The following is a 54,482-nucleotide window of genomic DNA, read 5'->3' on the forward strand; positions in this document are numbered from 1 at the left end:
CTGGATAACAGGACAACTTCTTCACTCCAACGGCGGATTCAGCACGAGTTGAGCAGGCAGACCCGGCCCGCGCCGGAATCAGGTCAGGCCTTGTAGTTCGGTAGCGTCTGCCCGAGCCTGCGGCCCATCTCGGCAGCCAATGCGGCGAGCCCGCTGGCCGGACGCACCATGACCTCGAAATCGACGATCTTGCCGTCCTCGTCGAATTCGACCATGTCGATCCCCTTGAGGCTCTTGTCTCCGATGTTCGCGCTGAATTCGAGCACGACCTGCCGCCCGTTGGCTCCGGCGAACTGTCGGTGGTACTCGAAGTTCTCGAACACCTGGATCACCGTATTGAGAATGAGCACAACGGCGTCCGCGGACTGGTACGGCTTGAATCCCGTGGGCGATCGGAACTGCGCGTCGGGCGCGACGATGGTCGGTAGCGCCGACAGATCGCCGGTGTCGATCATGGTGTGCCACAACTTCAGTGCAGCTTCGACTTTCGGTTCGAGCGTCAATTCCGTGCTCATGCTTCCACCCTTTCCTCAACGTTACCTACGGCTTGATTTACCGGCACTCGACTTGCAACGGACCACGCACTCAACACAGTTCGCACCCCGGTCACGAGTTGCAACGGCTGATCGATCATGACGTGATGGCCGGCTTCCGGTATCTCCGCCACGATGGCCTCCGGTCCGAACAATCCGCGCATGTGCTCCATGAGACGATCGGACACGATACCGTTCTCGGCCCGGAAATAGGCTACGCGGCAACGTGGTTCACTGTCGAGTACATCTTCGGCACCCACTCGGAGAAAGAAGTTCGGATCGAACTTCCACGACCAACCGCCCTCGACTTCCTCCATCGACGTAGCTGCCACATGGTCACGCACCGCCGGCAGTCCCGAATCCTGCGGCGGAACGAAGCGGAATCGACCCATCGCGTCTTCCCTGGTGGGATAAACCTTCTTGGGGCCGAAGGCATTCTGGCGTCGAGCCGCCTCCTCTTCGGGCGTACGCGCCTTGAGCGGAGAATCGATGATGACAACCCCGTCCAACAGTTCGCCGTGCAGATGCGAGGCCACGAAAGAAACAATCCCACCCATACTGTGCCCCACCAGAATCGGCTTGCCGTCGATTCCCCCGGCCTCGGCCGCCGCCAGCACCTCGCGAGCCCACTGGGACATCGCATAGGCGTCGCGAGTGTCACTGTCGCCGTGTCCAGTCAAGTCGAGAGCGACAACGCGGCGCCCCTCGGCGAACTGCGGCGCGATGTGATCCCACCAGCGACTGTGGGCTGCGCCGCCGTGAATCAACACGATCCCCGGCCCCGCCGACCCCCACGCCCGAAAGTGCACCGAAGCGCCCTCGACCTCCACCGACCCCGACTCGACCGGCGCTTCCAGCGCCCGAGTGAACCAACCAGGCGCGTCTTCGACCACATTGCTCATCGATCGAACATACATAGTCGTCAATCGGTTCATCCAACTCTTCCCAGTTCGTGATCCATCACCTATATTGAATCCGGCCTCAAGTTCAATTCGTTTCGCCGAAGGGGAGAGATGACCAACCGCCAAGTACGCCTCGCCGCCCGCCCGACAGGACTTCCCGACGCTTCCACCTGGGAATACGTCGATGCCGAGATCCCGTCCGCCGGACCGGGCGAGTTTGTCGTCAAGGTCGAATATCTCTCCCTGGACCCCGCGATGCGCGGTTGGCTCAACGACGTCAAGTCGTACGTTCCGCCGGTCAAGCTCGGTTCCGTCATGCGCGCCCACGGCGTCGGGCGCATCACCGAATCACAGCACCCCGATTACCAGGTCGGGGACATCGTGGCCGGATCGTTCGGCGCTTCCGAGTACGGAGTGTCCGACGGCACAGATGTCACTCGGGTCGACGAATCCATCGCTCCCCTGCCGACGTGGCTCGGAGCTCTCGGATTCCCCGGCGTCACTGCATATTTCGGATTGCTCGACGTCGGAAAGCTGAAAGACGGTGACACCGTAGTCGTGTCCGGCGCCGCGGGTGCGGTCGGCAGTCTCGTCGGCCAGATCGCAAAGATCCACGGGTGCAAGGTCATCGGTATCGCCGGCGGTCCGGAAAAGTGCGCGTGGCTCACCGAGGACCTCGGCTTCGACGTCGCCATCGACTACAAGAACGAATCCGTCTACAAGGCGCTCAAGTCCAATACTCCCGACGGTATCGACGTGTACTTCGACAACGTCGGCGGAGAAATTCTCGACGCCGCTCTCTCCCGTCTGCGTCTCGGCGCTCGGGTGGTCATCTGCGGCGCCATCGCGGGCTACAACGCCACCGAACCTCAGCCAGGGCCCGCGCACTACCTGTCACTTCTCGTCAACCGCGCCACGATGGCCGGCTTCGTGGTCTTCGACTACCTCGATCGCTACGCAGAAGCACAAGAGCAGATCGGAAAGTGGATCAAGAGTGGCGAATTGACTGCTCGCGAGCACGTCGTCGACGGCGGTATCGACGCGTTCGGTGACAGCCTCAATCTTCTCTTCGCCGGCGCGAACACCGGAAAGCTGGTCCTGAAGGTCAGCTGAGTCAGCCACACACGCAGATCGGCCACCGGTATTCCGGTGGCCGATTCGCTTGGGTCAACTGACTCCGGACGGAGTGGGAACGCTGTCCTCACCCAACCGCGGTGGGGCGGACCGATAGGTTGCCGGCGTGCCGCTCATCCGAATCGGATTGGCTACCTGCCGAGTCGGTGCCTCTCGACGCGGATCGTCGATGGATACCACCGGATCGAGATTCAGCCGTTCTGCCAGCGCTATCGCGTCGGCGATGTCGTTGAGAGGACCACACGGGACACCGCGCTCGGTCAGTGCCTCGAACCACGAGTCTGCAGTGCCCTTGGCCAACGCAGCAGTGACAGCGTCGAACAGTTCTTCTCGATGCGCAACCCGGTCGCTGTTGGACGCGAAACGCTCATCAGCGGCAAGTTCGGAAACTCCGAGAACCTCTGTCAACGAACCGAATTGCCGATCGTTACCGACAGCGAGGACCAGCGGACGGTCCGCGGTGTCGAACACCTCGTATGGTGCGATGCTCGGATGCCGGTTGCCCATTGCCTGGGGCACCACGCCCGCGGCCACGTAGCCGGACGACTGGTTGGCAAGTGCGGACAGCAACGAGGACAACAGGTTGACCTCGACGTGCTGCCCTTCGCCCGTTCGATCGCGATGGCGCAGCGCTGCAAGGATTCCCACGCTGGCATGCAAGCCGGTGATGACGTCGACCACTGCGACTCCGACCTTGGTCGGAGTCTTGGAATCGGGTCCGGTGATACTCATCAATCCGCCGACCGCCTGAATCAACAGGTCGTAACCCGGCAGAGAATTATCGCCACCGAAGCCGCTGATCGAGCAGTAGACCGCACGCGGATTCATTTCTCGGACAGCGTCGTAGCCCAGACCCAGACGGTCCATCGTTCCCGGCAGGAAGTTCTGCACCACGACGTCCGCACTGCGAACCAGCTCGCGTGCACTCTCCAGATCCTCGCGCTCGCGCAGGTCCAGAGTGACCGACTTCTTGTTGCGGTTCACCGACAGGAAGTAGCTCGACTCGTCCCCCACCCACGGCGGGCCCCAGCTGCGAGTGTCGTCGCCGACCCCCGGCCGCTCGATCTTGACGACCTCGGCACCGAGGTCGGCGAGAATCATCGTGGCGTACGGGCCGGCGAGGACGCGGCCGAAATCAGCGATCACCAGCCCGTCGAGCGCTCCGACAGCGTCTACCGTCACCGGAACGCTTCTTCACCGGTGAGAGCGCGACCGATCACGAGCTGGTGAACCTCGGAGGTGCCCTCGTAGGTGAGAACGGATTCGAGGTTGTTGGCGTGCCGAATCACGGGGTACTCGAGCGTGATGCCGTTGGCGCCCAGAATGGTTCGGCATTCACGGGCGATCTTGATGGCCTCGCGGACATTGTTGAGCTTGCCGGTGCTGACCTGCTCGGGGCGAACCGTCCCGGCGTCCTTGAGACGTCCGAGGTGGATGGCGAGCAGCTGCCCCTTGCCCAATTCGACTGCCATGTCGGCGATCTTGGCCTGGGTGATCTGATACGCGGCGAGCGACTTGTCGAAGACCTTGCGATCACGTGCATACGAGATCGCGGTCTCGAGGCAGTCACGTGCTGCACCCATTGCCCCGAAGATGATGCCGAAGCGCGCCTCGTTGAGGCAGCCGAGCGGGCCGGACAGTCCGCGAGCCTTGGGCAGCATCGCCGAGGCAGGCAGACGCACGTCTTCGAGCACCAGCTCCGAGGTGACCGACGCCCGGAGCGACATCTTGTTCTTGATCTCGGGGGCGGAGAAGCCCGGAGTGTCGGTGGGAACGACAAATCCGCGTACGCCGTCGTCTGTTCGCGCCCAGACCACGGCGACGTCCGCGATGGACCCGTTGGTGATCCACATCTTGGTGCCGTTGAGGACCCAGTCGTCGCCGTCGCGCTTGGCGTTGGTTCGCATGCCGCCGGGGTTGGATCCGAAATCGGGTTCCGTGAGACCGAAGCAACCGATGGCTTCACCGGCCGCCATCCGCGGGAGCCATTCTTCCTTCTGCTCTTCACTTCCGTTGTGGTGGATCGCGAACATGGCGAGCGAACCCTGGACCGAGACGAGGCTGCGAATGCCCGAATCGACAGCTTCCAGTTCCTGGCAGGCCAACCCGTACGCCGTGGCGCTCATCCCGGCACAGCCGTAGCCCTCGAGGTGCATGCCCAGTACGCCGAGCGCGCCCAGTTCCTTGGCCAGCTCACGAGCCGGCAGTGCTGCCGCTTCGAACCATTCGCCTACGTGCGGGCGAATGCGATCGTCGACCATCTTGCGGACCGTGTCGCGGATCGCGATCTCTTCGGCGTCCAGCAGGGTGTCGATGGCAAAAAGCTCGGACAGGGACTGCGGCGTGGTCACGGGGCCTCCAGTGTTCTCGGGCGCAATCCTTTGCGAGAACGATTGCGCAATCGTTTGCATCGCCTAGAGTAGAGCCCGGTTGCACACCCGTCAATCCCCGACGCACACCAGGAGCCCCGACGCAGATGACGCCCGATCCGTCGAACCGCAGCAACGGCCGCCCGCCGACGCTGCGCGAAATCGCCGACCAGGCCGGGGTCCACATCTCGACGGCGTCGCGGGTACTCCGTCAGCCCGAGCCCGCCGACGGTTGGTCCGACTCCGCACTCCGAGTTCGTCAGGTCGCCGAGGAGCTCGGGTACCAACCGAACCTGTGGGCGGCCAGCCTGCGTACCCGCAAGACCACCACCATCGGCGTCGTGATGCCGAGGCTGACGGACGTCGTTGTGGCCACCATGTTCCAAGGCATCGAGGAAGCCGCCACCGCAGCCGGGTACTCCGTCCTGCTTTCCAGCCCACCCGACGATCTGGACGCGCAGCGCAAAGCGGTCGAGTTCCTCGTCAGCCGCCAGGTCGACGGTCTCATGCTGAGCAGCATCCACCTTCCGGGTACAGATTTCGTCGACTCGCTCCCCCTGCGCTCACTGCCGATCCTGCTGCTGAACCGGCACATCGACCCGGCGACGTCGTCGCCGAACAGCAGCCTTCCCTTTGTCAGCGGCGACGACCGCCTCGGCGGCTACCTCGCGGGGAAGCATCTGCTGGACTGCGGCTATCGCGACCTCGGAGTGATCGCGGGGCCGGATCACGCCAGCACGTCGCGGGAACGCGTCGCGGGTTTCCGCGACGCCCTGACCGAAGCCGGTCTGGAACTGCCACCGAACCGAATAGTGGCGTCCGAGTTCGAAGTTCAAGGAGGTGTCGATGCGGCGGCCACACTGCTCAGCGGGAACACGCGCCCTGACGCCGTCTTCACGGTGAGTGACACCATCGCGATCGGCGTACTCGGTGTGGCCCGTGATCTCGGGTTGAGCATTCCCGACGATCTTGCGCTGGTCGGCTACAACGACATTCCCGTTGTCTCCCAACTCCCGGTGCCACTGACGACGGTGAGGTCCCCCGCCCACAAGATCGGCGCGACCGGGCTCGAACACCTGCTCGCATTGATCGCCGGCAGGAACGTCGAATCCGTCAAACTGCCCGTCGAACTGATCGTGCGAGCTTCCACCAGAAAGCCCGCCGCTCGAGAACTCTGAGCAGCTACCAGACCTGAGATTCGTCGATACCCAAGCGTCGCGCATAGCCCGAGTTGAGCGCGTCCCAACCGTACTCGCGCGCCCGTTCACCCACGACCGGACCGAAGGGCTCGCCTGCCAGAAGGGCATCGAGTACGTCGAAGCACAAATGCCACCCCGCCGCGAGCGCCGATGCCATCCCCTCAGCCCGCGACCTCTGCGTCAGTACGACGCGGGTACCGCCCTCGACCGAGGTCAGGTCCCACACCAATTCGTCCGGGCCCCACTCGTGTTCGAGCCGCCGGGCGGTCTCCACGACGTGAACGGTGACGGGCAGCGACATCTCGGGAGCCCCGTCCTCGGTGAGCATGGTGATCACGGCGTCGCCCGTACGGCTCAGATTCCGATCGGCGGTGTACGGCGTCCACTGCGCCAACATCTCCGGATCGGTGATCGCCTCCCACACCTTCTCGACGGGATACGGCAGCACCCGAGGAAAGCTGACGACTGTGTCGTCGCCGTCGATGCTCACCGTGACGTCGGACAGGGCACTTGGCTGATACTGCTGGGCACTCATGGTTCGATCTCACCAGGAACCACCGACACGGGCAACCGGCGAGTCACCGTCCGAGCGTGAACAGTTCTGTTGCTGCGGCGACTGTCTGTTCAACCACCGGAAACTTCACCACGGACAGGTCGTGCCGAGCTCCCTCGAACTCCACCAGAGCCGCCACTGCGGGAATCAGGTCGAGCGCTGCCCGCATCTCCTCAGTCGTCGCGAACTCGTCCTTCGATCCGTGGACGACAACGGTCGGCGTGTTCAGGTCCGGCAGGTGTTCGGTTCTGAGCTTCTCGGGCTTCTTCGGAGGATGCAGCGGATAGGACAACAGCACCAGGCCGTCGACAAGTCCTGGATTCTCCGACGCCAGCATCGACGCCTGCCGCCCACCGTACGAATGTCCGCCGAGCAGAACGGGTCCAGGCACCGAGTCGTCCTTGCGAACAGCGGCAATCACCTCGGCAATGCCCGCGCGATCCTCCGCAGCACGCGACGGGTGTGGCGGCCCCGAAGCTCGACGCACGCGAAACGCGAGATCGAATCGCAGGACTTGCACTCCCGCCTCTGCAAAGCCGTCGGCAACAGCGCGCAACAGCACAGTGTCGCAGTTACTTCCCGCGCCGTGAGTCAGTGCAAGCGTGGCGATCGGCGCAGAAGCAGGCCGATGCAGGAAACCGTGCACCGCACCTTCGTCGACCGTTTCGACGGTACTCATGGACGCATCCTTGTCCGGCCCGCTCGGGCCTGTTCGACTGCGACAGCCATGCTGCCCTCGTAGACCGGCCCGTGTCCGGGAAACAGCGCACCGGCAGGTGCCGCGGCGATGTTGTCCAACGCCTCGTCGGTCGCTTCACGGTCATGATTGAAGGGGCACACAAGAAATTGTGGTCCGGCGACGCTCGACGTCGCGTGTCCGGTCACCAGAGCGTCACCCGACGCGATGACGCCTGCGTCAGGAACAAGGTAAGCGCTGTGGCCGTCGGTATGCCCGTGGGTGGGAATCGGCACGATCCGTCCGGGAACATCCAGAGCACCACCGGACGCAAAGGCCTGTGCCTGAGGCAGTTCCGCACCTTTCAACGCGCCGACTCCGATCACGTCGCGAAGCCACTTCGGAGCACCTCGCCGCCACAACAGCAACGGAACTCCGGCCGGCGACAACTGTTGCAGATACTCCCGCTTCGCATGAGGAACTTCCAACGGATCCATCAGAACCGGAACCTCGAGCCTGGTCACGATGTCCGCGATTCCGCCGATGTGATCGACATGCGCGTGAGTGACCAGGATTGCCCGCACATCCCCGAGCTGGTGACCGATCTGCTCGATCGAGCGTTCGACGTCGGCACCGTTGGCCGGGTATCCGCCGTCGATCAACGTCAGATCGGCCCCCTCTTCGACCAGTACCCAATTGGCGTGACCGCACCGAACCAGATGTGTGTTCTTGATCTGCGTGATCGACAGTGCCGCAGTAGTCATGCTTGGTAGTCTGCGCCACGTGTCGGAATCCGTGAAGCAGGCCAGCAGCCGCAGCATTCGAGATCGCGCCGAAGCATCCTTGGTGGCAGCCGCATTCGCGCTGCCCAGCGCGGTGAAACGTCGAATCACCGGACCACCCGTCATCATCGAGGGCAACACGCTCGACGCCGACGCACACCTGCTGCTCACGCTCGCGAAGACGCGGCCGCTGCCCTCGCATTCAACCGATCCCCGGTCACTCGCCGCGGCTCGCACCAATCTCACCCGAACGGCGATCATGATGGGTGGCCGACCCGCTCCGGTCCACACCGAAGAGATTTCCGTTGCGGGCGCCGACGGCCCGCTTCGCGCCCGGCTCTACGTTCCGACCGCCGACACCGGCGCTCTGCTCGTCTACTTCCACGGCGGCGGCTGGGTACAGGGCAGCATCGAATCCCACGATGCTCCGTGCCGCCTGTTGGCCGAAACCTCCGGCGCACGGGTCATCTCGGTCGACTACCGGCTCTCACCCGAATTCGCTTTCCCCACACCAGTACACGACGCCTATGCCGCATACCTCGACATCGTCGAACGCGCCGACGAGTTCGGCGCAGACCCCAGTCGCATCGCTGTCGGCGGCGACAGCGCGGGTGGGCACCTGTCGGCAACGGTGGCGCTGCGTGCCCGCGACGACGGCAAGACCTCACCGGCAGCGCAGCTGTTGATCTACCCCGCTACCGACTTTCACGAGAAGGCGCCGTCGAGAACGACGTTCGGCGAAGGCTTCTTCCTGACCGAGGCCAACATGAACTTCTACGAGTCCAGTTTCCTCGGCACCGATGCCGATCGACTCGATCCGATGGTGTCGCCGCTACGCGCCCCCGACGTGGCCGGACTGCCGCCGGCCATCGTGATCACGGCGGGATTCGATCCACTCCGAGACGAAGGCGAAGCCTACGCAGCTCGATTGCGCGACAACGGTGTTCACGTGACGGATCGACGCTATCCCGGATTCATCCACGGCTTCGTCAACGTTCTGGGACCGAGCGCCGGTTCGCGCGCCGCCGTCGCCGAGATCGGCGGGATGCTGCGCGTTCTACTCACCCACCCAGCAAAATCTCCCGCAACGTATCCACCAGTGGGTCAACAGGAAGCTCGGGACTGATCGCACGCTGTAGCCCCAAACCGATTCCGACGCTGAGTATGCGCAGTGCCGCCGCGTTCGGGTCCAGTGTCGGCGTCACACCGTTGGACTCGGCAAGATGTTGCACCACTCCGGCGATCAATCCGCGCACCTGATCGGCGCCTGTCGCGATCTTCTCGCGGATCTCTTCGCTGTGCCGCGACCGCACCGAGAACTCGACTTCGAGCAACGTCCATCTCTTGTCCCCGATGGTCCGCTCGGCCCACCTCGCGAACTCTGCCACCGCGTCGTCGAGCGTCGAGTCCGCTCCGAGTTGTGAGGTGATCTCACCGACCTTGGTCAACCGGATTCGGCCGAGCACTTCGGCGCACAACTCGTCTTTGTTCTTGAAGTTCGAGTACACCGCACCCTTGGAATAGCCGGCATCCTCGGCGATCTGATCGAGCGATGCGGCGGCGTACCCACGGTCGAGAAAATGTTCGACGGCCGTAGCCAACAAGGTCTCGCGGGTCAACGCCTGCGCTTCCTGCCTGGTCAATCGCGCCATCGGAACCTCCTCATGGTTCTGAGTATCGAGATTCCAACGGTAGCCGAATACCGAAGTTTCGCCGCACGTGCACTCCGGGCAAGCAAATTTGGGGTACCCACGTTATTCAGATACTGATAGTCTCCGAAATATGACTTCAGAAGTGACCGGCACCACCGCACCCGGGTCCGGACGAAACAGCGCGCCGAAACGCGGCTTGGCAATCGGATGCGGCGGCACTCTCGGCTTCGCCTGGACCGTTGCTGCCCTAGCCTCGGTTCGGGATGCACTCGACTGGGATCCCAGGGAAGCCACAGCCATCATCGGAACGTCGGCCGGAGCCGAGTTCGTGACGATGCTCGGCAGCGGAGTCGGCGTCGACGAGCTGGTAGCCATGCAACTCGGAGACCCCACCGCCCGTCCCGAACTTCTCGCCCACATAGCGTCGGCACCCGGGAAAGTCCCACCGCTACCGCGCTTGGGGATCGGCAATCCGCGACTGGTGGCGCGTCGCGATCTTCCCTTTCTGAGCCGGATGAGCGGCATAGCACCGGTGGGTGGCGGTGACCCGTCCTGGCTCACCACGCTCGCGGAATCTCTTGCCCCTGGCGATGCGTGGCTCCCACATCCGTGTGCGCACATGGTATCCATGGACTACAAAACGGGGCGACGGGTCGCATTCGGAGCGCAGGGGGCCCCGAAAGCGACCGTCGGTGAAGCGCTTCGAGCGTCGTGGGCGATTCCCGGCTGGTTCCCACCCGTCACCATCGGCGGCGTCAGGTACATCGACGGCGGCGCCGCATCCACCGCTTCGGTTGACCTCCTGCTCCCTCTCGCGCTGGACGAGCTGGTTGTACTGGCGCCCATGGCATCTCGAACCCTGAAGCCCGCACGGGGTGCCGCCCGCATCGAACGCGGCGCCCTGCGCCACTCCATGTCCGAAGGCCTCGATCGTGAGATCGATCTGGTGCGCGCTGCGGGCACCAGGGTCTTGCGAATCGATGCCACCGACGACGATCTTGCCGTCATGGGCGCCAACTTCATGGACAGCCGGCGGCGGCTCGCCACCTTCGAATCATCGCTGCGTACGACACGTGCGAGCGTGAAGCGCGAACTCGATATGCACCCGTTCCACGCCACCCGCTCCCACCAGTGAAAGCGCAGTCTCAGTGAACAACGAATCTGACCACTTCGAGGTCGTGATCATCGGCGGCGGAATTTCCGGAATCGGCGCAGCCATCCATCTTCAGCGTCTCGGGATCGACAATTTCGTCCTGCTCGAAAAGGCCGAGTCCCTCGGCGGCACCTGGCGCGCCAATACGTATCCCGGTTGCGCGTGCGATGTTCCGTCCGGGCTGTACTCGTACTCCTTTGCCGCCAATCCGGATTGGACGCGATTGTTCGCGGAGCAGCCGGAGATCCGCGAATACATCGAGGACACGGCCGTCCGCCACGGCGTCGACAAACACGTTCGCTTCGGGGTCGAAATGCTCTCCGCACAGTGGGATGCGCCGCAATCATTGTGGAAAATAACAACTTCCAGCGGTGAACTCACTGCTCGCTTCGTGGTAGCCGCTGCTGGTCCGTGGAACGAACCCTTGACGCCGGCGATTCCCGGACTGGAAACGTTCGAGGGCGAAGTTTTTCATTCCTCGCAGTGGAATCACGACTACGACTTGAGCGGAAAACGCGTCGCTGTCGTGGGTACCGGCGCTTCCGCCGTCCAATTCGTTCCGCGAATCGTCTCAGAGGTCTCCACACTTCACCTCTACCAGCGAACCGCTCAATGGGTTCTTCCCAAACCCGATCACTACGTGCCGCGCATCGAAAGGTCCGTCATGCGGTTCGTACCGGGAGCGCACAAGGCACTGCGCAGTATCGAATACGGAATCATGGAGACGCTGGGATTGGGGTTCCGCAATCCGTGGATCCTGCGTATCGTGCAGAAACTCGGGTCGGCCCAATTGCGCTTGCAGGTGCGCGATCCGAAGCTGCGCAAGGCGCTGACTCCCGACTACACCCTCGGTTGCAAGCGACTGCTCATGTCGAACTCGTACTACCCGGCCCTCGGCAGACCCAACGTCACCGTCCATGCCAACGCGGTCGAAGAGATCCACGGCAACACCGTGATCGGCGCCGACGGAGCGGAATCGGAAGTGGACGCCATCATCTTCGGCACGGGATTCCACATCCTCGACATGCCCATCGCATCCAAGGTATTCGACGGAGAAGGTCGATCCCTCGACGATCATTGGCAGGGAAGCCCGCAGGCGTACTTCGGTTCCGCCGTCAGCGGATTCCCCAACGCGTTCATTCTGCTGGGCCCGAGCCTCGGCACCGGACACACGTCGGCCTTCATGATCTTGGAAGCCCAACTGAATTATGTGGCGCAGGCGATCGGCCACGCTCGTCGGCACGGCTGGAAAAATATGGACGTGCGCCCGGAAGTACAGGCAGCCTTCAACTCTCAAGTTCAGGAGGCATTGGGAACCACGGTCTACAACGCCGGTGGTTGCGAAAGCTATTTCTTCGACGTCAACGGCCGCAACAGCTTCAACTGGCCGTGGTCGTCAGGGGCCATGCGTCGGCGGCTACGGGCCTTCGATCCATATGCCTACAACCACACGTTGTCCGACGACCCTGCGTCCGACGACACGACCACTGAGCCCACCACCACCCTCGAACCGGAGTACACGACATGAGTCTTTTCGGCACCACCTACCCGCCGATCGATCTCGACGGAGCAGTCGTCGTCATCTCCGGCGGTGGCCGCGGAATCGGCCGGGCCACAGCCGAGTTGTTCGCAACTCGCGGCGCACTCGTATGCGTCGGCGACCTCGACGAGGAGACGGCCGTGGACACCGCCGCATCCATCGGCGCACGGGCCCGCGGCTACGCTCTGGACGTCACCTCACGCGAATCCTGGGATGTGTTCGTCTCCACAGTGATCGCCGAATTCGGTCACATCGACATTCTGGTCAACAATGCGGGCGTGATGCCGCTCGGCGGCTTCCTCGACGAGTCCGACGCCACCAGTCGAGTCACCCTCGACGTCAATGTCTGGGGCCCGATTCACGGGATGCGCGCCGTGCTGCCCGGCATGGTGGACCGACGACGAGGCCACGTCGTCAACATCGCATCCATGGCAGGCAAGCTGCCGGTACCGGGAATGGCGGTGTACAACGCAAGCAAATTCGGCGCGGTGGGCCTTTCCGCCTCTGCCCGTGTCGAATTCGCAGATATCGGAGTCAGCGTCAGCGCTGTCCTGCCCAGCGCGGTGCGCACCGGACTCTCCTCCGGTGTGCCTCTCGGAAAGGGCATGCCGACAGTTGAACCCGAAGTCGTGGCCAGAGCCGTCGTCGACACGGTCGCGCATCGACGAGCCGAAACTACTGTGCCGCGTTACCTTGCCGGCTGGGACCTCGTCGATGCTGTTGTACCCGAATGGATGATCAACATCGGACGCCGAGTCGTCGACGATCGTCGCGCACTGACGTCGGTAGATCCCAACGGGCGTGCGGATTACGAAAAGCGCGTGGCCAGGCAGGCCGAAAACGGGGAGCGCAATCCGAAGTGAACCGGGTAGTTTCGTGGCCATGTACATTCGCCGCGAAACTTCTTCCGACCGTGACGCCGTCTATTCACTACTGGGAGCGGCATTTGCCGACCAGGCAGCGCCCGGCGAGCCTGCCTACGAGATCGAACTGACACGTCAACTCTTCGCCTCGGACGACTACCTGCCGACACTGTCACTGGTCGCCGTGGCCGGCGAAGAGATCGTCGGTTTCGTGATCGGAACTCGTGGATGGGTCGGCCACGTGGAAGCGGTGGGTCTCGGCCCGTTGGCGGTCACACCGGGCAACCAGCGCAGTGGCGTCGGTTCGGCACTGATGCACGCGGTGATCGGTGCGTGCGACGCTCTGGACGTGCCACTGATCGCACTTCTGGGCAGCACCGAGTACTACCCGCGGTTCGGATTCGTCACCAGCACGGACGCCGGAATCGAGTCTCCGGAAGCCGAGTGGGGCGCTCACTTTCAGGTCAGGACACTCACCGCGCACCGCGCCGATCAAACGGGGAAGTTTTCATACGCGGCGCCTTTCGGAATCGCTTGACCCGCAGCGTGGTGTAAGAGTTCTTTGACATGCGGCGTACGCGGATCTACGCTCATCCATGTCAAAGAACTCTTACATCCGGGAGGCTTCATGAGCACCACGGCACGGTGGAGCCTGATCATCGGTATCGGCGTCACAGTAACGCTGTCCTTCAGTCTTCTCGCAGCCTTGACCGCCGATGACCGGAAGACGTTGACCTTCATCGTCTTCGCAATCGTCATGGCGCCGGCTTGCATCGGATCGGTGTGGGCTCTCTTCCCCTCGGAGAACAACAAGGCCCCCGCCTACCCCGAGGACACCGTCGAAACAGAATGGAGTCGCAAGGCCGGATTCGGCGCGTTCACCGACTTGATCACTGCTATGGGAATCGCACTGATCGCGCACAACGTCTTCGGAGCACCCGAACTACCGCTCCTGATATTCACCGCTCTCGGTCTGGCAGACTTCGGAATCCGGTACTGGGCAGTGTCGAGGGACCGCACCCCCACAATCGAGATCTGATGCGCAACAATCTCCAAGAACTTCGGACGGCAGCCGGATTGTCACAGCAAGCGTGCGCCGACGCGCTCGGCATCACCCGCCAGACCGTCATCTCGATCGAGAAGGGCCACTTCGACCCCCGTCTGTCACTGGCATTCCGAATCGCCGAGTATTTCGACAAACGCGTCGACGACATTTTCTCCAGCTGACGCCGTCTCAGGCTGACAGAAGGTCAGTCGAACAGGGTAGGCGACCCGTTTTCGTCTTTCCCGTCCTCGACGGCCGTCGTCTTCTTGCCCGAACCCTTGCGGACAACGGTCAGCGTCGTCGTTCGACGCGACAACCTGTGCCCGTCACTGTGTTCGAGCAGCGCCATTCCCTGGCGAACTTCGACTACCGTCCACGGACCCGCATGGCCGGCTGCCTGCACGAGGTCACCGGACTCCACCTCAGTTGCCATGACCACTCCTTGTTCGTCGTGTCCTGCACGTTCTCCTTCCTATTATCGACGCGGCCACTCGGAAGTCGACGCGCAGGGTACCTACGCTGCAGCGGCGACCTTGACCGCGTGGCCGACTTCGGCTCGGAATGCCGCATACTCGGGTGAGCCGCGCAGGTCGTCGGGATCGACACCTGTTCGTGGCAGATCGATTTTCAGATCGAGCGCAACCTTGCCCGGCCTACTTGTCAGGACCACGACCCGGGAGCCGAGAAAGGCTGCCTCGTCGGCACTGTGAGTGACGAAGACACTCGTTCGGCCCGATTCGGCACTGACGTTACGGAGGTCCTCCTGCAGACGCTCGCGAGTGAGTGCGTCCAGCGCGGCAAATGGCTCGTCCAACAGGAGCAACGAGGTTTCGGCCGCCAATGCCCGGGCAATGGCCACCCGCTGCTGCTGGCCGCCGGAGATCTCCCAGATTCGCCGGTCCGCTGTACCGCCCAGCCCGACGCGGTCGAGCAACTCCTCGCGCCTTCGTCCGCGTTCGCCCTTTGCCACCCCGGCATATTTGAGTGCCAGATCGATGTTGCCGCCGACCGACTTCCACGGGAAGAGCCGTGGTTGCTGAAACACCACACCCGCACTCGAACCGGGAATCGGGTCGGATCCAGATACCTGGACCGTTCCACTGGAAGGGTTTTCGAATCCTGCAATCAGCCGCAGCAATGTGCTCTTGCCGCAACCAGACGCTCCGATGAGGACCAGGAACTCACCGGGTGCGACGTCGATCGATACCGGCCCCAGTGCCGTCACGGACTCTCGGCCGTGGCCGTATTGGTGTGAGACGGTGTCGATTCGGATCGCGCCAGGGCGGTCGGCAGCGAATTCTCCCGCGGCCTGCTGCGCGGTCACGCTACTGGTCAAGGACATCGGGAAGCCCCTTCACATAGAGAGCATTCTGAAAGACCGTCAGATCAGGCACACTGTCGATCTGCTTCTGCTCGGCAAGGAATTGCGCTGCACTCTGCAGGTTCACTGCCAGATTCCCGGGAGAGCCTTCGGTACCCAGCCATTCCGGCGACGAGATCTGCTCAGGAGTGAGGAACACACCCTGCTTCAGCTGCGCTGCCGCGTCTTCCTTGGATGCGCCCAATTGCGCGGCAACAGCTTCCGCTGCCGCGTTCGGATCAGTGGCGATCGTCGTGAGCGCACGGGCCTGAACCTGGCGCCAGGTGTCGACGATCTCGGGGTGATCCTTCGCAAACGACGTCGACACCACACCCAGATCCAGTGTCGGTTTTCCTGCCGTCGCCAGCTCGCGGCTGGCGATCAACTGTGTTCCGTCCTTGCGAAGTTCGTCGAGCGTGGGCAACCAGGTGTAGACGGCATCGATGTCACCGCGCTGCCAAGCGGCCAGTGACGCTTGCGGCTGGAGATCCACCAACTGAACGTCATCGGCACTGAGTCCGGCCTGGTTCAGAGCTGCCAGCAGACTGTAGTGAGCGGTCGACGCGAAGGCCGTTGCCACCTTCTTGCCACGCAGATCGGCCACGGTCTTGATTCCGGTTGCGTTGCGCGCCACCAAGGCTTCGTTGTCACCGGCCACGTCGAGAACAAACGCGACCTGGTACGGGATGTTCAGCGGCGCCGAGAGTCCACGAGCGACCGGACTCGAACCGATTGCACCGAAGTCGATTTCACCGGCTATGAAGGCGGTGTTGATGTCGGCTCCCGAATCGAACTTCGTCCACTTCACGTTGTACTCGGGCAGAGCGTCTTCGAGCCAGCGATTGTTCTTGACGATCAAGTCGCCGCTCGGGAAGGACTGGTAGGCAATGCGTATCGTCTCCTTGGACGAATCCTGGCCGGAATGATCCACCGAGCACGCGCCGAGGACGAGAGCGAGGACACCGATCAGTACGGTGAACGCCGTCCGGGAAGCTCTTCCCTCATTGCGCGTCAAGTTACTGCTGCGCTTCGGATTGCTGCTGGCGTGTTTCTGATTGTCAGTCATACTTTTCCCCTCCAGGGAACGGCGCGGCGCTCAGCAGCCCGCAACAGTCCGTCGATGATCAAACCGGAGAATCCGATGGCGAAGATCCCCACCAGCACTACCGGAGTGTTGTTGTAATTGCTTGCATCCTTGACCATTCCGCCGATTCCGGGAATGCCGTTGAACAGTTCGGCCGCAACCACTGACGAGTACGCCATACCTACCGACAACCGAATGCCCGTGAAAGTTTCCGGCAACGCCGACGGCACGACTACGTCTCGGATCACTTGCGTTCGTGAAGCTCCCAACGCCCTGGCCGCTTCGACCAGTCCGACAGGCGCCGCGACAACAGCAGCTGTGGTGGCCACTGCTGCCGGCGGGAGCGCAGCGAGCGCCAGAAGGGTGATCTTCGGTGCCTCGTCGATTCCCAGCCAGATCACCAGCAGGAAGAAGTACGCCAAGGGCGGCAATGCGCGCAGGAACGTCAACCATGGTTCGAGCAGGCTCCGCAACCATGTCACCGATCCCATGGCCAAGCCGAGGATCACACCCAAGCCGACGCCGATGACGACGCCGACCAACACCCGTCGCAGCGTCATGTACAGGTGCTCCCAGAGCAAATACCCCTGGTAGCCACGCACTCCGTCGTGCGTGGTCATCGTGTTGACGAAGGCATGCCAGACCGTGCTCGGGTACGGAACGAAGGTCTCGCTCCAGGTGCCGCTGGCAGCGGCGACCTGCCACAAAGCCAGGAATGCGATCACCGAGAGCACCGGCAGTCCGACGGTGGTCACACTCGAAGTCCACGGCCGGCGCGGCTCACGACCCGGTTCCGGGACCGGTGTTGATTCTATTGCTTCGACAGAAGTCGACATCGCTGTTTCTTCCTCGACGTACGGAAATTCCGGCACATATACAGCTACGAGCGCATATGCAAGGACGAAGGCGCGCAGAGAGGCGCCATTCTCACTCGGGAGAGTCGGCAGGAATCAACAGCAACAGCAGTTGGCACCAAGACGGCACAGGTCGACGGCGATGCGTCGCGTCAGTGGCGTCGTGGGCATGGGGGTAATTAGTACCTGTGTCGGCAATTACCCGCAAATGCGGGGGAAATAGGCCCCAGTCGGCCAAGCGAACAGACAGCGAATACATCAGCGGGATCTCGGGACGTCCGGCCGGGACTCCCCAACGCTTGTCGCCGAGTTGGGTGATCTCTTCGAATCCTTGCCGACCGTTGGCGTACGGATACTCGTCGAATGACTCGATCGTCAATCCGGCACGCCGCGCAGCGCCGAACACCTCGGCAATAGACCAGTTGAATTCACGTGAGGGGAAGGGATTTTCGGCGTTCTCGACTCCGCCTCCCGGAGCGCCCGGCAAGACGAGGTCGGCTGAATCTGCGACGTAGTCGCCAACGCCACCGGCTTCGGTCATGGGAGTCCCGCCTCCGTACGGGTATGCCAGGAACCACTTCTCGTCGAAACGCATGGCAAACGGATGGAACTCCACCAGAACGAATCGACCGTTCGGCGCCAGAACAGCGGCAATCCCCTCGGCCCACTCGTCGAGATCAGGTAGCCAGATCACCGTTCCGTACGAAGAAAAGACTCGGTCGAACTTTCTCCGGCCGGCGGCAGCATCACGGAGCCACAACGGATACTGACCGGAATTGCACTGCAGATGCAGAATCGAGGAGCCGCCGATCTCTCCTTTGTGACTGCCGTGAGCGACGGTCGCAGCGATTTCTGGGCGAGAAACGTATCCGAACGCAGATGCAACAGGTTACAGTTTTTCGAACGGACCATCGAAGGAGAACCAGTGCGCTACGGACTCAGCCTGTTCACCAGTGATCGCGGCATCCGCCCTGCCGATGCCGCGAAGGCTGCGGAGGCGAACGGGTTCGACGCCTTCTACGTCCCGGAGCACACGCACATCCCGGTTTCGAGAGACTCCGATCACCCCGGAACCCAGTCGGCAGAATTACCCGACGACCGCTATATGCGCACACTCGACCCCTGGGTCGCCCTGGGTACCGCGGCTTCGGTCACGAGCACCATCCGACTGGGCACCTCGGTGGCCCTGCCCCTCGAACACGATCCGATCACTCTCGCGAAAACCATCGCATCGCTGGATCACCTTTCCGACGGTCGCGTGGTTTTCGGTGTCGGATTCGGCTGGAATGCAGAGGAACTCGCAGACCACGGCGTACCGCCCAACAAACGCCGGACCGCACTCCGCGAATACCTCGAAGCCATGGGCGAACTGTGGTCGAAGGAAGAAGCGTCGTACGACGGCCAGTTCGTGAAGTACGGCCCGAGTTGGGCCTGGCCCAAGCCAGTTCAGAAGCCCCGCCCGCCGATCCTCCTGGGCGGCGGCGGCAACGAGAAGACATTCAAGTGGATCGCCAAGTCTGCCGACGGCTGGATCACTACACCCATCGAGCAGGAGATCGACGGAAACGTCGAACTGCTTCGAAAGATCTGGGCCGAAGCAGGTAGGGTCGGCGAGCCTGAAATAACGGTCTTGGCAGGCAAACCCGATCCGGAGAAGCTTGCCCACTGGGCAGACATCGGTGTCACCGAGGCAATGTTCGGCACTCCGGACAAGAGCCCCGAAGAGGTTGTCGGATACATGGAACGTCTGGCAACAAAGCTCGGACGGTGAGGTCCGCCACAGCGCCTTGACCTCAACTGCACTCGAGGTTTTAACGTCGGTGTTGCACAAGACAGTGCAACGACAGCAAACCCGATGCAAAAGAGGTGCGAGTAGTGACCACAAAGCTGGTTGGCACTCAATCTGTTTCGGATCGCCCTGTCGATTTGGAGCCGTCCATACGGAGCTCCTTCGTAGAAGCGTTCCGAAACCATCCCGCCGGAGTCTCGATCATCACGGCAACCGGCGATGACGGTCCGGCCGGCATCACGTCGTCGTCGGTGATCTCGATCAGCGCCGATCCGGCAGTTCTGGCATTCTCACTGCAGTCGTTGCGAGGTTCTGCCGGCGTCATTGCTTCCGCCCGCAGTTTTGTTGTTCACCTGGCGAATTCGACGAACGAGCGACTGGCTTCCACGTTTGCGACCCGCGGCGCGGTGCGCTTCGGGGACGACATGCCCTGGTCGTTTCTGCCGACCGGTGAACCATTTCTGCACGGCACGGGCCACGCTCTACGCGCGGTTCCCCTGACTGCCAACAAATGTGACTCCGCAGTGATCGTCACTGCCCGCGTAGTCGACGTCATCGATCCTCAGCAGGTCTTGGAGCCGCTGGTCTATCACGATCGAACGTACCGAAACCTGTCCCCGCACAATATCTCCTCAAAGGAAGGCATGTCACATGACTGAATACGTTCTCCCCGAGCTGGATTACGATTACGCCGCGCTCGAGCCCCACATCTCCGGCGAGATCATGGAACTGCACCACAGCAAGCACCACGCCACGTACGTGGCGGGCGCCAACAGCGCAATCGAGCAGTTGGCCGCTGCGCGTGAGGACGGCACGATCTCCACGAAGGCGCCGCTGCTCAGTAAGAACCTCGCCTTCCATCTCGGCGGCCACACGAATCACTCGATCTTCTGGAAGAACCTCTCCCCCAACGGCGGTGAGCGACCAGAGGGCGAGTTGGCAGCCGCGATCGACGAGCACTTCGGTTCCTTCGACGCATTCGTCAACCACTTCTCCGCTGTAGCAACCACTTTGCAGGGATCCGGCTGGGCCGTACTGGCCTACGACACGATCGGGCAGCGATTGGTCATCGAGCAGCTCACCGATCAGCAAGGCAACATCAGCATCGGTATCGTCCCTCTGCTCATGCTCGACATGTGGGAGCACGCTTTCTACCTGCAGTACAAGAACGTCAAGGCCGACTACGTGAAGGCTTACTGGAACGTCATCAACTGGGAAGACGTTGCACAGCGTTACGCAACGGCCACGACGGCATCGGGCTTGATCGTCCCGGCCTGATGGTCGCTGCTTGGTGATCGCTGCTTGGTGATCGCTGCTTGGTGATCGCTGCTTGTTGATTGCTGCGTAGCCCCGATCAGCCCAGCTCGGCACGGTGGCTCCGTTGCCGAGCTGGGTTTCTACACCCCCAGGGTCGGTGTATGTGAAGGCAGGTAACATACACCGGGCGCGGCTGACTCAGCCGTCCACCGATCCGACTCCGAGGGGCAACCAGTGCTGGATATCAGTGGTTTGATCGCGACATGGCGTCCGACGCTGGACACCGCGGCGCGCAACGCGTGGGGACTCTCGTTCGGCGACGGTGTCGAGAAGGCCGAACGCACCCCGTCTGTCCTGATCAGCGAAGGTCCACACCGCGACCTGTATCGCTTCGGCGCCTTGTGGACGCCCAAAGGCAACCCTGTTCTCCTCGTACCGCCGCTCGCAGTTTCAGCTGACTGCTACGACCTTCGTGCAGGCCAGAGCCTCGCCGCACACCTACTGGACGGCGGTAACACTCCTTATCTTCTCGACTACGGAACAATGCGGTACTCCGACCGCGGAATGGGTTTCGAGGCCTGGGTCGACGACATCATCCCCGAAGCGATCCGCACCATCTCGGACCTACATGACGGGGCACCTGTTTCGCTGATCGGATGGAGCCTCGGCGGGACCATGTCTCTGCTCACGGGCTCCGCCCACTCCGACCTTCCGATCGCATCGATCACGGCAATCGGAACGCCCATCGACTACACGAAGATTCCCGCTATCAGCCCGTTGCGGCTGATCGGCAAATACACCGGCGACACCCCGCTCACCTCCGCAACCAATCTCGTCGGCGGACTGCCCGCCCCACTCGTTCAGGCGAGTTACAAGGTGACGGCGCTACAACGCGAAGTGCTCAAGCCATGGTTCATCGTGCGCAACCTCCACAACACCGAGACTCTGGCTCGCATGGAATCGATCGACAAGTTCATGGCGGCCATGCCTGGATACCCGGGCAAGGCGTTTCAGCAGATCTGCGAACAACTCATGCTCGGCAACAACCTCTTCCACGACGCCGTCACGCTCGCCGGACGCGAGATCAAACTGTCAGCTCTGAGCGTTCCCGTTCTCGCGGTCGGCGGCACGACTGACGTGATTGCACCCATCGCTTCGGTGGAAGCAATCACGTCGGTCCTCACCGGAGCGCAGTCGGTCCGGTTCGAGAAGGCACCGGGTAGTCACCTCGGACTCGTTGCCGGCCCCACCGCGAGAGACTCCACCTGGGCGTTCATCGACGAGTTCTTGAAAGAGAATGCACCGCAGCTGGTTTCGACCAACTGAATCACGGCGTCGTGATGCCCGCGGCAACCGCCGCCTTGTGCCAATCCGGGAATTCACTCAGCAATCGGGTGTACAACTGGGCGTCGTCGACGGTGTCTATGTCGTCCAGCGCGAAGAATCCGGCATTGTCGACCACCCGGCCGTCGAGGTCGTCGAGCTTCTCGAGCACTCCGTAGTTGGCCTTGCCGATTCCGACGAACTGCCAAAAGGCGGGAAGCCCAGACGCTTCGCGCATCAACTTCGTGATTTCCTTGCGCTCGCTGAAACCGCCGTCGGTGAAGAACAGGACAAGCGTGGGCGCCGAACCACGTGTCAGGCCGGAGACTATCTCCGTCATGATCGGCACTTCACGATTGACCGCGCCGATCTTGTCGTAGTTGACACCGCCGTGTGATCCGCGCAAGTGCAGGTAGGTGTCCGACCACGCTTCCGCGTCATGCACGGAGATCTCAGGAAGCTTGACGAAGCTGACCGCGTACAAGTACGGCTCGAGTTTGCCGTCGTCGTCGAGTTGGATCGCAACAGGGACCATCCGTTCCACAACGCGGTGGACCACCCTGGTGCGGTACTGCTTGGCCATACTCCCAGTTTTGTCGATCACCAGGATTACTCGCGCGCGAATTCCGTTGCCGCCCTTGGTCAGCAGGACCTTGGCCACCTCACGCTTTCGCAGATCCAGCTTCTCTCGCTTCACCATCGAGAGTTTTGCCTCGTCAGGCACGCTCCGAATTCCGTCCGGCGATTCATCGGAGCCTGCCGGTCGGGTCTGCGGTTCCTCGTCGACAGAAACGCCGAAGGCAGTGACCAGATCTGCCAATCCACTGTCCCAACCCGCCGACACGTTCCGCAGTTTCCAGCTCGCGCCGCGGCGATAGATCTCGACGAGGACCGCCGCCCTCTCCGTCGTCAACCCCAAAGCGGGAGCCACAATGGCTGTGGAACCTGCCTGCTCCACCACGACGCCCATGTCACGGACTGCAGAAAGTGTCCCGCTTGCCGCCGAATCCAACGCCACGGCCACACTCAGCTGGTGGATGTCAGCGGGCAACCTCGTCGTGTCGATTTCGATGACGCCGCCCGCCTCCAGCCGCACCGCACCTTCTGGCGAGACCGGCTGATTGAAGAAGATGAAATCGGCGTCACCGCGCACTTTGCTGCGATCATCGAGTTGGAACACCATCAGATCCACCGTGCCCGGGGCGCTACCGCTCACCGCCACTTTCAACGACGTTCCGTCAATGATCGTGTTCGCTCCCCGCGCCAGCTCCATACCGGAAGATTAGCTGGCTGCTTTCGATTGCCGTCCTCGCGGTCTGAAGAATCACAGCACACTTTCAGCAATCGCAGGATTCTCGAGGCAGACTGTCCATGGGAGATATGTCGTACACGGGACCAAGAACCCAAAGGTCGACAGAATCGGACTGTCGATCAGGAGGTAAACAATGTCGCACGGTCAGGCGCGCACCATCCCGTCACCGGCATTCCCATCCATGCCACTCCTGCCGCCGTTGACTAATTTCGACCAGGCAAGTCGCTCGATCGTCTCCTATCTCGACGACCACCTCCCCTTCGCGCTGTGGTCGATCACACGGTTCGACGGCGCGAACCAGATATTTCTGACCGTCTCTCCCAACCCACTTCACATCGAAGTCGGGGAGACGCGAGTGTGGCAGAACACCATGTGTAGTGAGGTCGTCTGCGGAAATGCACCACCGGTCTCGACCAACCGAGAACTCGTACCCGCGCTTTCCCGAGATGACAGATGGGAAGGGATTGGCGCCTACGTGAGCATTCCAATTCTGCACAGCGACGGCAGCCTCTTCGGAACGCTGTGCGGCGCCGACCCCACCACAGGCGATTCCGGTCTCGAGGACAATGAAGCGCTACTCACACTCCTGTGCCGGCTTCTCGGAACCATTCTCGACATCGACTATCAGCGAGCGCAGTCGGTTCGCCTGGCCGAAACTGCGCAACTCGATGCAGAGACCGACCCGTTGACCGGCCTTCTCAATCGTCGTGGATGGGACCGCTTCCTCGAAGCCGAGCAAACGCGATACCGCCAATTCGCCGACCCTGGATCAATCATCATCATCGATCTCGACGGCATGAAGACCATCAACGACGAACGCGGACACGCCGCCGGTGACGAGTACGTCCAACGGGCGGGTGAAATCCTGGCAGCATGCGCGCACCCAGGCGCCGTAGTTTCGCGGTTGGGCGGAGACGAGTTCGGAATCGCTCTGTCCGACACGCAACCGCACACCGTCGACTACCTGATCGAGCGTTTGGAGCAGTCCTTCCGGCGCGCCGAGGTGCGCTGTTCGGTCGGGCGGGCGGACTTTTCTATGTCCCAGAGTTTTTCCGAGACTTGGGATGCGGCTGATGCAGAGATGTACCGACAGAAACGCTCGACTCGCTGATTCGACTCCACCCACGGTCTGTAGCACCGCATCGGAGGATCTCTTCGATGCGGTGCTCGGCCATGTTCTGTTGTGCCCGAACTCTTCTCAGGTTTTGAAGGTGGTGTTCGCCGGCCGCGGGTGCCGCTGCGGGTCGATGGAGTGTGGTGGGATGAACCAGGGTTTGTTGTCGACGCCGATCCGGATCTCCCACTTTCCGACGAACCCGGATTTACGGTGCATCAACCGGTGATGCGAACGGCACAGCAGGACCAGGTTGTTCATCACCGTCGGACCACCGTTGGCCCAGTGCCGGATATGGTGCGCATCGGTCCATGCGGGCACACACGTACAGCCGGGGAACGCGCAGCCTTTGTCTCTCGCGATCAATGCCACTCGTTGTTCGGCGGTGACCAATCGTTTCCCTGGTTTCGCATCCAACGGCGCGCCATGATCGTCGAGCAGAACGGTGGACAGGAAGCAGTCGCACCCGAGAAGTCTGGTCTGCGAGATCGACAGTGGTCCGAGCCAGGGCATGTGCCCGACATCGAGATCCGACAGATCTAGATCGGGTGAGCCTTCCTCGTCGACATGAGTGGCAGCGGAAGATGCTGCGCAGTCGCGGTGCTCGGCCAGATCCCGGGCGTTGATGTGCACGTTCACGTGCGGGCGCTGACCACCATCCATACCGGTCTTGGCGCAGTCCAGATACCGGCGGATCAGTTCGGTGAACCCGTCCGCGGTCCGCTTCGCCGCCGACCGAGCATCCGGGGTTCCATCGGGTGCCGGGGTGGGCATTGTCAGATTCGACAACGCCGACAACAGCATTTCGCCGGTGAGGGCGTCGAAATCCCCACGCACCACCACCCGACCATTCAAAGTCGACGCGATCCGGAGTTCGTTGCGGTCGATGTCTTCGGCGGGTGGAATCTCATCGGATTCGAAGATTCGCTCCAACGTCGCGATGACGTTTCGGACCTTCGTCGTCGTTGCTTCCACACCGGAAGCGGCAGCCAACAACAAGTCGATGCACTTCGGTAGCGCTTCGTCCGGCATCCCCTTCGGCGGCGATTCACAAAACGCCACGATCAACACGGCGTGCTCGAACGAACAATCCCCGCAATCGAACCGGGCCGCCACTGCCGGAAACGGCCGCAACGCCGCACCCAACGCGGCGATCTTCTTCCCGTCCCGCACCTGCAGCATCGTGTTCGACGCCAACCACGCACCCACCCCGCGGCTCGCGATCACCTGATCATCCGGACGCACCGACAACTCGTCCACCACCGCCACCCGAACAGCCTCGAGACGCAGAATCTCCGCACTCGCCTCGACCGCAGCAGCACGCAACTCAGAAGCCGACAACCTCCACAGACGTCCGCGCAACCCCACCGCAGAACCAGACACCACATCCGACAACAGAACACTCATTGAATCCCCCGATCCCCACCCCAACAATACTCGAACACCAGTTCGATTCAATGCCCGCAACAGCAGAAACGATGACAGGGAATAGTTCGATCTCTCCGAGCGTATTATTTGAGTAAGCAATACTTGCGATCGCAAATAAATGGAGGACGTCACCGATGCCAACTGATGAACACGTACGTGGTCGCGTGTGGCGCAACCTCGTCGTCTCCCACAGCGTCATCCTCGGCAAGATGGAGGCAGATCTTCGGACTACCACCGGGCTCACCCTTGGTCAGTACGACGTCCTACTCCGCCTGCATGAAGCTCCAGGAAACACCATCCGAATGGGTGATCTGGCCGAGCTCGTCCTGGTCACCACCAGCGGTGTGACGCGCGTCGTCGATCGATTGGTCGAGGCAGGACTGGCAGAGCGCGTTCGACCGGAAAACGATCGACGCGTCGTGACGGTATCGATGACGCCTGCGGGCAAGAAGACGCTTCGAAAAGCGTCCGCCATACACACGCGAGGGATCGCCGAATACTTTTCCGATCTCATTGAAACCGAAGAGCTTCCGGTACTCGAACGCTTCTTCTCCCGACTTGCCGCACATCACACGAATCAAGGCGGCGCATGCGATGCGCACGGAGAACAACTTTCCATCACCCCCACGAACAGATAGCGAGAAACAACATGGCTTTCGAATTGGGCGTCTACCATTTCGGTGAACTCACCCCAGATCCCACCACCGGCGCGATGATGAATCCCGGTGTCCACCTTCGCCATTTGGTCGAGCAGGCAACCGTTGCCGATCAGGTTGGACTCGATGTCTTCGGCGTCGGCGAGCACCATCGCACCGACTTCGCAGTCTCAGCCCCTGCAGTTGTGCTCGCGGCAATGGCTCAGGCTACCGACAACATCAAGCTGTCGAGCGCGGTCACCGTGCTCAGTTCCGACGATCCCGTCCGCGTGTTCCAACAGTTCGCGACGGTCGATCTGCTTTCCGAAGGTCGCGCCGAGATCATTGCCGGCCGAGGCTCCTACACGGAGTCGTTTCCGCTTTTCGGGTACGAACTTTCCCAGTACAACGAACTCTTCGCCGAAAAGCTCGACCTACTACTGAAACTGCGTGACGAGAACCCGATCAACTGGGAGGGCCAACTTCGCGCACCACTGATCGACGGTGACGTGACACCTCGTCCGGATCGCCAGATTCCTGTGTGGATCGCGGTCGGAGGTACCCCGGCCTCGGTAGTCCGTGCGGCGAAACTCGGCCTGCCCCTGTCGCTTGCGATCATCGGTGGGAGCTACCAACAGTTCGAACCGTTCGTCGATCTGTACCGCCGGGCTGCAGCAGAGTTCGGACATGATCCGAAGAAGCTCGCTGTCTCTATTGCTTCGCCGGGGTTTGTCGACACCTCGAAGCAAACAGCACTCGATACGTCCTACCCGTACTTCCAGGCCGGCTGGATGCAGAACCATCATCAGCGCGGAAACGGAGTTCCCATGCCGCGCAGGGCATACGAAGCGCAGGCAACCACCGCGGGTGCCTTCTTCCTCGGTGGCCCGCAAGAAATCATCGACAAGACGATGGCGCAGTACGAGCTGTTCCACCACGACCGCATCATGATCCAGATGGGTTTCGGCAATGTTCCGCAGAAGGACATGCTCCGCTCGATCGAGATCCTCGGCACCGAGGTAGCCCCCGTTGTGCGCAAGGAAATCGAATCGTTGAAATCGTCTGAGAAATAGGAGTTTCGGTGAGCACACCACTCAAAGTTGTCGCCGTTGTCGGCAACCTTCAGAAGCCTTCCAAGACTCGCGCTCTCGTCGATCTGATCGTCGAAACGTTCAGTGACTTCGAGCGGATCGACGCACGGGTCATCGAGATCGTGGATCTGATTCCCGGGCTCGCAGCTGCTCTGGATCGCAGTCAGGTCGACCCTGCCACTGCCGAAGCCCTGGCTGCAGTCGAGTCCGCGGATATCGTCATCGCCGCGTCACCGGTTTTCCGCGGCTCTTACACGGGATTGTTCAAGCACTTCTTCGATCTCGTCGATCAGTACGCGCTCGCCAACACCCCGGTGATACTTTCCGCGACAGGTGGCAGCGACCGCCATGCTCTCGTGTTGGATCATGCCCTGCGGCCCTTGTTTGCATTCTTTCAAGCGCTCACCGCTCCTGTCGGGATCTATCTCAGCTCAGGTGATTTCGACGGAACCACGATCCTCAACCCCGAGGTGTTCGAGCGAATCGAGATGGCAGCAAACGACGTTCTCCCCGTAGCTCGGATGCTTGCGGAGCGGAACCGAACAGTGCTGACGTGAGCGCCCCTGATTCGCACAGCATGGCAACATCCGCCGGTCTGAGGATGATCGATCAGTTACGCCAAGTTCACGAACCTCTGCGAGCCGATATCGAGGTACTCCAGAATGCCCTGCAACTGTTGTCGGACGAAACCGCCGACCTGACTCGGATACCCGAGATGATCGACAATCTGACGATCGCGGATTTCGTTTGGCAATTGCGGGTCAACTGCGACTTCTACTGCAACACGCTGACTCTGCACCACACCATCGAGGATCAGCGGATGTTCCCGGTGATGACCAAGAACTTTCCCGAGTTGACACCTGCGGTCGAACGATTGCAGGCCGAGCACAAGCTCGTCGGGGAGATCGTGTCGGAAGCCAAGCGCGCGACACTCGCACTGAGCACCGAGTCCTCCACGGTCAGCCGGGCACACTCCGCAATAGCCGAGTTGGCGGACCATATGCAGTCGCATCTCGATTTCGAGGAAGCCACACTCTTCCCGTACTTCCGGAAAATGGATCGCGACTGGCACTACGGCTGATCACGTACGTTCAGTGATTCTTCAGCTCCATCGCAGTAGCGTCGTAAGGGCCATCTCATGTCAGGAGCTCCCATGACGACCCCGGATCAACCCACCGTTCAGCAATCCGTTCCTCAGCACCCGATTCGACCACCTGTCAATGCCGGTTGGGCAGTGGTATCGCTGCTGTTCTTCTGGCCGCTCTCCTTCGCCGCCTTCACTCATGCCTTCAACGTGTATCCCTTGTGGGCCGACGGCGATGTCGCGGGATCGCGGTATGCGTCCGATCGAGTGAAACGACTCGGTCAGATCTCACTGTGGATCGCGGGCGGGCTACTACTCCTTGTCTGCATCCTGTACGCGATTGCGGCAATCGTGTGGTTCGCCAACGGCGGCCACGACTACGGCCCGCGACGAATGCGCTGAACAACCACACTGAACAACCACAACCAAAACATCACCTCATCACACGATCGATGAACTCCATGGTCTGGTCCATCGACGCGACCGTCGTTTGGCCGTGGCTGATCCCACTGAGCTCCTGATAGTCGAATTGCGTTCCTCGCGTACGCATGTCGGCCAGTTGCGCCCAGGTAAGCGCGACGGGGACCGTCGTGTCCGCCACGCTCTGCACCACGCGCAGCGGACGGTCGTAGCCGTCCACCGGCACCTGCATCATCTCGCGAAACAGATCGTGGAAACGCGGCGTCCACACCGACCGAGAAAACAACGAGTTCAACTGGATTCGCTCAGCTCGAATCTGTCGGCCGAGATCTCCGGCGCACAAGCCTCGAGCCTTTTCCATCCACTCGATTCCCAGTGGCGAGAGAACCTCGCGAATGTTCTCCTCGGGCCGCTGGTCGTCGATCCCGGCCAGGACATACAGCGCGTATCCCACCAATCCCGTGATGCCGATATCGGGAAACAGCGGCCCGCCCAGCGGAAAGAGACCTTCCATATGCGTGGGTCCTGCGACGACAACCGAACCACGGAAATCCAATTCCGGTGCACGAGAGGAGGCCTCGTGTCCCGCGAAGTACGCCGCGTGCCCACCTTCGGACAGACCTGCCACCATCCACCGCGGGCTCAGCACGTTCCCGTACAACTCATGTGCGGCCCGTACGATGTCGACAGCATTTGCGCCGGCGGCATGTCCGTCGAGATACGCGAGCACCCCGTCTGTACCCAGACCTGAGTAGTCGGTGGCGACTACTGCGTACCCCTCGCGCAACCAGCGTTCGATCGGTTCGATCTCGCCCGGACCGAATCCGGTCGACGAGGGCGCACACTGATCCGCACTACCCAGAGTCCCGTGGGCGTAGGAGATGACGGGCCAACCGCCCGCCGGTGGTTCGCCTTCCGGCAGAAACACCGACCCCGACGAGTCTCCCCACCTGTCAGCGGTACGCAGAGTTCGATACACGACACGCTGCGCCGCACCGGTGCCGAGCGGAAACACTGCAGCCGAGAGTTCGCTATAGGACTCCAACGCGCCCGCGACTACCGGTTCGTCCGCCGTCGCCGCGGCAGCACCTGTCCCCCACCCAAGACTCGACAACAGAATGCTCGCCACCACGGCGGCAACAAAGGTTCTACCCGAACGACTCACCACGCCAATCCCTCCCGATCAGTGCAGAGCATGATGTCGATATGCAGATCATCATCACCGGCCACAGCCTGCCCGGGCGTGATTGTTCCGAAACCGCAACCTTCGAGGGGCGAAGCAACATCCACGTCGGCATTCAGCGTCGAGGCAAGCCACACGAAATTCTCGAGCTCGTACCAGGAGACGCCGAGACAGCGCGGTGGGAACTGACCGCGAACCTGGAGCAAAAGGCCGGTGCCTGGGACATTCTCGGTCCGTACATCCAAGGCCCACCGCGCGGACGCTTCATCTACCTGTCCTGGGTGACGGTGTCCGAAGACCAGACCTTCGAGATGTTTCGGCGCGCAAAGCTGATGTTCGACGCGATCCCCGAGCACGTCATTGCCGAGACCGACGGTTCCGGCGTGCTTCACGGAAACCTCGGCCTCACTGACGCCGCAGGTAAACCCCTATGCGCGGCGGTCCGGCCGCCGAAGATCGCATGGACATCCTCGCCTTACTGAGCATCGTTCAGTAGTGTGGAGTTCGACCACCTTCCCGGCCGGTGACCGCGCAATCGATACGGAGTCCGAACTGATGAGCACCGAACACCTCGATGTCCTGATCGTCGGCGCCGGCTTGTCCGGCATCGGTGCTGCGTATCGACTTCAGACCGAGCTCCCCGGAAAGTCGTACGCAATCCTCGAGGCCCGTGCGAACAGCGGCGGAACCTGGGACCTCTTCAAGTACCCCGGCATCCGTTCGGATTCCGACATGTTCACGCTCGGCTACCCGTTTCGCCCGTGGACCGATGCCAAGGCCATCGCCGACGGTGATTCGATTCTCCGGTACGTCCGTGACACCGCTCGCGAGAACGGAATCGACAAGAAGATTCGGTACAACCGGAAGGTGACGGCCGCATCATGGTCGTCAGCGGACTCGACGTGGACGGTCACCGTCACCACCGATGGCGAAGACGACACACTGACCTGTAACTTCCTCTATCTCTGCAGCGGTTACTACAGCTACGACGGCGGATACACCCCCGACTTCCCCGGTCGCGAATCGTTTGCCGGCGAGGTAGTGCACCCGCAGTTCTGGCCCGACGAACTCGATTACTCCGACAAGAATGTCGTGGTGATCGGAAGCGGCGCCACCGCAGTCACTTTGGTCCCCACCATGTCGCGGGACGCAAGCCATGTCACGATGCTCCAGCGATCACCGACGTACATTCTGGCACTGCCGTCCAGCGACAAAGTCTCGGACACCATCCGCGCGGTGTTGCCGAATCAACTCGCGCACAGCATCGCTCGATGGAAGAGCGTCGTAGTGAACCTGAGTTTCTACCAGCTGTGCCGACGCAGTCCAGCGCGGGCAAAGAGGTTGCTGAATCTCGCGATCAGTCGTCAACTCCCGGAAGAGATCCCACTCGATCCGCACTTCACACCCAGCTACGATCCGTGGGACCAGCGCTTGTGCGTCGTACCCGACGGCGATTTGTTCAAAGCCCTCCGATCCGGCAAGGCCTCGATCGAGACCGATCACATCGACACCTTTACCGAGAACGGGATTCGTCTCTCGTCAGGGCGCGAAATCGAAGCCGACATCATCATCACTGCAACAGGATTGAAGATGGAAGCGTGCGGTGGGATCTCGATCGACGTGGACGGTGAACCCGTCACCCTCGGCGATCATTACGTCTACAAGGGCATGATGATCAGCGACGTCCCGAACTTCGCAATGTGCGTCGGATACACCAATGCCTCGTGGACTCTGCGAGCCGACCTCACGTCGATGTACGTGTGCCGACTACTGACCGAGATGGACAAACGCGGCTACTCCAAGTGCGTGCCACACGCGACCGAAAACATGGATCAGCGGCCGATCTTGGACCTGGCCTCGGGATATGTCATGCGTGCGGTGGAGCAGTTCCCGAAGCAGGGATCGAAGTCACCGTGGAACATGCGTCAGAACTACATCCTCGATCGTCTTCACTCGACGTTCGGAAGCATCAACGACCACATGACGTTCTCGAAGGCGCCAGCTCGAGATTCGAACCTGGTGCCGAGTAAGAGTTGATCGGCGCCCGCACGACCAGATAGAGCAGGCGGGCAAATCCACCGATCGAGCCGATGACGAGAAACACGCCCGAACCTGCGACGACGGCACAGAGCGCACCCAGGACGATGATGGTCGACGCCTCGATCATCCGACCGGCGGACTCCGACCCGAGCACGTGTATTTCATCAACTCCTTCGCTCATAAAACTATTTTCAGCCAACCGTCCAGCCGGTTTGTAGGGACTTTGGTCACGAGTCGGTTCAAAATGGACCCATAAATGCAGGTCAAGCGTTCAGTTGGCCACTCTCGGACCGGGGGATCCAAACCCTTCAGTAGTGTGCGCATCACGGAAGAGCGGAACCGACACCGGGGGAAACACAATGAAGGTCGTTATTTTCGGGGCAACAGGAATGGTCGGCAACAGCGTCATGCGCGAATGCCTGGACGATCCGCGAATCGGCACGGTCGTGACCGTCGGCCGCAATCCCGCCGGTACAACCGACCCGAAGATCGTCGACATCGTTCACCGTGACCTACTGGACTTCTCGGCAATCGAAACCGATCTGTCCGGCGCCGACGCGTGCTTCTTCTGCCTCGGTGTGTCCTCTGCCGGAATGAACGAAGCCGACTACACGCGCATCACGCGTGACATCACCCTCGCCGCCGCCACAACGCTCTCGCGTGTGAATCCGCAGATGGTGTTCGTCTACGTATCCGGCGAAAGCGCCGACTCCACCGAAACCAGCAAGACCATGTGGAAGCGGGTACGCGGCGCGACCGAGAATGCGTTGCTCGCTCTCCCCCTCGAGACCTACATCCTCAGGCCGGGATTCATCCGTCCGCGGCCGGGATCACCGTCGAAGACGTGGTGGTACAAGGTGTTCTATCAGGTCTCCGTGCCCCTGTACCCGCTCCTGCGAAAGGTCTGGCCCAGCAGCGTGACCACCAGTGAGAACATCGGCAAGGCAATGATCGCACTCGCCGCGAACGCGCCCGATCTGCCCGACCGCGTCCTTCGCAGCGACAAGATCAACGAACTCGCGCAGGCCTGACGGATTCACCTCGAAAGACGAAGCCGCGGGCGACAAGCTCCAAAGCCACAGCCACCGAGCAAGTTTGCGCCAACAACAACCCTGCCAGGACGAGAATCTGTACCGCACCGGCCTGAACAGCCGACCCCGTCGCGAGCAACACACCGACAAATGCTCCGGGCAATGTCACGAGACCGACGGTTCGGGTCTGGTCGACTCCTGGCAGGAGGGCGTCGGACGCAGCCGTGCGGGCGACTTCCCACCGTGCGTCGCGTTGCGAGAATCCCAGGCTCAGTGCCGCCTCCACTTCCCCGTATCGATCGTCAACCGCGTCGAGTCCACGTTTGGCTGCCATCGACGTAGCTGTCATGGCACCGCCCATGACGATTCCGCCGATCGGAACCAGAGCGACGCCCTCGACGGGAACCACTCCGGACAACAGCATCAGTGGCAGCACAACACCGATCCCCGACGCCAACGCGACGGTCAGCCACACTCCGGAAGTTCCTGCGCCGGAGCGTCGTGCAGCGGTGAACGACGCTGCGGCGAACATGCCGACGAGCACGAGGAGCGCTGACCAGATGTGAGCCAGGGCGGCGGCAAGAATCAACGAAACAGCAGCCAATTGGAGGGCGCCACGCGCGAGCGCGCCGGGAACTACGCGAATGCTACCGAGGTGAGCGAATCGATAGACCAGTGTGGCCACAAGCGCCATGACGATGCAGAGCACAGCCAGATGGACGCCGGAATCGGCTATCGAAAGGCTCATGGGTCACAGTGTTCCCTACGAACCGTTCCGGTCCGAACTCGAGAACCGCTCAGAAAACCCAGCCACGAAGCGCGACAAATCGCAGGCCACCGACAATTCCGCTCACTGCGATTACAAGACCCGCTTGAAGTAGCCCATCCGCACCGGGCAACAGGAAACCGAGCGCACTGATGGCAGCGGAACTGGCGATCAGCCCGACCAGTGCGAGACCACCGCCTTCCCACTGCGCGGTGAACCAGTTGACGCGATCCGCGGCGTGGAAGGTGAGCCGGCGATGCAGCTCATTGGCCAAAATGGTGCTCAAGACCGCACCGACTGCGTTGGCGACCAGCGCTCCGTCACCGCGCAGCGCCAGGAAAGCTGCGAAGTAGAGAATGTTGCTGGCTCCGCCGACAAGGGCAAAACGAACGAGCTGAGCAAAGGCGCCGTCGCCGGCAAGGGCGCGAAGCCTCGTTGCCGCGAAACCTGCACTCCGCGTACCCACCATCGAGATCGGATTGCTCCCGACCCAGATGTCAGACGTGCTCATATCGGCTTCTCTCGTACGGACAATCGGAACCACACGTTCCGCTTAGCAATATAGCACTAACGGAATCAATCATTCCGCTTAGTGCCGTAGACTGTGAGGATGCCGACAACCCACCCCGACGCTTCTCGTGCGGGGACCTCGGCCGACTGCTCACAGCCGCGCCTCCGGTCCGACGCCCAGGCCAACCTCGAACGGATTCTCTGCTCCGCTCGCGAGGTGTTCGCGGCCCAAGGACTGGACGCCACACTGGCCGACGTCGCGAAGCACGCCGGCGTCGGCGTCGGAACCGTGTATCGACGATTCGCCAGCAAGGACGAACTGATCCAGGCTCTGTTCGACACGCGGTGCTCCGAGATCGAATCGATCGCCGCCACCGCCCGCGAGATGCCGGACGCCTGGGAAGGTCTCGTCTACTTCCTCGACGTCATCTCGCTGCGCATGGCGGACAACCGCGGTTTCGGCGATCTCCTGATGGACGGACGCTTCACTTCCGACACCTTCGCTCGCGCGCGTGCGGGAATCGCTCGACACACCGCGGCACTCGTCAATCACGCGAAGGAACAGGGCACCCTGCGTAGCGACTTCGAAGTCAACGACATTCCGCTTCTCATGCAGGTCGTCAAGATGGCTCAGAAGTTCGGCGGCGACGAGGCCCCTCAGGCTTACCGTCGCGCCCTCGGGTTCATGATCGACGGACTGTGTGCTTCCCGCACTGGACATCGGGAACTGCCCGTGCCTGCGCTCTCCTCCGAGCAACTCGATCACGTCCTTCATCGGTTCCAGACAACGCCCGGGAAGAACTGCTGACTCGATTTCGGGGTCGACCCCGTAGCGGCGTCGACCCCGAAATTTGCTGTCAGTGGGCGATTACCGGTTCACCTTCCGGCGAGTCCGGAAGCAGTCCGCTCCGAAGAACCAGTCCGGTCAACACCGCACCGACCGCGAAAATGCCTGCTGCCCAGTAGAACGTCGTGGTGTAACTCTCGACGGCGGCCTGCGCCTGGGTCAGCGGGTTCATCTCGCGCCCTACCAGGTAGTTGGTGGAAGCCGAGGCCGCAATCGTGCTGAGCAGTGCAGTTCCGATCGAGCCACCAACCTGCTGCATCGTGTTGACGGTGGCAGATGCCACGCCGGCGTCTTCGTGATGCACGCCCGAAGTTGCTCCCTGCATCGACGGGGCGAAGATGCTGCCCATTCCGAGTCCGGTGACAACGAGGCCGGGCAGGATGTGGACGGCGTACGTGCTGTCCACGGAGATCTGGGCGAGCAGTGTCATTCCGATCGCGGCGATGACCATTCCGCTCACGATCAGCACTCGCGGACCAACCCGAGGTAGCAAGACTGCTGTCGAAAGCGTTGCCGCCGTGACAATTCCGAATACCATCGGCATGAATGCGAGACCGGTCATGATCGGGCTGTACCCGAGGATCAGTTGCATGTAGTACGTCAGGAACAGGAAGACAGCGAACATGCCTGCGCCGGAAAGGAAGATCGCAAGATACGAGCCCGCCCGGATCCGGTCGAGCACCACCCGCAGCGGAAGGAGCGGGTGTTCGGACTTGGTCTGCCAGTAGATGAATGCAGCCATGAAGACTACGCCGGCAACGAGCCACGAAATGGTGGGAGTTGCACTCCACCCATCAGATTCGGCCTTCGAGAATCCGAAGACGATGCTGAACAAGCTGATGGAGACCAGGATCGTTCCCGGGATGTCGAGCTTGGGCCGCGAATCACTGGTGTGCGGCGCGAGCAACAGAACCGCTCCGACCAATGCGATCGCCGCGAAGAAGAGATTCACGAAGAGGCACCAGCGCCAGTCGACCCACTCGGTGAGAGCTCCGCCGAGCAACAGGCCGATGGCGCCACCACCGCCGGCCACGGCACCGAAGATGCCGAAAGCCTTGGCGCGCTCACCCGGATCGGTGAATGTCACGGACAACAGAGACAGTGCCGCCGGAGCAAGGAGCGCACCGAACACGCCCTGGCCCGCGCGAGCGGCAACAAGCATTTCGAAGTTGACGGCTGCGCCACCGATGGCGGAAGCGACCGCAAAGCCGATCAGGCCGACGATGAACGTTCGCCTGCGCCCGAACAAGTCGCTCAATCGACCGCCGAGCAACAGCAGGCTGCCGAACGCCAACGCGTATGCCGTGATGATCCACTGGCGGTCGGAATCACCGAACTCCAGTGAGCGCTGCGCAGCCGGCAGCGCGATATTGACGATGGTGGCATCCAAGACCACCATCAGCTGCGCAATTCCCAGAACCGCGAGAACCAGCCACCGCTTTGCGTGGTTGTCCCCTGAAGGCGCTGAGGACTGCTCGAATTCAGTCCGTTCAGCAATGTCTGACATAGTCCCTCGCCCAACCTATGCGGAGATGGCTTCTCCGGTTAGCAAAAACGCTACACGAAAACGGAGAGGCTGTCTCCACTTGGCGGGTAGAGTGGAGACATGAGTACCGCAATGGGGCGCCCGCTTCGCGCCGACGCTGCACGTAACCGGCAGTTGATCATCGATGCCGCACGTGAATTGTTCGCCGAAGAAGGGATCGACGTCACACTCGACGACGTTGCCCGGCGCGCGGGTGTCGGCGTCGGAACTGTCTATCGGCGGTTCGCCAGCAAGGAAGAATTGATCGACGGAGTCTTCGAACAGAACTTTGCCGACATCGCCGCCACTGCCGAGGCATCACTGAACAATCCGGATCCGTGGGACGGACTCGTCACGTTCGCCGAATTCGCCTGCAGCCGTATGTCGGTCAATCGTGGGCTCAAAGACGTCCTGAACGGAACCGACGAGGGCTGCGAGCAGCTGGCATGCCAACGATCCATCGTCGAACCGTCGGTCGAGAGGATCTTCTACCGGGCCCAGGACGCCGGAATGCTGCGTCCCGACGCCGTCCCCACGGACCTGTTCGGCCTCATCTTCATGGTGGGAGCAGTCACCGAATTTGCTCAGCCGGTCAACCCGACTGTGTGGCGCCGATACCTTTCGGTGATGCTCGACGGACTACGCACCGAGGGATTGCATCGTGACTCGCTTCCCCTCCCTCCCCTGAGTACCGAAGAACTGCACGAAGCGAAACAACTCATGAAGAATCGGCGCCGCTGAGCGATTCGATCAGATTTGCTCACGAGGAATGAAAATCCACATCACGATGTAGATCAGAAACTGCGGGCCGGGCAGCAAGCACGAGAGCACGAACAGCAAGCGGACGGTCGACGACTTCCACCCGAAGTATCGAGCGATCCCGGCGCACACCCCGCCGAACATCGCGCCGGAGCGAGCTCGAGTGAGTTTGCGGGTCTTCATGGGCGAAGTCATGTTCGGTGTCCCTTCAGTGGATCTCGCGGACTGTCCGCGTCGACTTCCACTATCCGCCGCCGGGGCACTCACGCGCATCAGGCCATGGACCCATCTTTTCCGGTGCAGTACATACTCAGGTACAGGTCCGTCCCCGCGTCGGACTCAGGGTTCTCCCCCACATCTCAGCCTCACACCTCGGCGGGAAACATCCGTCGAAGTCTTTTCGGTGCCGCAAAGGGTTGCCAGTTGTCGACGTCCTGCGCCAGACGATCGGCAACCGTCCACAACGCAGAGGGGTTGTGAGTCAGCCCCATGTGACTACCTTGCACCGCAACGCTTTCCGATCGTCCAGACGTGGTTTCACAGCACGCTTGCCACGGAACGATGCCGTCGTGCCTGGAGTAGACCGACGTGGCAGGAACCGAAATGGGCGGTCCCTGTTCGGATTCGATGCCGTCGACCGGAGGCATCATGGCATGGTTGCCGGACAAACGAGCGTAGAGCGATCCGACTCGCGTCTGCTCCAGACTGGTGAGACCGAAAGGCGAACCGAGCGTCACCACCTGACGTACTGAGTCCGGTAGGTCCCTCGCCAGCTTTCGAGCGTAGATTCCGCCCAGACTCCAGCCGATCACCGACACCTTCTGCTGGTACCGATCGGATACTGCAGCCAATGCGGCAGGCAATCCGTCGACCACCATCGCCGTCGGACCGGTGTTGATGCCCAGATTCCAGCCGTGGACACGATATCCGAGAAATCCGAGATACGCCCTCAACGCGAACGTGGACACATCGGACGTCAACAGACCGGGAAGAACCAGGACCGGGTGACCGTCCCCTCGCGGCGATCGAAGCAGCCACGGCGCAGCTACGAGTAACGACGCGATGTCGACGAGTCCGCGCGTCGGTTCGCTCAGACACATCGCCAAGGACGGTGGGCCAGGAACGAGCGGGCCGACTTCGCGAATCAGGGCCGATCCTCGAGCCCTCTCGAATTCGGTTTCCGCAAAATCGATCGCAGAGACTTCCGCAACTACGGACACCTGGACTCCTGTCGGCCGGTGCCCTGATGGGGAGCGGTTCCGCGGGCTGTGTGCTCAACCCGCGGAACCTTGTCCTCATCCGCCACCGGTAGCGAACAGGACCCGTTCTGCCCACAGATTCACGTCCGGATACATCTGAACCCGACCAAAACTGTGTGATCCAGAACACTAGTTTTGGATACGTTGCATCTACGTTGCGTGCATGTTTCGTCATTGCCGGGGAGAAGCTGTTACCCGGGAGAAGCTACAGAAGGAGAAACACATGTCATTCACGGACGAAGAGATCGCCTACTTGCAGTCGCAGCCGCTGGCGCGCGTAGCGACCGTCTCACCGAACGGACAACCCGACGTCGTTCCGTTGGCCTTCGAGTACGACGGGGCCCACCTGTGGATCGGCGGGGTCGGCGAGGCGGTCCTGCGGACCAAGAAGTTCCGCAACATCGGGTCAGGACAACTCGAAGTCGCCCTGGTCATCGACGACATGCCGTCGTTCGAGCCATTCGTCGCGCGCGGAATCAGAATCTACGGAATCGCTGAACGGCCGATCGAGAGGGTAGGAATGGTCGGCCCCGGAATCTATTCACGCATCACGCCGACAGTCTCGTGGAGTTGGAACCTGGCCGGAGAACCCGCTGGTGAAACCTGGTACACGGCACGCAGGACCGTTCACACGCGTTAGCTCAGTTCGAGCAATTCTCAGGTGGCAAGTTCTCGGCAGCCCAGGTTGTCAGTTCGCTGAGGGCTGGAAGCAGTGCTTGCCCCGACGCCGTGAGTTCGTACTCCACGGCGATGGGCGGACCTGCATCGACGCTCCTCGTCACCAAGCCTGCCCCCGCCAACTCCGTCAGGCGTTCCGAGAGTACCGAATCACTGATCCCGCCAACTGCGCGCTTGAGTTCGGAGAATCCCGCCGGCCCGTTGAGCAGCGTGCCGAGAATGACGCCGTTCCACCGTTTGCCCAGGAAGCCGAACGCGCGGGCCAACGCCCCGTCACATGCGCGGGGCTCGTGTTCCGCTTCGCTCTTACTCGCCACCCCACCATCCTAGCCACAGTGCTAACGTATCCGTAGGCACTATTTTTTTACTAGCAACTAGCTTTACCGGGCAACGCTCGGTCGAGCTACCACGGAACGGAATCCCCCGATGTCTCTCGTCGCAGCCACCCCATTCACCGCCCAGCAACTCGACGAAACCGGCCGCGAACTCCTCTTCACCGCGGCACGCACCGCCAATTCCTTCTCGAACGAGCCCGTGACCGACGACCAGCTCACCGCAATCTGGGAGCTCGCGAAGTGGGCGCCGACCGCGGCAAACACCAATCCACTGCGCGTGTTGTTCGTTCGCACCGAGGAGGGCAAAGCGCGCCTCGTCGAGCACATGGCCGACGGAAACAAGGCCAAGACCGAAGCGGCTCCTGTAGTTGCGGTTCTCGCAGTGGATACCGAGTTCTACAAGCACATCCCCACCCTGTTCCCCATCCGCCCGGAGATGAAGGACTACTTCGAATCCGACGAGGCTGCCGCCAGTTCGACCAGTCGGTTCAACGCCGCACTGCAGGCCGGCTACGTGATCCTCGCGATTCGTGCACAGGGTCTGGTCGCCGGCCCGATGGCCGGATTCGATGCGGCCGGCATCGACGGCGAATTCTTCGCGGACGGACGTTTCAAGACGATCCTCGTAGTGAACATCGGCCACCCCGGCGAGAACCCGTGGTTCGATCGTCTCCCACGTCTCTCCGACGAGGACGCGCTCAGCTGGGCCTGAGCCCAATTCGGAAAGATTCGTACAAGGCGGGAGGGTTCTTCGGAGCTCTCCCGTTTTGCTGTTTCCAGCACGTTTGAGATGGCTGTCTGCTGGGTACAAAGACGCGACTCGCAAACTCGCACGTCCAGAACAACATCCGACACGCTGCAATCGGAATTAGTTGCAGTATCGGAGTTTTTGGACGACAGTCGAGACAAACCCCTCGGCCGGAAACGGCTGCGGGGAAAGCCCTTGTGCGCCGGTCGGTGTCGAGGGAAGACGTTTGCGAGCAGAAGTCCGAAGAAAGTGGGTTCGGAAATATGGGCGCGCTATGGGATTTTGTCGTTGCACGACGACAACAATTGATGACCGACTCGTACCTACATGTTTCAGCAGTTATCCAGTCCGTGATCATCGCGACGATTGCCGCCGTGATCATCGGAATTCTCGTCTACAGAAGCCCGGTCGGTTCGTCCGTGGCAACAGCTTTGGCCAGCACGATCTTGACGGTTCCTTCGTTCGCTCTTCTCGGACTGCTCATTCCGATTCTCGGTCTCGGCGTCGCCCCGACGATCACCGCACTGATCCTGTATGCCCTGCTCCCGATCATTCGGAACACGATCATCGGCCTGGATGCGGTCAACCCGGCCATCACCGACGCGGCGCGCGGCGTCGGAATGAATCGCATGCACGTACTGAGTCGAATCGAGCTACCGATCGCGTGGCCCTCGATCCTCACCGGCATGCGGGTCAGTACGCAGATGCTCATGGGCATCCTGGCCATCGCCGCATACGCCAAAGGTCCAGGTCTGGGAAACCTGATCTTCTCCGGACTCTCGCGGGTAGGCAGCCCCAATGCTGTTCCGCAAGCGCTGGTCGGCACCGTACTCATCGTCATTCTGGCCCTGATCCTCGACGGAATCTACCTCGTCATCGGCCGTCTCACTACTTCGAAGGGGCTGCAATGACCGAAACCATTCCGTCCGACGTATCCGCTGATCAGAAGGTATCCGGAGTCGAGATCGTTCTCGAATCCGTGACCAAGCGTTACCCGGGACAGAAAGCTGCAGCGGTGGACAATGTTTCGCTGACTGTTCCCGCCGGCGAGATCGTGGTTTTCGTCGGACCTTCGGGTTGCGGCAAGACGACGACGATGCGCATGATCAACCGTCTGATCGAACCCACCTCGGGCAAGATCACCATCGACGGCAAAGACGCCCTGTCCATCGACCCGGACAAGCTTCGCCGCGGCATCGGATACTCGATTCAGCAAGCAGGCTTGTTCCCGCACTTCACCATTGCGAAGAACGTCGCGACGGTGCCCGGCCTCATCGGTTGGGACAAGAAGCGAATCGCGGCACGGACCGACGAGATGCTCGACCTCGTCGGCCTCGACCCGGACACTTATCGTGACCGGTACCCACGACAGCTCTCCGGTGGCCAGCAACAGCGCGTGGGCGTGGCGCGGGCACTCGCCGCCGATCCCCCGGTTCTGTTGATGGACGAGCCTTTCGGTGCCGTCGATCCCATCACTCGCGGTCTCCTCCAGGACGAACTGATGCGTCTGCAGTCGGAGTTGGGCAAGACCATCGTGTTCGTCACCCACGATTTCAACGAGGCAGTCAAGCTCGGGGATCGAATTGCCGTGCTGGGTAACCAGTCCAGCATCATGCAGTACGACACCCCCGAAGCGATCCTCGCCAATCCCGCCAACGACATGGTCGCGGGTTTCGTCGGCGCCGACGCATCACTCAAGCAGTTGACCTTGACCCGTGTGCGTCAGATCAAACTCAAGCAGTGCCTCACCGCGCGCGAAACCGATTCGGTCGACGACTTGAGAACCGCACTCGCAGCACGCAAGTGGAAATGGGCCTTGATTCTCGATCAGCGTGGCCGGCCGCTTCGCTGGGTCTCACCCGGGCACCTCGCTCACGCGTCGACCCTTCGAGGTGTCGGTAACGAGATCGGTGAGGCCGTGTCCATCCAGTCCACCCTGCAGGATGCGTTGGAAGCTCTTCTCGCCGAGAGCAATGCATCCACCGTGGTCACCGGACGGCGCGGCGAGTATGTCGGCCTCATCACGATCGACACGCTGGTCAGCCATCTCTCCGAGATGCGCGAGGAGCATGCCCACGATCACGACGACGACGAGTCCGACGCCGAGAACGTCGAGGGTCGAATATGAGTGCCACGACCGAAGACCTCGTCGCCGCGCCCGAGATGGAACCGGACGCTCCCGATCTCGGCGCCGCCGAGAATGCGGCCACCCGCCGAGCTGAGCGGATGCGGCTGTACGTTCAACCCGTCATTGTTCTGATCCTTGTCGCGGGCGTGCTGACCTGGGCGTTCACGCGCGAACTGAACGCGACACAGAAGGCCAGCATCAATCTCGACAACATCGTCACGCTGACGTGGGAACACGTGCTGATCACCGCCGCTGTGGTCATCATCGTCGTCGCCATCGCGGTTCCGCTCGGAACATTGTTGACCAGACCGAAATTCACCCGCTTGGCACCGTTCTTCGTCGGCATCGCGAACATCGGGGCCGCGGCACCGGCCATCGGCCTCCTGGTGCTGTTCTATCTCGCGACCAGAACGACGGGCTTCTGGATCGGCGTGTTTCCGATCGCGTTCTACTCACTGCTTCCCGTGCTACGCAACACGATTCTGGGTTATCAGCAGGTGGACAAGACTCTGATCGACGCCGGACGTGGTCAGGGGATGTCTTCTCTGACCGTACTGCGTCAGCTCGAATTCCCGATGGCTGTCCCGTACATTCTTGCGGGCCTTCGCACTTCGCTCGTACTGGCCGTCGGCACGGCAACGCTGTGCTTCCTGGTCAGTGCCGGTGGTCTGGGCATTCTGATCGACACCGGGTACAAACTGCGCGACAACGTCACCCTCGTGGTCGGCGCCGTACTCGCAGTGTCGTTGGCCTTGCTGATCGACTGGCTCGGCGCGCTCGCCGAAACTTATCTCGGGCCCAAGGGATTACGATGACCAAGACTTCGATCACCAGAACGCGGGGCTGGAAACTCGCAGTTGCCACGCTCGGCCTCACCCTTGTCGCGTCCTGCGGCCTGGAATCCGGTGGAGCACTGCCGCTGGCAGTCGGCCCCGGCAGCATCGAGCCCGTTCCCGAGCTCGAGGGTGTGAAGATGACCGTCGGCTCCAAGGACTTCACCGAGCAGATCGTGCTCGGGTACGTCATCGAATTCGCTATGGCGGCGGCAGGCGCGGATGTTCGAGATCTCACGAACATCCAGGGCTCGAACAGCACCCGTGACGCACAGTTGAACGGGCAGATCGACCTTGCGTACGAGTACACCGGGACCGGGTGGATCAACTATCTCGGAAACGAAACTCCACTTCCCGACTCGCAGGCGCAGTTCGAGGCGGTCCGCGACGCGGATCTGGCCGCTAACGACATGGTGTGGACTGATCCGGCGCCGATGAACAATACGTATGCATTGGCGATGAGCAAGGAGACCGCCGAGAAGACCGGCGTCAAGACGGTTTCCGACTACGCGAAGTTGGTCGAATCCGATCCCGGTGCTGCAGTGACGTGCGTCGAGACCGAGTTCAACGTCCGTCAGGACGGCTATCCGGGTCTGGCAGCCAAGTACGGCTTCGACGCCTCGCGAGCCCAGCGGCAGATTCTGCAGACGGGCATCATCTACCAGGCGACGGCCGACAGCGACCAATGCAAGTTCGGTGAAGTCTTCACCACCGACGGTCGCATCATCGCACTCGATCTGGTTCTCCTCGACGACGATCTGCAGTTCTTCCCGAAATACAATCCGGCACTGGTGATGAAAAAGGACTTCGCGGAGGCACATCCGCAGGTTGCCGAAGTCATGGCGCCGATCTCGGAGAAACTGACCAACGAGGTGATGACCGAGCTCAACCGGCAGGTCGACGTCGACGGCAAGGAGCCGGCGGACGTGGCCCGCGACTGGCTGGTCTCGGAAGGCTTCGTCACAGCCGAGTAGTTACCGCTTGCGTCCCACACAGAACACCCGCCGGAACGGAAACAGCGTTCCGGCGGCCGTGGCGGGATACGCCTCTCGCAGCAGGTCGGAATACTGACGCTCGAACTCCGGAGCGTCGGCCTCGCCGAGAACGTCCAGGACCGGCCGAAGTCCAGTACCCCGTACCCATCCGAGCACGGGATCGGCACCTGCCAGCACGTGTACGTACGTCGTTTCCCATGCGTCGACGTCGAACCCGTGTTCCTGCAGCCGCTGCGCGTACGCCACCGGACTGTCGACACCTTCCGGGCCGCGTAGGACGCCGCCCAGTCGCTCGCTCCATTCCGCGGACTCCGCGAGGCCTCGCATGAGCGCATGTGACGGCGCATCGAAGTTTCCCGGAACCTGCCACGCCAGCCACGACCCGGATGCCAGGGTGTCCGCCCATTGGTCGATCAGCTCGCGGTGGCTCGGAACCCACTGCAATGCAGCGTTACTGACGACCACGTCGTAACCGGTGGCGTCGAAGGACATGATGTCCCCCAACTCGACGGTGACGTTTCCCGGCAGGTCTGTCGGGGCCTGCGCCACCATGTCGGGAGACGAGTCGAATCCGGATACCGAGGCGTCCGGCCATCGTTCCCCGAGCATCGCGGTCAGGTTGCCTGAGCCGCAGCCGAGGTCGGCTACCCGCGTCGGGTCTTCGGTGGTCACCCGCGAGACCAGGTCCACGAACGGGCGTGACCGCTCACCCGAATAGCGGCCGTAGACTTCGGGATTCCACGTGACAGTGCGCATGAACCCATCCTGCACCCTGTTCCTGAGAATTGCCGCCTGCCAGATCTTGTCGGCGAAAATCACCGACGCGGCACCACGGTGGACAGTACGTTCGGCAATCTCGACCAGTCCGCGGTGATGTAACTCGCGTGCTCACCGGCCAGCCGGTCGAGTCGCTCGCTCGCTTCGGCTTCCGAGGCATGAGTTCCGTCGATCTGCGGAGCAACCTTGTGCGCGTCGGTCATGACGAGCAGGTAGCCACGATCGTGGTACCACTGCGGATCCACATCGCCCGAGGTGTAATCGAGCGCGTCGCCGTCGAAAATCACGAACCACGGTCGGATCCCCGGATCGGCGTAGCGGTCGAGACGGGGATCTCCCGGCGATGCCCGGTGAACAGCAGGAAAGGCCGCGCCGAGTTGGACGAGCCCGGCAGCGGACAGATCTCGCAAGTGCGTCGCGTACTGCTGGTCGGTCCACTCCGTGTCGAGAGGGTTTCCCTCCTCGATCGTTCCCGGAATCAGCTCGAACAGAAACTTGCCGGTCATCTCGGAAACACTCGGCCATCCGCGCTCGGTGACGGCGGCATCCGGAGTCGAGTAGGACTCACCCATCAGATCGGACGGAGCGAAAACCGCGTCGCCGAGGGTCCCGAGAATCAAGGCGTCGAGATCGGCGGGTCCACGTCTGTAACCGGCCGTGAAACCGTCCTTGAGTTCCAACTTGATCATCACCGGCGGATGCCCGGGATCGGCTTCGTGCCACGCCCGCATATCCGCCAGGCATCCGCGGAGTCCCTGATCTCGCAGACCGCTTCGCAATCCGGCAGCGTCCTGCGCACCGACGCAATTGCTGTCGCTCGCCACCGGATTCATGTGCGACACACGCCAGTCCGGACCGACGCCGTTGGTCCACAGATCCAACTCGAGCAGGGACGCCCCTGAATCCAGAGCGTCGGCGAAGTACGGGAACGTCGCCTTCTCGTAGGAGTTGTGGACGCCGACGGACGTGGTCTCGGAAAACGAGTGAGCTCGGTCCGCGGTCGTCTCGGCACCGGCGGAGGGCGCCGAGACTACCGAGACGACCGCCGCGAATGCACTCACACCGGCTACCAGGAATCCACGCATGTTCGACACTCTCGCAGAAATCACGCCGCGGCAGGACCGAATCGGGAGAGTTACTGGACGATCGTCCTAGACTGCGTCGGCGACAAGGCTGTTCCTCAATACGTTCTTCTGTATCTTTCCCGTTGCCGTGACAGGCAGTTGGTCGACGAACCTGATGGAACGAACCTTCTGATACGGGGCCACCTTCGCGGCCACGTAGTCCGTCAGTTCCCGCTCCAACAATTTCAGGGCCGACGCAGTCTCGGACGCGAAGTCGCGGTTCAACTGAACGAATGCCGTCACGCGCTCACCGACCACTGGCGCCTGTTCGCCGACGACGGCTGCCTGTGCAACGGCAGCGTGTGAACACAGAATCTCCTCGAGCGGCTGCGGATACACGTTGTAACCCTTGTAGATGATCATGTCCTTCGATCGCCCCACCAGAAACAGGTGCCCCGCCTCGTCCAGCCGCCCCATGTCTCCGGTCGCCAGCCAACCACCGCGGAACTGAACCGCAGTCAGTTCCGGCTGGTTCTGGTACCCGTCGGCGATCTGGGGCCCGCGGGCCCAGACCTCACCGACCTCGCCGGCCCCGAGGACTGCCGAATTCTCGTCTCTGATCTCGAGTTCGGTGTCGAAGATCGCGACGCCGACGCTGTCCGGCGGCGTCGCGACGTCACAGTTCAAAGGCGCACCCGTCAGGCCCATCGTCGCTTCGCTCAGGCCGTATCCCTCCGTGACCCAGGCATTGTCGAAGATCGTTTGCAGGCGCCGCAGCGATGTCGTGTCGAACGGGGCTGCCCCGGAGTTGATCGCACGCACAGAGGACAAGTCGTGCGATCCGATCTTGTTGCTCGCCAACAACGCGTAGTACATCGCGGGCGAACCGGTGATGTGGGTGACGCCGAGGCGCTCGATGTCTGCCAACATCCGGTCCGGATCGAAGCGGCCGGTGAAGACAACAGTCGATCCGAGCAGAGTACTGACGTTCTGTCCGACCAAGCCCAGACCGTGAAAGAGTGGCGCCACCGCGATGTTGACACCTTCGCCCGGAACCAGCGCATGAGGACCGCGATCGACGGTCGCCTGCATTCGAAGCCCGCCGAGTTCGTCGAGTTCGGTGAGAAGCCCAGATCGCCAGGACGCCATCTGGATGACATTCGAGACCAGGTTACGGTTCAGTACGCGAACAGCTTTGGAGCGTCCGGTCGTACCGCCGGTCAGCTGAAGATGAGCGACGAGCTCCGGATCGACACTGTACGACGTCAGCGGATGCGCCTGCAACAGATCCCCGAATGCAAGAACGCCCTCCGGCAGAGCCGTTTCGGTCGTCGGCGCCGAAGGTGTCGCGGATACGCACACCACAGCGTCGACGCACTGCGCGGCCGCTGCCAGAACGATTCCGACGGATTCGGGGTGCGAGATGACCACGCGTGCCTTCACATCGTCCAACTGATCGCGGAGACCGGCCGGCGGGAGAGTCGGATTGACCGGCGCCACAGCAGCACCCGCACACAGCGCCCCGTAGTACGCCACGACGTACCACAGGTTGTTCGCCATATGGAGCGCCACCACGTGCCCCGGCTGGACCCCGAGTGCACGCAATCCCCCGGCCGCTCGCTGTGCACGGTCGTACAGGTCGGCGAAGGTGAGTTCAAGGTCGCCGTCTTGCAGCGCAATTCGGTCAGGGTACGCGCGAGCAGCCCCTGCCAGAACTGCGTCGATTCCTGTCGTCGGATAGTCGAGACACCGAGGCATATCGGTCGGCCAGGCGAGCGTCATGAGTAAAACCTCCAGCTGTTCGGAATGGATGGAATGAATCTTCTAGTCGATCCGGCGGACCAACGACTCTTGGACCACAGTGGCTACCAAATCTCCTTTCCTACTCCAGAAATGCCCACTCGAGAGACCGCGCCCGTCGCAGGACGACGGACTGGTTTGCGAGAACAGCATCCAGTCGTCCGCCCGGAACGGGCGGTGGAACCACACAGCGTGATCGAGGGAGGTCACGATCGCCCTGGATTCTCCTTTGAGCATCGAACGATGCGGCTGGATATCGAGTGACGCTGTCGACGCCAGTGTCATGTCGGAGCCGTACGTGAGCGCGCAGACGTGGAGCAAGGGATTGTCCGGCAAAGCCTGAGCAGGTTTCAGCCACACTGTCTGCTCCGAAAGTCCCGGTACTGCACGGTAGTCCGATACCCGATCCTGCGGTACGAAGCGCAGTGACATCACCCGAACCGTAGTCGCCGCCTGATATTCCTCAGGTCGCTCTTTCGCCCAGTGCTCGTACGGATCCGGAAGGTCCTCGGGTGGTGGCACTTCAGGCATGACCAACTGTCGATCCGCACCGTCTTCGGACAACTTGAAGGAGGCCGACAACGTGAAGATCGGTTCTCCGCCTTGTCTCGCGGTGACCCGACGGGAACGATACGACCGCCCGTCTCGGAGTCGTTCCACCTCGTAGACGATCGGCTTGGTGGGATCGCCTGCACTGAGGAAGTAGCCGTGAAGAGAGTGCGCGAGATTTTCCGATGGAACGGAACTTCCCGCTGCGGTCAGAGCCTGGGCTGCCACCTGCCCACCGAACGCCCTCATCGGATGCCCGGCGTGACAGTATCCGCGAAACTCCGTGCTGCTCAGCTTTTCCAAGGTCAGCAAACTCTCGAAGTCAGGCGAAACATGATGATCGAGGATGGAGGTCATCGAAATCGGCCTATCGGGCAGCGACAACGGGAGCGTGGGGGCGCACCGAGTTCTTGTCACGGGCAGGATCGATGATGACGATGCCGATGACGGCCACGACGAGCGCTACCCCACCGAGGATCTGGAAGGCGGTCGCGTAGCCGTCGCCACCGTCACCGGCCGCGTCGACGATGCGTCCCATCATGTACGGCGCGATGAACCCGCCGAACGCCATTAGAGACAGGAACACCCCGAGTACCCCGGAAATTTGCTTCGGCGGGCACAATTCGCTGACACACGCATTGAGAAGCGGAAGTACCGGAGTACATATCGCGTAGCCCAACGACACCATGAACACAGCCATGACAGGCGCATCGACGAACGGCAGGAACACCAACAACGTGCCGCCGATCAGCATGCCGACCGCCGGAAAGACAACCCGAGCAGCACGCATACCGACGCCTCGGGTGATGAGCTTGTCGCTCAACCACGTGCTGCTCAACATGATCGCAAGACCGATGAGGCTGGGGATGGAGAACATCGATCCAGCCTGAAGTCGCGAATAACCAAGGCCCAGTTCGAAGTACGACGGCAACCAGGTGAGGACTACCGCTGCCAGTGCATAGGCGGCTGCAATGAGCAAAACACCACCGATGAAGGTGCGGGTGCGGAAGATGTGCAACCAGGGCACGGCCGGCTCAGCGTCAGTCGCAGGTGCCGCAACCATTTTGGGGTTCGAGCCGTCAGGGCTCGGGTCGGCATCATCTGCCTTACCCGAGTTGGCAGCTCGTCCGTACGGACCCTCCTTCCACACCGCCAGCCACAGCACAGCCCACAAAAGCCCCGCGATCGCCAATGCGACCAGCGCAGAGCGCCAGCCCCAGGTGACCGCGACGTACGCGAGAATGGGCGCGATCGCAATCTTGGCGATCGACGCCGAGCAGGTCAGGACGGCTCCGGGCAAGCCGCGGCGCGCCGGCGCATGCCAGGAGTACGCGGCGGAAAACAGTAGCGGCGAGTTGGGACCTTCGGCGAAACCGAGAATCATCCGACTCACGAGCAGGGTCACGAAACTGGCTGAGAGCATGAGCGGCAGCATCGCCACGGACCACAGGACGACCAGCAGAACGAGCGCCCAGCGCAGTCCGAGCCACTTGTCGAGGGCACCGGAGAACAAACCACCGAGCGAGAGCATCAGAAAGAACGCACTTCCAGCCAGGCCGATGTCGGAAGCGGAGAGCCCCAATTCCTTGGCCAAGGGCTGGGCGATGATGCCGAGGACTGCTTTGTCGGCAAAGTTGATGACGTACATGGCGACCAGCACACTGGTCATTCCCCAGGCGACTGTCCTGGATTCGCCTGCTTCTCCGAGCTTGGCCCGAGGCCGACTCACCTGCTGTTCGAGTACCACTAAATCTCCTTGAACTGGTAAGGGAAGATTCGCCACGACTTCGCCTTTGGCGCTGACATTCCCAACCTGGTGATGGGCATCACATCGTGGACTGGGCAGAATTCAATCACTAAAAGAGCTTCCTAGCAAGGAATTTGCCGGATAATGTGAATTTGCCATAACTTGAAGCACGGTCGAGATCAATCTAGATACAAACCGCGAAACAAGTTATCGTCTATTCACTTAACTGTTTGTCTACGAAGAGCCGACCCCTCAGGTCGTCAACGAAGGAGCCCGCCATGAACGACGCCGTCATCGTCGATGCAGTTCGCACCCCGATCGGAAAGCGGAACGGAGGACTGTCCGGGGTCCACCCGGTCGACCTGTCCGCCCACGTTCTTCGCGCCCTCACCGAACGCAACGACCTCGATCCGAGCACGGTCGACGACGTTTTGTGGGGTTGCGTCAGCCAGGTCGGTGAGCAGGCCGGCGGCGTCGGCCGATACGCTGTGCTCGCCGCAGGTTGGCCCGAGTCGGTCACCGGTGTGACCGTGGATCGGGCATGCGGGTCCTCGCAGCAGTCCTTGCATTTCGCCGCGGCCGGAATCATCAGCGGCCACTACGACATCGCGGTCGCCGGTGGCGTCGAGAGCATGAGCCGCGTCCCCATCGGCTCCGCGCGCAGCGCCACGCAATTCGGCAAGCCGTTCGGCCCGTTGGTCCGGCAGCGATACAACGGCGTGGAGTTCAACCAGGGCGTGGGCGCGGAAATGATCGCCGAGAACTTCGGACTGACCCGAACGCAGCTGGATCAGCACGCTCTCGACTCTCACGAGCGAGCAGCCGCGGCCATCGACGCGGGTGCATTCAAGAGTCAGATCAGCCCCGTGAAGACGACGGCAGAGGACGGAACCGTGTCCATCGTCGACACCGACGAGGGAGTCCGTCGCGGGTCGACTCTCGGGCGGTTGGCCGCGCTGCCTACCCCGTTCAAGGACGACGGGCGTGTCACCGCTGCCAACTCGTCACAGATCTCCGACGGCGCTGCTGCACTACTGGTCACCAGCAGCGAATTGGCGGCTCGCCGAGGATGGAAGCCCATCGCCAGGGTCCACACCGTGGCATTGGCAGGCGTCGACCCGATCACCATGGCCACCGGTCCCATTCCGGCCACCGCCAAGGCCCTCGAGCGTTCGGGACTGTCGCTGTCCGACATCGGGGCATTCGAGATCAACGAGGCTTTCGCTTCGGTCACTCTGGCTTGGCTGCAGGCGACCGGCGCCGATTATGCCAAGCTCAACCCTCTCGGCGGCGCGATGGCGCTCGGTCATCCGCTCGGCGGTTCGGGCGCACGTCTGACGACGACCCTCGTACACCACATGCGCGACAACGGCATTCGGTACGGATTGCAGTCGATGTGCGAGGCTGGCGGTCAGGCCAATGCCATGATCCTGGAACTGATCTGAATCAGGCCACGCGCCACGGACTCCTTGGAGGAAGCACATGCAACTGACTCAATTCATTCACCGATCCATGCGAGCGGCCCCGGAAACCCCGATGACGGTGTTCGGAGATCGAGTCCGAAGCTGCCGGGAATCGGTCGAACGAATCACGAAACTGGCGGGCGGATTGCAGGCGATGGGACTGAAACCCGGTGATCGCGTCGCGATACTGGCATTGAATTCGGACTGGTATCACGAGGCACTCCTCGCCTGTTGGTGGTCGGGAGCGGTGGCCAGTCCCGTCAATACGCGTTGGAGCCCAGCGGAAATCACGTACGCGCTCGAGGATTCCGGCTCGACCTTCCTACTGGTCGACGACAACTTCGCTTCCGCCGTGGGCGCCCTCCGCGAATCGTGCCCAAGTCTGGCGACCGTGATCTACTGCGGCGACGGACAGGCTCCCGAGGGAATGCTCGACTACGAACGGGTGATCTCGGAATCGGTGGCCGTCGCCGATCTACGCGTCGGCGGCGACACCCTGGCACTCCTGCTGTACACCGGTGGTACGACGGGCGTACCGAAAGGTGTGATGGTCAGCCATCGATCGCTGATCACTTCGGCCTTGGGCACACTCGCCGCAGGAAATGTCGCCGTCAGCGGCGGAGTGAACCTCGCTGTCAACCCTCTGTTCCACATCGCGGGGATAGTCGGGTGGCTGGCCCAGTCGCTGATGGGCGGCACTCAGGTCTTCCTGTCGAGATTCAATCCGGGCGTATTCCTCGAGGCGGTCGACCGACATCGGCCGACAACCGTCGGCCTGGTCCCGACCATGCTTCAGATGTTGATCTCGCACGAGGACACGGCTTCCTACGATCTGACCAGTGTTCGAGTCCTGAGGTATGGGGCCTCTCCCATTTCTCCGACGCTTCTGGGGCAAGTCATGCAGATGTTCCCCAACAGTGCCTTCGTGCAGGGCTACGGGATGACGGAAACCGCCCACATCAGTGTTCTCAGCCCTGCCGATCATCTGGAAGGCGGCGAGTTGCTCCGTAGCGCCGGTCGCATTCTCCCGCACTGCGAGGTCCGGATCGTCGATCCGGCCGGCATGGAACTACCTCCGGGTGAAGTAGGTGAAATCGTCACGTTCGGCAGCCACATCATGCTCGGGTACTGGAACAAACCGATCGAGACCGCCGAGGTACTACGTGACGGATGGATGCACACGGGCGATGCGGGATACCTCGACGAGCGCGGTTACCTGTTCATCGTCGATCGAATCAAGGACATGATCGTCACCGGAGGCGAGAACGTCTATTCCACCGAGGTCGAAAACGCCTTGGCTCGACACGAATCCGTGGCAGCGTGCTCTGTCATCGGCCTTCCCGATTCCCAGTGGGGCGAACGCGTACATGCCGTGGTTGTTCTTCGAGCGGATTCGAACATCGACGCCGGCGCATTGCGCGCGCACGTGAAGACACTCATCGCCGGGTACAAGGTTCCTCGCTCCTTCCAGTTCGTCGATGCGTTGCCGGTCAACGGCGCCGGAAAGGTGCTCAAACGCGATCTGCGTGCCCTGGCCGCCGCGTCTGAGTAGTCAGCCTCCCCCGCCGAACTCGGGAATCAACCATCACTTGCATCAGGTTCTGAAATTCCTTGACAACTGCAGCTATCTGGGTCAAAGTGAATATGCGCTAACCGTGATTCGAAGATCACTCATCAGCTGGCGGACACTTTCGCCCAGATTCCGAGGAGTTTGTCATGACCAGCCTCGACGCCGGAGTCATCGGCACCCGAATTCCCGAGCACTCGGTGGAGGTCGAGCGTGGGCGACTCGCCTTCTTCGCCCGCGCCACCGGACAGGACGATCCGATCTACACCGACCGGAGCGCCGCCGAGCAGGCCGGACACCGCGACATCCCCGTCCCACCGACCTTCCTGTTCTGCCTCGACATGGAGCGGCCGAATCCGTCCACGTTCTATGCGGATCTCGGAATCGACATCAGGACGATCCTGCACGGCGAGCAGGAGTTCACCTACCTCCAGACCGCGTATGCAGGTGACACTCTCCATTTCTCCACAGCGGTCACGGATTGCTATGCGAAAAAGGCTGGTGCACTGCAGTTCCTGGTCCGCACCACCGAGGTGACCCGCGAGGGTCAAGCGATTGCAACCCTCCGCTCCACCACGGTCATCCGTGATCCTCGAGCTTGAAAACACTCATTCCACCTACACTGCAAGGACATCGAACATGGGCACTCTCGACGGCAAGGTCGCCATCGTCTCCGGTTCCGGCCGCGGGATCGGCCGCGACATCGCACTCCGCCTCGCTTCCGAA

General features: G+C 61.8%; 63 protein-coding genes (2 of these 63 only partly in view). 35 read left to right on the plus strand and 28 right to left on the minus strand.

Annotated elements, in window-relative coordinates; translation table 11 throughout:
• Nucleotides 1–52, plus strand: partial view of an SDR family oxidoreductase gene (locus tag ABWI03_RS00570; protein WP_200316557.1) — the final stretch only. The gene continues 722 nt to the left of window position 1, outside the view; the window shows 52 of its 774 coding nt (coding positions 723–774); its start codon lies beyond the left edge, outside the window; its stop codon occupies nucleotides 50–52.
• 31 nt (nucleotides 53–83) lie between these two features.
• On the opposite strand, the gene ABWI03_RS00575 is transcribed toward ABWI03_RS00570, so the two are convergent.
• Both ABWI03_RS00575 and ABWI03_RS00580 read right to left on the minus strand, forming a co-directional pair.
• Nucleotides 84–515 carry a nuclear transport factor 2 family protein gene (locus ABWI03_RS00575; protein WP_095968657.1) on the minus strand — a complete coding sequence of 144 codons (432 nt, stop codon included), beginning with the start codon at nucleotides 513–515 and terminating at the stop codon, nucleotides 84–86.
• Nucleotides 512–1,435, minus strand: coding sequence for an alpha/beta fold hydrolase (locus ABWI03_RS00580; RefSeq protein WP_296551796.1), 924 nt, complete (start codon nucleotides 1,433–1,435; stop codon nucleotides 512–514). The genes ABWI03_RS00575 and ABWI03_RS00580 overlap by 4 nt, the downstream gene beginning before the upstream one ends.
• A gap of 111 nt (nucleotides 1,436–1,546) precedes the next feature.
• Here ABWI03_RS00580 and ABWI03_RS00585 point away from each other — a divergent pair, with 111 nt between their 5' ends.
• Complete coding sequence (locus ABWI03_RS00585; RefSeq protein WP_298777248.1) at nucleotides 1,547–2,548, plus strand: NADP-dependent oxidoreductase; 1,002 nt, start codon at nucleotides 1,547–1,549, stop codon at nucleotides 2,546–2,548.
• Between the two features lie 54 nt (nucleotides 2,549–2,602).
• Here the strand turns inward: ABWI03_RS00585 and ABWI03_RS00590 are convergent, their stop codons facing one another.
• Together ABWI03_RS00590 and ABWI03_RS00595 are read right to left on the minus strand one after the other, a co-directional pair.
• Entirely contained in the window at nucleotides 2,603–3,751 is a 1,149-nt protein-coding gene (locus ABWI03_RS00590) for a CaiB/BaiF CoA transferase family protein (RefSeq protein ID WP_298777247.1), read from the minus strand.
• Nucleotides 3,748–4,920: an acyl-CoA dehydrogenase family protein gene (locus tag ABWI03_RS00595; protein ID WP_124567703.1), complete on the minus strand. Its 1,173-nt coding sequence runs from the start codon at nucleotides 4,918–4,920 to the stop codon at nucleotides 3,748–3,750. The genes ABWI03_RS00590 and ABWI03_RS00595 overlap by 4 nt, the downstream gene beginning before the upstream one ends.
• A 125-nt stretch (nucleotides 4,921–5,045) precedes the next feature.
• On the opposite strand from ABWI03_RS00595, the gene ABWI03_RS00600 reads away from it, so the two are divergent.
• A complete protein-coding gene (locus ABWI03_RS00600; protein WP_298777246.1) occupies nucleotides 5,046–6,116 on the plus strand; it encodes a LacI family DNA-binding transcriptional regulator in 1,071 nt (356 codons plus the stop codon).
• Between the two features lie 4 nt (nucleotides 6,117–6,120).
• Here ABWI03_RS00600 and ABWI03_RS00605 read toward each other — a convergent pair whose 3' ends face one another.
• Genes ABWI03_RS00605 through ABWI03_RS00615 form a run of 3 tightly spaced genes read right to left on the minus strand, consistent with a single transcriptional unit; the run spans nucleotide 6,121 to nucleotide 8,130 of the window.
• Complete coding sequence (locus ABWI03_RS00605; protein WP_095968652.1) at nucleotides 6,121–6,672, minus strand: SRPBCC family protein; 552 nt, start codon at nucleotides 6,670–6,672, stop codon at nucleotides 6,121–6,123.
• 43 nt (nucleotides 6,673–6,715) lie between these two features.
• A complete protein-coding gene (locus ABWI03_RS00610) occupies nucleotides 6,716–7,369 on the minus strand; it encodes an alpha/beta hydrolase family protein (protein ID WP_298777245.1) in 654 nt (217 codons plus the stop codon).
• The gene (locus ABWI03_RS00615; RefSeq protein WP_298777244.1) at nucleotides 7,366–8,130 is read right to left on the minus strand and encodes an MBL fold metallo-hydrolase; all 765 of its coding nucleotides are present in this window, start codon (nucleotides 8,128–8,130) and stop codon (nucleotides 7,366–7,368) included. Before ABWI03_RS00615 ends, ABWI03_RS00610 begins: the two co-directional genes overlap by 4 nt.
• Nucleotides 8,131–8,149: 19 nt before the next feature.
• Between ABWI03_RS00615 and ABWI03_RS00620 the strand changes: the two genes are divergently transcribed.
• Nucleotides 8,150–9,274: an alpha/beta hydrolase gene (locus ABWI03_RS00620; protein WP_298777243.1), complete on the plus strand. Its 1,125-nt coding sequence runs from the start codon at nucleotides 8,150–8,152 to the stop codon at nucleotides 9,272–9,274.
• Here the strand turns inward: ABWI03_RS00620 and ABWI03_RS00625 are convergent.
• Entirely contained in the window at nucleotides 9,210–9,800 is a 591-nt protein-coding gene (locus tag ABWI03_RS00625) for a TetR/AcrR family transcriptional regulator (RefSeq protein WP_095968649.1), read from the minus strand. The genes ABWI03_RS00620 and ABWI03_RS00625 overlap by 65 nt on opposite strands.
• Nucleotides 9,801–9,930: 130 nt before the next feature.
• On the opposite strand from ABWI03_RS00625, the gene ABWI03_RS00630 reads away from it, so the two are divergent.
• The 6 genes from ABWI03_RS00630 (at nucleotide 9,931) to ABWI03_RS00655 (ending at nucleotide 14,583) form a co-directional block, all read left to right on the plus strand.
• A complete protein-coding gene (locus ABWI03_RS00630; protein WP_298777242.1) occupies nucleotides 9,931–10,935 on the plus strand; it encodes a patatin-like phospholipase family protein in 1,005 nt (334 codons plus the stop codon).
• A gap of 13 nt (nucleotides 10,936–10,948) precedes the next feature.
• Nucleotides 10,949–12,481: a flavin-containing monooxygenase gene (locus tag ABWI03_RS00635; RefSeq protein ID WP_298777241.1), complete on the plus strand. Its 1,533-nt coding sequence runs from the start codon at nucleotides 10,949–10,951 to the stop codon at nucleotides 12,479–12,481.
• On the plus strand, nucleotides 12,478–13,356 hold the full coding sequence (locus ABWI03_RS00640) for an SDR family oxidoreductase (RefSeq protein WP_298777240.1): 879 nt from the start codon (nucleotides 12,478–12,480) through the stop codon (nucleotides 13,354–13,356). Before ABWI03_RS00635 ends, ABWI03_RS00640 begins: the two co-directional genes overlap by 4 nt.
• Nucleotides 13,357–13,375: 19 nt before the next feature.
• Nucleotides 13,376–13,894: a GNAT family N-acetyltransferase gene (locus ABWI03_RS00645; protein WP_124567834.1), complete on the plus strand. Its 519-nt coding sequence runs from the start codon at nucleotides 13,376–13,378 to the stop codon at nucleotides 13,892–13,894.
• Between the two features lie 90 nt (nucleotides 13,895–13,984).
• On the plus strand, nucleotides 13,985–14,395 hold the full coding sequence (locus ABWI03_RS00650) for a hypothetical protein (protein WP_298777239.1): 411 nt from the start codon (nucleotides 13,985–13,987) through the stop codon (nucleotides 14,393–14,395).
• Entirely contained in the window at nucleotides 14,395–14,583 is a 189-nt protein-coding gene (locus ABWI03_RS00655) for a helix-turn-helix transcriptional regulator (protein WP_003940277.1), read from the plus strand. Before ABWI03_RS00650 ends, ABWI03_RS00655 begins: the two co-directional genes overlap by 1 nt.
• A gap of 23 nt (nucleotides 14,584–14,606) precedes the next feature.
• Here the strand turns inward: ABWI03_RS00655 and ABWI03_RS00660 are convergent, their stop codons facing one another.
• The 5 genes from ABWI03_RS00660 to ABWI03_RS00680 all read right to left on the minus strand — a co-directional run bounded on the left by ABWI03_RS00660 (nucleotide 14,607) and on the right by ABWI03_RS00680 (nucleotide 18,393).
• The gene (locus ABWI03_RS00660; protein ID WP_298777238.1) at nucleotides 14,607–14,834 is read right to left on the minus strand and encodes a hypothetical protein; all 228 of its coding nucleotides are present in this window, start codon (nucleotides 14,832–14,834) and stop codon (nucleotides 14,607–14,609) included.
• A gap of 81 nt (nucleotides 14,835–14,915) precedes the next feature.
• On the minus strand, nucleotides 14,916–15,743 hold the full coding sequence (locus ABWI03_RS00665) for an ABC transporter ATP-binding protein (protein WP_353798703.1): 828 nt from the start codon (nucleotides 15,741–15,743) through the stop codon (nucleotides 14,916–14,918).
• Complete coding sequence (locus tag ABWI03_RS00670; RefSeq protein ID WP_298777236.1) at nucleotides 15,727–16,827, minus strand: taurine ABC transporter substrate-binding protein; 1,101 nt, start codon at nucleotides 16,825–16,827, stop codon at nucleotides 15,727–15,729. The genes ABWI03_RS00665 and ABWI03_RS00670 overlap by 17 nt, the downstream gene beginning before the upstream one ends.
• Entirely contained in the window at nucleotides 16,824–17,681 is an 858-nt protein-coding gene (locus ABWI03_RS00675) for an ABC transporter permease (RefSeq protein WP_298777235.1), read from the minus strand. The genes ABWI03_RS00670 and ABWI03_RS00675 overlap by 4 nt, the downstream gene beginning before the upstream one ends.
• 91 nt (nucleotides 17,682–17,772) lie before the next feature.
• Nucleotides 17,773–18,393, minus strand: coding sequence for a class I SAM-dependent methyltransferase (locus tag ABWI03_RS00680; RefSeq protein WP_298777234.1), 621 nt, complete (start codon nucleotides 18,391–18,393; stop codon nucleotides 17,773–17,775).
• A 231-nt stretch (nucleotides 18,394–18,624) separates the two neighbouring features.
• Between ABWI03_RS00680 and ABWI03_RS00685 the strand changes: the two genes are divergently transcribed.
• The 4 genes from ABWI03_RS00685 (at nucleotide 18,625) to ABWI03_RS00700 (ending at nucleotide 22,071) form a co-directional block, all read left to right on the plus strand.
• Nucleotides 18,625–19,470 (plus strand): LLM class F420-dependent oxidoreductase, encoded by an 846-nt coding sequence (locus ABWI03_RS00685; protein ID WP_124567713.1) that lies wholly within the window; start codon nucleotides 18,625–18,627, stop codon nucleotides 19,468–19,470.
• A 104-nt stretch (nucleotides 19,471–19,574) separates the two neighbouring features.
• Nucleotides 19,575–20,147, plus strand: a complete 573-nt coding sequence (locus ABWI03_RS00690; RefSeq protein WP_298777233.1) for a flavin reductase family protein — start codon at nucleotides 19,575–19,577, stop codon at nucleotides 20,145–20,147.
• Nucleotides 20,140–20,766 carry a superoxide dismutase gene (locus tag ABWI03_RS00695; protein ID WP_095968638.1) on the plus strand — a complete coding sequence of 209 codons (627 nt, stop codon included), beginning with the start codon at nucleotides 20,140–20,142 and terminating at the stop codon, nucleotides 20,764–20,766. Before ABWI03_RS00690 ends, ABWI03_RS00695 begins: the two co-directional genes overlap by 8 nt.
• A 213-nt stretch (nucleotides 20,767–20,979) precedes the next feature.
• Nucleotides 20,980–22,071 (plus strand): alpha/beta fold hydrolase, encoded by a 1,092-nt coding sequence (locus ABWI03_RS00700; RefSeq protein WP_095968637.1) that lies wholly within the window; start codon nucleotides 20,980–20,982, stop codon nucleotides 22,069–22,071.
• Nucleotide 22,072: 1 nt separating this feature from the next.
• Here ABWI03_RS00700 and ABWI03_RS00705 read toward each other — a convergent pair whose 3' ends face one another.
• The gene (locus ABWI03_RS00705) at nucleotides 22,073–23,341 is read right to left on the minus strand and encodes a vWA domain-containing protein (RefSeq protein WP_298777232.1); all 1,269 of its coding nucleotides are present in this window, start codon (nucleotides 23,339–23,341) and stop codon (nucleotides 22,073–22,075) included.
• 172 nt (nucleotides 23,342–23,513) lie between these two features.
• On the opposite strand from ABWI03_RS00705, the gene ABWI03_RS00710 reads away from it, so the two are divergent.
• Nucleotides 23,514–24,491: a GGDEF domain-containing protein gene (locus ABWI03_RS00710; RefSeq protein ID WP_298777231.1), complete on the plus strand. Its 978-nt coding sequence runs from the start codon at nucleotides 23,514–23,516 to the stop codon at nucleotides 24,489–24,491.
• An 87-nt stretch (nucleotides 24,492–24,578) separates the two neighbouring features.
• On the opposite strand, the gene ABWI03_RS00715 is transcribed toward ABWI03_RS00710, so the two are convergent.
• Nucleotides 24,579–25,901, minus strand: a complete 1,323-nt coding sequence (locus ABWI03_RS00715) for an HNH endonuclease signature motif containing protein (protein WP_298777230.1) — start codon at nucleotides 25,899–25,901, stop codon at nucleotides 24,579–24,581.
• A 155-nt stretch (nucleotides 25,902–26,056) separates the two neighbouring features.
• Here ABWI03_RS00715 and ABWI03_RS00720 point away from each other — a divergent pair, with 155 nt between their 5' ends.
• The 5 genes from ABWI03_RS00720 (at nucleotide 26,057) to ABWI03_RS00740 (ending at nucleotide 29,134) form a co-directional block, all read left to right on the plus strand.
• Nucleotides 26,057–26,560, plus strand: coding sequence for a MarR family winged helix-turn-helix transcriptional regulator (locus ABWI03_RS00720; protein WP_298777229.1), 504 nt, complete (start codon nucleotides 26,057–26,059; stop codon nucleotides 26,558–26,560).
• A gap of 11 nt (nucleotides 26,561–26,571) precedes the next feature.
• Nucleotides 26,572–27,630: an LLM class flavin-dependent oxidoreductase gene (locus ABWI03_RS00725; protein ID WP_298777228.1), complete on the plus strand. Its 1,059-nt coding sequence runs from the start codon at nucleotides 26,572–26,574 to the stop codon at nucleotides 27,628–27,630.
• An 8-nt stretch (nucleotides 27,631–27,638) separates the two neighbouring features.
• Nucleotides 27,639–28,205, plus strand: a complete 567-nt coding sequence (gene msuE / locus ABWI03_RS00730; RefSeq protein WP_298777227.1) for an FMN reductase — start codon at nucleotides 27,639–27,641, stop codon at nucleotides 28,203–28,205.
• Nucleotides 28,202–28,729 carry a hemerythrin domain-containing protein gene (locus ABWI03_RS00735; RefSeq protein WP_095968631.1) on the plus strand — a complete coding sequence of 176 codons (528 nt, stop codon included), beginning with the start codon at nucleotides 28,202–28,204 and terminating at the stop codon, nucleotides 28,727–28,729. The genes msuE and ABWI03_RS00735 overlap by 4 nt, the downstream gene beginning before the upstream one ends.
• 72 nt (nucleotides 28,730–28,801) lie before the next feature.
• A complete protein-coding gene (locus ABWI03_RS00740) occupies nucleotides 28,802–29,134 on the plus strand; it encodes a CD225/dispanin family protein (protein ID WP_095968630.1) in 333 nt (110 codons plus the stop codon).
• A gap of 31 nt (nucleotides 29,135–29,165) precedes the next feature.
• On the opposite strand, the gene ABWI03_RS00745 is transcribed toward ABWI03_RS00740, so the two are convergent.
• Complete coding sequence (locus ABWI03_RS00745) at nucleotides 29,166–30,317, minus strand: alpha/beta hydrolase family protein (protein ID WP_298777226.1); 1,152 nt, start codon at nucleotides 30,315–30,317, stop codon at nucleotides 29,166–29,168.
• 41 nt (nucleotides 30,318–30,358) lie between these two features.
• On the opposite strand from ABWI03_RS00745, the gene ABWI03_RS00750 reads away from it, so the two are divergent.
• Both ABWI03_RS00750 and ABWI03_RS00755 read left to right on the plus strand, forming a co-directional pair.
• Entirely contained in the window at nucleotides 30,359–30,817 is a 459-nt protein-coding gene (locus tag ABWI03_RS00750) for a DUF5990 family protein (protein WP_095968628.1), read from the plus strand.
• A 73-nt stretch (nucleotides 30,818–30,890) separates the two neighbouring features.
• Nucleotides 30,891–32,372 carry a flavin-containing monooxygenase gene (locus ABWI03_RS00755; RefSeq protein WP_298777225.1) on the plus strand — a complete coding sequence of 494 codons (1,482 nt, stop codon included), beginning with the start codon at nucleotides 30,891–30,893 and terminating at the stop codon, nucleotides 32,370–32,372.
• Here the strand turns inward: ABWI03_RS00755 and ABWI03_RS00760 are convergent.
• On the minus strand, nucleotides 32,305–32,556 hold the full coding sequence (locus ABWI03_RS00760; RefSeq protein WP_296551813.1) for a hypothetical protein: 252 nt from the start codon (nucleotides 32,554–32,556) through the stop codon (nucleotides 32,305–32,307). The two genes, ABWI03_RS00755 and ABWI03_RS00760, sit on opposite strands and share 68 nt — an antisense overlap.
• A 178-nt stretch (nucleotides 32,557–32,734) precedes the next feature.
• On the opposite strand from ABWI03_RS00760, the gene ABWI03_RS00765 reads away from it, so the two are divergent.
• Entirely contained in the window at nucleotides 32,735–33,406 is a 672-nt protein-coding gene (locus ABWI03_RS00765; protein WP_095968627.1) for an NAD(P)H-binding protein, read from the plus strand.
• On the opposite strand, the gene ABWI03_RS00770 is transcribed toward ABWI03_RS00765, so the two are convergent.
• Nucleotides 33,384–34,154 (minus strand): ABC transporter permease, encoded by a 771-nt coding sequence (locus ABWI03_RS00770; RefSeq protein ID WP_095968626.1) that lies wholly within the window; start codon nucleotides 34,152–34,154, stop codon nucleotides 33,384–33,386. The genes ABWI03_RS00765 and ABWI03_RS00770 overlap by 23 nt on opposite strands.
• Before the next feature lie 49 nt (nucleotides 34,155–34,203).
• Nucleotides 34,204–34,641 (minus strand): GtrA family protein, encoded by a 438-nt coding sequence (locus ABWI03_RS00775; RefSeq protein ID WP_020908979.1) that lies wholly within the window; start codon nucleotides 34,639–34,641, stop codon nucleotides 34,204–34,206.
• 141 nt (nucleotides 34,642–34,782) lie between these two features.
• Between ABWI03_RS00775 and ABWI03_RS00780 the strand changes: the two genes are divergently transcribed.
• The gene (locus ABWI03_RS00780) at nucleotides 34,783–35,490 is read left to right on the plus strand and encodes a TetR/AcrR family transcriptional regulator (RefSeq protein WP_095968625.1); all 708 of its coding nucleotides are present in this window, start codon (nucleotides 34,783–34,785) and stop codon (nucleotides 35,488–35,490) included.
• A gap of 49 nt (nucleotides 35,491–35,539) precedes the next feature.
• Here ABWI03_RS00780 and ABWI03_RS00785 read toward each other — a convergent pair whose 3' ends face one another.
• Nucleotides 35,540–37,036: an MFS transporter gene (locus ABWI03_RS00785; protein WP_003940566.1), complete on the minus strand. Its 1,497-nt coding sequence runs from the start codon at nucleotides 37,034–37,036 to the stop codon at nucleotides 35,540–35,542.
• Between the two features lie 99 nt (nucleotides 37,037–37,135).
• Here ABWI03_RS00785 and ABWI03_RS00790 point away from each other — a divergent pair, with 99 nt between their 5' ends.
• Nucleotides 37,136–37,795, plus strand: coding sequence for a TetR/AcrR family transcriptional regulator (locus tag ABWI03_RS00790; protein ID WP_095968624.1), 660 nt, complete (start codon nucleotides 37,136–37,138; stop codon nucleotides 37,793–37,795).
• A gap of 9 nt (nucleotides 37,796–37,804) precedes the next feature.
• Here ABWI03_RS00790 and ABWI03_RS00795 read toward each other — a convergent pair whose 3' ends face one another.
• Entirely contained in the window at nucleotides 37,805–38,008 is a 204-nt protein-coding gene (locus tag ABWI03_RS00795) for a PspC domain-containing protein (RefSeq protein ID WP_019745155.1), read from the minus strand.
• A 170-nt stretch (nucleotides 38,009–38,178) separates the two neighbouring features.
• Entirely contained in the window at nucleotides 38,179–39,033 is an 855-nt protein-coding gene (locus tag ABWI03_RS00800) for a PGAP1-like alpha/beta domain-containing protein (protein WP_296551814.1), read from the minus strand.
• Nucleotides 39,034–39,295: 262 nt separating this feature from the next.
• Between ABWI03_RS00800 and ABWI03_RS00805 the strand changes: the two genes are divergently transcribed.
• Nucleotides 39,296–39,712, plus strand: a complete 417-nt coding sequence (locus tag ABWI03_RS00805) for a PPOX class F420-dependent oxidoreductase (protein ID WP_124567724.1) — start codon at nucleotides 39,296–39,298, stop codon at nucleotides 39,710–39,712.
• A 1-nt stretch (nucleotide 39,713) separates the two neighbouring features.
• Here ABWI03_RS00805 and ABWI03_RS00810 read toward each other — a convergent pair whose 3' ends face one another.
• Complete coding sequence (locus ABWI03_RS00810) at nucleotides 39,714–40,067, minus strand: winged helix-turn-helix transcriptional regulator (protein ID WP_095968621.1); 354 nt, start codon at nucleotides 40,065–40,067, stop codon at nucleotides 39,714–39,716.
• A 109-nt stretch (nucleotides 40,068–40,176) separates the two neighbouring features.
• Here ABWI03_RS00810 and ABWI03_RS00815 point away from each other — a divergent pair, with 109 nt between their 5' ends.
• The 5 genes from ABWI03_RS00815 to ABWI03_RS00835 all read left to right on the plus strand — a co-directional run bounded on the left by ABWI03_RS00815 (nucleotide 40,177) and on the right by ABWI03_RS00835 (nucleotide 44,768).
• Complete coding sequence (locus ABWI03_RS00815; RefSeq protein WP_298777224.1) at nucleotides 40,177–40,797, plus strand: malonic semialdehyde reductase; 621 nt, start codon at nucleotides 40,177–40,179, stop codon at nucleotides 40,795–40,797.
• A 299-nt stretch (nucleotides 40,798–41,096) separates the two neighbouring features.
• Nucleotides 41,097–41,744, plus strand: a complete 648-nt coding sequence (locus ABWI03_RS00820) for an ABC transporter permease (RefSeq protein ID WP_298777223.1) — start codon at nucleotides 41,097–41,099, stop codon at nucleotides 41,742–41,744.
• Complete coding sequence (locus tag ABWI03_RS00825; RefSeq protein ID WP_095968618.1) at nucleotides 41,741–42,961, plus strand: ATP-binding cassette domain-containing protein; 1,221 nt, start codon at nucleotides 41,741–41,743, stop codon at nucleotides 42,959–42,961. Before ABWI03_RS00820 ends, ABWI03_RS00825 begins: the two co-directional genes overlap by 4 nt.
• Nucleotides 42,962–42,996: 35 nt before the next feature.
• Nucleotides 42,997–43,776 carry an ABC transporter permease gene (locus ABWI03_RS00830; protein ID WP_298777774.1) on the plus strand — a complete coding sequence of 260 codons (780 nt, stop codon included), beginning with the start codon at nucleotides 42,997–42,999 and terminating at the stop codon, nucleotides 43,774–43,776.
• Nucleotides 43,773–44,768, plus strand: coding sequence for a glycine betaine ABC transporter substrate-binding protein (locus ABWI03_RS00835; RefSeq protein ID WP_095968617.1), 996 nt, complete (start codon nucleotides 43,773–43,775; stop codon nucleotides 44,766–44,768). The genes ABWI03_RS00830 and ABWI03_RS00835 overlap by 4 nt, the downstream gene beginning before the upstream one ends.
• Here the strand turns inward: ABWI03_RS00835 and ABWI03_RS00840 are convergent, their stop codons facing one another.
• From ABWI03_RS00840 to ABWI03_RS00860, 5 genes are all read right to left on the minus strand, one after another.
• Nucleotides 44,769–45,545 carry a trans-aconitate 2-methyltransferase gene (locus ABWI03_RS00840; RefSeq protein WP_124567727.1) on the minus strand — a complete coding sequence of 259 codons (777 nt, stop codon included), beginning with the start codon at nucleotides 45,543–45,545 and terminating at the stop codon, nucleotides 44,769–44,771.
• A 59-nt stretch (nucleotides 45,546–45,604) separates the two neighbouring features.
• The gene (locus ABWI03_RS00845; protein ID WP_298777222.1) at nucleotides 45,605–46,651 is read right to left on the minus strand and encodes a phosphatidylinositol-specific phospholipase C domain-containing protein; all 1,047 of its coding nucleotides are present in this window, start codon (nucleotides 46,649–46,651) and stop codon (nucleotides 45,605–45,607) included.
• 66 nt (nucleotides 46,652–46,717) lie between these two features.
• Complete coding sequence (locus tag ABWI03_RS00850) at nucleotides 46,718–48,412, minus strand: class I adenylate-forming enzyme family protein (RefSeq protein WP_298777221.1); 1,695 nt, start codon at nucleotides 48,410–48,412, stop codon at nucleotides 46,718–46,720.
• Between the two features lie 42 nt (nucleotides 48,413–48,454).
• Nucleotides 48,455–49,336, minus strand: coding sequence for an acyl-CoA thioesterase (locus tag ABWI03_RS00855; RefSeq protein WP_298777220.1), 882 nt, complete (start codon nucleotides 49,334–49,336; stop codon nucleotides 48,455–48,457).
• A gap of 10 nt (nucleotides 49,337–49,346) precedes the next feature.
• On the minus strand, nucleotides 49,347–50,708 hold the full coding sequence (locus tag ABWI03_RS00860) for an MFS transporter (RefSeq protein WP_435054134.1): 1,362 nt from the start codon (nucleotides 50,706–50,708) through the stop codon (nucleotides 49,347–49,349).
• A 296-nt stretch (nucleotides 50,709–51,004) separates the two neighbouring features.
• Between ABWI03_RS00860 and ABWI03_RS00865 the strand changes: the two genes are divergently transcribed.
• The 4 genes from ABWI03_RS00865 to ABWI03_RS00880 form a co-directional block, all read left to right on the plus strand.
• Nucleotides 51,005–52,171, plus strand: a complete 1,167-nt coding sequence (locus ABWI03_RS00865) for a thiolase family protein (RefSeq protein WP_298777218.1) — start codon at nucleotides 51,005–51,007, stop codon at nucleotides 52,169–52,171.
• 37 nt (nucleotides 52,172–52,208) lie between these two features.
• Nucleotides 52,209–53,741 (plus strand): acyl-CoA synthetase, encoded by a 1,533-nt coding sequence (locus ABWI03_RS00870; RefSeq protein WP_298777217.1) that lies wholly within the window; start codon nucleotides 52,209–52,211, stop codon nucleotides 53,739–53,741.
• Nucleotides 53,742–53,905: 164 nt separating this feature from the next.
• Entirely contained in the window at nucleotides 53,906–54,358 is a 453-nt protein-coding gene (locus tag ABWI03_RS00875) for a MaoC family dehydratase N-terminal domain-containing protein (RefSeq protein ID WP_095968610.1), read from the plus strand.
• A 37-nt stretch (nucleotides 54,359–54,395) separates the two neighbouring features.
• Nucleotides 54,396–54,482 carry the beginning of an SDR family NAD(P)-dependent oxidoreductase gene (locus tag ABWI03_RS00880; RefSeq protein WP_298777216.1) on the plus strand. 717 nt of this gene lie beyond the right edge of the window, so 87 of the gene's 804 nt are visible here — the first part of the coding sequence; the start codon lies at nucleotides 54,396–54,398; the stop codon falls past the right edge of the window.

Source organism: Rhodococcus baikonurensis (assembly GCF_040489275.1).
In the GTDB taxonomy this organism is placed as follows: domain Bacteria; phylum Actinomycetota; class Actinomycetes; order Mycobacteriales; family Mycobacteriaceae; genus Rhodococcus_F; species Rhodococcus_F baikonurensis.

Bases quoted from the DNA above. Each gene is read 5' to 3' on its own strand.
- ABWI03_RS00600 (WP_298777246.1), top strand. From the start codon at position 5,046: ATGACGCCCGATCCGTCGAACCGCAGCAACGGCCGCCCGCCGACGCTG.
- ABWI03_RS00820 (WP_298777223.1), top strand. From the start codon at position 41,097: ATGGGCGCGCTATGGGATTTTGTCGTTGCACGACGACAACAATTGATG.
- ABWI03_RS00855 (WP_298777220.1), bottom strand. From the start codon at position 49,336: ATGACCTCCATCCTCGATCATCATGTTTCGCCTGACTTCGAGAGTTTG.
- ABWI03_RS00575 (WP_095968657.1), bottom strand. From the start codon at position 515: ATGAGCACGGAATTGACGCTCGAACCGAAAGTCGAAGCTGCACTGAAG.
- ABWI03_RS00795 (WP_019745155.1), bottom strand. From the start codon at position 38,008: ATGACTTCGCCCATGAAGACCCGCAAACTCACTCGAGCTCGCTCCGGC.
- ABWI03_RS00845 (WP_298777222.1), bottom strand. From the start codon at position 46,651: ATGCGTGGATTCCTGGTAGCCGGTGTGAGTGCATTCGCGGCGGTCGTC.
- ABWI03_RS00870 (WP_298777217.1), top strand. From the start codon at position 52,209: ATGCAACTGACTCAATTCATTCACCGATCCATGCGAGCGGCCCCGGAA.
- ABWI03_RS00740 (WP_095968630.1), top strand. From the start codon at position 28,802: ATGACGACCCCGGATCAACCCACCGTTCAGCAATCCGTTCCTCAGCAC.
- ABWI03_RS00580 (WP_296551796.1), bottom strand. From the start codon at position 1,435: ATGAGCAATGTGGTCGAAGACGCGCCTGGTTGGTTCACTCGGGCGCTG.
- ABWI03_RS00625 (WP_095968649.1), bottom strand. From the start codon at position 9,800: ATGGCGCGATTGACCAGGCAGGAAGCGCAGGCGTTGACCCGCGAGACC.
- ABWI03_RS00705 (WP_298777232.1), bottom strand. From the start codon at position 23,341: ATGGAGCTGGCGCGGGGAGCGAACACGATCATTGACGGAACGTCGTTG.
- ABWI03_RS00835 (WP_095968617.1), top strand. From the start codon at position 43,773: ATGACCAAGACTTCGATCACCAGAACGCGGGGCTGGAAACTCGCAGTT.
- ABWI03_RS00645 (WP_124567834.1), top strand. From the start codon at position 13,376: ATGTACATTCGCCGCGAAACTTCTTCCGACCGTGACGCCGTCTATTCA.
- ABWI03_RS00875 (WP_095968610.1), top strand. From the start codon at position 53,906: ATGACCAGCCTCGACGCCGGAGTCATCGGCACCCGAATTCCCGAGCAC.
- ABWI03_RS00790 (WP_095968624.1), top strand. From the start codon at position 37,136: ATGAGTACCGCAATGGGGCGCCCGCTTCGCGCCGACGCTGCACGTAAC.
- ABWI03_RS00805 (WP_124567724.1), top strand. From the start codon at position 39,296: ATGTCATTCACGGACGAAGAGATCGCCTACTTGCAGTCGCAGCCGCTG.
- ABWI03_RS00750 (WP_095968628.1), top strand. From the start codon at position 30,359: ATGCAGATCATCATCACCGGCCACAGCCTGCCCGGGCGTGATTGTTCC.
- ABWI03_RS00825 (WP_095968618.1), top strand. From the start codon at position 41,741: ATGACCGAAACCATTCCGTCCGACGTATCCGCTGATCAGAAGGTATCC.
- ABWI03_RS00630 (WP_298777242.1), top strand. From the start codon at position 9,931: ATGACTTCAGAAGTGACCGGCACCACCGCACCCGGGTCCGGACGAAAC.
- ABWI03_RS00715 (WP_298777230.1), bottom strand. From the start codon at position 25,901: ATGAGTGTTCTGTTGTCGGATGTGGTGTCTGGTTCTGCGGTGGGGTTG.
- ABWI03_RS00640 (WP_298777240.1), top strand. From the start codon at position 12,478: ATGAGTCTTTTCGGCACCACCTACCCGCCGATCGATCTCGACGGAGCA.
- ABWI03_RS00720 (WP_298777229.1), top strand. From the start codon at position 26,057: ATGCCAACTGATGAACACGTACGTGGTCGCGTGTGGCGCAACCTCGTC.
- ABWI03_RS00780 (WP_095968625.1), top strand. From the start codon at position 34,783: ATGCCGACAACCCACCCCGACGCTTCTCGTGCGGGGACCTCGGCCGAC.
- ABWI03_RS00585 (WP_298777248.1), top strand. From the start codon at position 1,547: ATGACCAACCGCCAAGTACGCCTCGCCGCCCGCCCGACAGGACTTCCC.
- ABWI03_RS00770 (WP_095968626.1), bottom strand. From the start codon at position 34,154: ATGAGCCTTTCGATAGCCGATTCCGGCGTCCATCTGGCTGTGCTCTGC.
- ABWI03_RS00725 (WP_298777228.1), top strand. From the start codon at position 26,572: ATGGCTTTCGAATTGGGCGTCTACCATTTCGGTGAACTCACCCCAGAT.
- ABWI03_RS00830 (WP_298777774.1), top strand. From the start codon at position 42,997: ATGGAACCGGACGCTCCCGATCTCGGCGCCGCCGAGAATGCGGCCACC.
- ABWI03_RS00815 (WP_298777224.1), top strand. From the start codon at position 40,177: ATGTCTCTCGTCGCAGCCACCCCATTCACCGCCCAGCAACTCGACGAA.
- ABWI03_RS00650 (WP_298777239.1), top strand. From the start codon at position 13,985: ATGAGCACCACGGCACGGTGGAGCCTGATCATCGGTATCGGCGTCACA.
- ABWI03_RS00865 (WP_298777218.1), top strand. From the start codon at position 51,005: ATGAACGACGCCGTCATCGTCGATGCAGTTCGCACCCCGATCGGAAAG.
- ABWI03_RS00765 (WP_095968627.1), top strand. From the start codon at position 32,735: ATGAAGGTCGTTATTTTCGGGGCAACAGGAATGGTCGGCAACAGCGTC.
- ABWI03_RS00675 (WP_298777235.1), bottom strand. From the start codon at position 17,681: ATGTCGACTTCTGTCGAAGCAATAGAATCAACACCGGTCCCGGAACCG.
- ABWI03_RS00605 (WP_095968652.1), bottom strand. From the start codon at position 6,672: ATGAGTGCCCAGCAGTATCAGCCAAGTGCCCTGTCCGACGTCACGGTG.
- ABWI03_RS00710 (WP_298777231.1), top strand. From the start codon at position 23,514: ATGTCGCACGGTCAGGCGCGCACCATCCCGTCACCGGCATTCCCATCC.
- ABWI03_RS00850 (WP_298777221.1), bottom strand. From the start codon at position 48,412: ATGACGCTCGCCTGGCCGACCGATATGCCTCGGTGTCTCGACTATCCG.
- ABWI03_RS00660 (WP_298777238.1), bottom strand. From the start codon at position 14,834: ATGGCAACTGAGGTGGAGTCCGGTGACCTCGTGCAGGCAGCCGGCCAT.
- ABWI03_RS00655 (WP_003940277.1), top strand. From the start codon at position 14,395: ATGCGCAACAATCTCCAAGAACTTCGGACGGCAGCCGGATTGTCACAG.
- ABWI03_RS00670 (WP_298777236.1), bottom strand. From the start codon at position 16,827: ATGACTGACAATCAGAAACACGCCAGCAGCAATCCGAAGCGCAGCAGT.
- ABWI03_RS00665 (WP_353798703.1), bottom strand. From the start codon at position 15,743: ATGTCCTTGACCAGTAGCGTGACCGCGCAGCAGGCCGCGGGAGAATTC.
- ABWI03_RS00610 (WP_298777245.1), bottom strand. From the start codon at position 7,369: ATGAGTACCGTCGAAACGGTCGACGAAGGTGCGGTGCACGGTTTCCTG.
- ABWI03_RS00760 (WP_296551813.1), bottom strand. From the start codon at position 32,556: ATGAGCGAAGGAGTTGATGAAATACACGTGCTCGGGTCGGAGTCCGCC.
- ABWI03_RS00775 (WP_020908979.1), bottom strand. From the start codon at position 34,641: ATGGTGGGTACGCGGAGTGCAGGTTTCGCGGCAACGAGGCTTCGCGCC.
- ABWI03_RS00615 (WP_298777244.1), bottom strand. From the start codon at position 8,130: ATGACTACTGCGGCACTGTCGATCACGCAGATCAAGAACACACATCTG.
- ABWI03_RS00755 (WP_298777225.1), top strand. From the start codon at position 30,891: ATGAGCACCGAACACCTCGATGTCCTGATCGTCGGCGCCGGCTTGTCC.
- ABWI03_RS00785 (WP_003940566.1), bottom strand. From the start codon at position 37,036: ATGTCAGACATTGCTGAACGGACTGAATTCGAGCAGTCCTCAGCGCCT.
- ABWI03_RS00695 (WP_095968638.1), top strand. From the start codon at position 20,140: ATGACTGAATACGTTCTCCCCGAGCTGGATTACGATTACGCCGCGCTC.
- ABWI03_RS00840 (WP_124567727.1), bottom strand. From the start codon at position 45,545: ATGCGCACTGTCACGTGGAATCCCGAAGTCTACGGCCGCTATTCGGGT.